The sequence below is a fragment of the Mycoplana sp. MJR14 genome, from assembly GCF_029210525.1.
GTDB lineage: Bacteria > Pseudomonadota > Alphaproteobacteria > Rhizobiales > Rhizobiaceae > Mycoplana.
This window is the reverse complement of sequence record NZ_JARGEO010000016.1, coordinates 1-57,671: the sequence shown is the minus strand read 5'-3', so window position 1 is coordinate 57,671 and position 57,671 is coordinate 1. Positions and strand designations below refer to the sequence as shown.

45 protein-coding genes, 1 tRNA gene and 1 pseudogene are annotated in these 57,671 nt (G+C 62.9%); 28 read left to right on the top strand and 19 right to left on the bottom strand.

The window, feature by feature from the left end:
* Window positions 1-192: 192 nt before the first annotated feature.
* The 7 genes from P0086_RS24050 (at window position 193) to aguB (ending at window position 7,927) form a co-directional block, all read left to right on the top strand.
* Window positions 193-1,248 carry an ABC transporter ATP-binding protein gene (locus P0086_RS24050; protein WP_275790614.1) on the top strand — a complete coding sequence of 352 codons (1,056 nt, stop codon included), beginning with the start codon at window positions 193-195 and terminating at the stop codon, window positions 1,246-1,248.
* Window position 1,249: 1 nt separating this feature from the next.
* Complete coding sequence (locus tag P0086_RS24045; RefSeq protein WP_112609662.1) at window positions 1,250-2,176, top strand: ABC transporter permease; 927 nt, start codon at window positions 1,250-1,252, stop codon at window positions 2,174-2,176.
* Window positions 2,169-2,993, top strand: a complete 825-nt coding sequence (locus P0086_RS24040) for an ABC transporter permease (protein WP_112609660.1) — start codon at window positions 2,169-2,171, stop codon at window positions 2,991-2,993. The genes P0086_RS24045 and P0086_RS24040 overlap by 8 nt, the downstream gene beginning before the upstream one ends.
* Before the next feature lie 19 nt (window positions 2,994-3,012).
* On the top strand, window positions 3,013-4,047 hold the full coding sequence (locus P0086_RS24035) for an extracellular solute-binding protein (protein WP_112594256.1): 1,035 nt from the start codon (window positions 3,013-3,015) through the stop codon (window positions 4,045-4,047).
* A gap of 68 nt (window positions 4,048-4,115) precedes the next feature.
* On the top strand, window positions 4,116-5,297 hold the full coding sequence (locus P0086_RS24030) for a serine hydrolase (RefSeq protein ID WP_275790610.1): 1,182 nt from the start codon (window positions 4,116-4,118) through the stop codon (window positions 5,295-5,297).
* Between the two features lie 26 nt (window positions 5,298-5,323).
* Entirely contained in the window at window positions 5,324-6,994 is a 1,671-nt protein-coding gene (locus P0086_RS24025; RefSeq protein ID WP_275790608.1) for an amidohydrolase, read from the top strand.
* A 60-nt stretch (window positions 6,995-7,054) separates the two neighbouring features.
* Window positions 7,055-7,927 (top strand): N-carbamoylputrescine amidase, encoded by an 873-nt coding sequence (gene aguB, locus P0086_RS24020; RefSeq protein ID WP_275790606.1) that lies wholly within the window; start codon window positions 7,055-7,057, stop codon window positions 7,925-7,927.
* A gap of 74 nt (window positions 7,928-8,001) precedes the next feature.
* Here aguB and P0086_RS24015 read toward each other — a convergent pair whose 3' ends face one another.
* A complete protein-coding gene (locus tag P0086_RS24015; protein ID WP_112594374.1) occupies window positions 8,002-9,327 on the bottom strand; it encodes an MFS transporter in 1,326 nt (441 codons plus the stop codon).
* 268 nt (window positions 9,328-9,595) lie between these two features.
* On the opposite strand from P0086_RS24015, the gene cyoA reads away from it, so the two are divergent.
* The 10 genes from cyoA to P0086_RS23965 all read left to right on the top strand — a co-directional run bounded on the left by cyoA (window position 9,596) and on the right by P0086_RS23965 (window position 25,701).
* The gene (cyoA, locus tag P0086_RS24010; RefSeq protein ID WP_275790603.1) at window positions 9,596-10,771 is read left to right on the top strand and encodes a ubiquinol oxidase subunit II; all 1,176 of its coding nucleotides are present in this window, start codon (window positions 9,596-9,598) and stop codon (window positions 10,769-10,771) included.
* A gap of 31 nt (window positions 10,772-10,802) precedes the next feature.
* Entirely contained in the window at window positions 10,803-12,806 is a 2,004-nt protein-coding gene (gene cyoB, locus P0086_RS24005; protein ID WP_112613412.1) for a cytochrome o ubiquinol oxidase subunit I, read from the top strand.
* Between the two features lies 1 nt (window position 12,807).
* Window positions 12,808-13,428, top strand: a complete 621-nt coding sequence (gene cyoC, locus P0086_RS24000) for a cytochrome o ubiquinol oxidase subunit III (protein ID WP_275790601.1) — start codon at window positions 12,808-12,810, stop codon at window positions 13,426-13,428.
* Complete coding sequence (gene cyoD, locus P0086_RS23995; protein WP_112594269.1) at window positions 13,425-13,832, top strand: cytochrome o ubiquinol oxidase subunit IV; 408 nt, start codon at window positions 13,425-13,427, stop codon at window positions 13,830-13,832. Before cyoC ends, cyoD begins: the two co-directional genes overlap by 4 nt.
* A gap of 106 nt (window positions 13,833-13,938) precedes the next feature.
* Window positions 13,939-14,616 (top strand): SURF1 family protein, encoded by a 678-nt coding sequence (locus tag P0086_RS23990; RefSeq protein ID WP_275790639.1) that lies wholly within the window; start codon window positions 13,939-13,941, stop codon window positions 14,614-14,616.
* Between the two features lie 228 nt (window positions 14,617-14,844).
* Complete coding sequence (locus tag P0086_RS23985) at window positions 14,845-20,334, top strand: DUF4082 domain-containing protein (protein ID WP_275790599.1); 5,490 nt, start codon at window positions 14,845-14,847, stop codon at window positions 20,332-20,334.
* Window positions 20,335-20,341: 7 nt separating this feature from the next.
* Entirely contained in the window at window positions 20,342-21,565 is a 1,224-nt protein-coding gene (locus P0086_RS23980; RefSeq protein ID WP_275790597.1) for a GTP-binding protein, read from the top strand.
* Between the two features lie 31 nt (window positions 21,566-21,596).
* Window positions 21,597-21,893, top strand: a complete 297-nt coding sequence (locus P0086_RS23975) for a hypothetical protein (RefSeq protein ID WP_275790595.1) — start codon at window positions 21,597-21,599, stop codon at window positions 21,891-21,893.
* Window positions 21,894-21,913: 20 nt separating this feature from the next.
* Entirely contained in the window at window positions 21,914-24,058 is a 2,145-nt protein-coding gene (locus tag P0086_RS23970; RefSeq protein WP_112594274.1) for a peptidase domain-containing ABC transporter, read from the top strand.
* Window positions 24,055-25,701: an HlyD family type I secretion periplasmic adaptor subunit gene (locus tag P0086_RS23965; protein WP_275790593.1), complete on the top strand. Its 1,647-nt coding sequence runs from the start codon at window positions 24,055-24,057 to the stop codon at window positions 25,699-25,701. The genes P0086_RS23970 and P0086_RS23965 overlap by 4 nt, the downstream gene beginning before the upstream one ends.
* 84 nt (window positions 25,702-25,785) lie before the next feature.
* Here P0086_RS23965 and P0086_RS23960 read toward each other — a convergent pair whose 3' ends face one another.
* From P0086_RS23960 to P0086_RS23950, 3 genes are read right to left on the bottom strand one after another with little or no spacing between them, the layout of a single operon-like run.
* Window positions 25,786-26,427, bottom strand: a complete 642-nt coding sequence (locus P0086_RS23960; protein ID WP_275790591.1) for an Isoquinoline 1-oxidoreductase subunit — start codon at window positions 26,425-26,427, stop codon at window positions 25,786-25,788.
* A gap of 2 nt (window positions 26,428-26,429) precedes the next feature.
* On the bottom strand, window positions 26,430-28,586 hold the full coding sequence (locus tag P0086_RS23955; RefSeq protein WP_275790589.1) for a molybdopterin cofactor-binding domain-containing protein: 2,157 nt from the start codon (window positions 28,584-28,586) through the stop codon (window positions 26,430-26,432).
* Between the two features lie 5 nt (window positions 28,587-28,591).
* Window positions 28,592-29,050: a (2Fe-2S)-binding protein gene (locus tag P0086_RS23950; RefSeq protein ID WP_112609640.1), complete on the bottom strand. Its 459-nt coding sequence runs from the start codon at window positions 29,048-29,050 to the stop codon at window positions 28,592-28,594.
* A 504-nt stretch (window positions 29,051-29,554) separates the two neighbouring features.
* Here P0086_RS23950 and P0086_RS23945 point away from each other — a divergent pair.
* The 4 genes from P0086_RS23945 to P0086_RS23930 all read left to right on the top strand — a co-directional run bounded on the left by P0086_RS23945 (window position 29,555) and on the right by P0086_RS23930 (window position 32,655).
* Window positions 29,555-30,454 (top strand): hypothetical protein, encoded by a 900-nt coding sequence (locus P0086_RS23945; protein WP_275790587.1) that lies wholly within the window; start codon window positions 29,555-29,557, stop codon window positions 30,452-30,454.
* Window positions 30,455-31,451: 997 nt separating this feature from the next.
* Window positions 31,452-31,883, top strand: a complete 432-nt coding sequence (locus tag P0086_RS23940) for a hypothetical protein (protein ID WP_275790585.1) — start codon at window positions 31,452-31,454, stop codon at window positions 31,881-31,883.
* A 183-nt stretch (window positions 31,884-32,066) separates the two neighbouring features.
* Window positions 32,067-32,366, top strand: coding sequence for a DUF6634 family protein (locus tag P0086_RS23935; RefSeq protein WP_275790583.1), 300 nt, complete (start codon window positions 32,067-32,069; stop codon window positions 32,364-32,366).
* Window positions 32,367-32,454: 88 nt separating this feature from the next.
* Window positions 32,455-32,655 (top strand): hypothetical protein, encoded by a 201-nt coding sequence (locus P0086_RS23930; protein WP_275790581.1) that lies wholly within the window; start codon window positions 32,455-32,457, stop codon window positions 32,653-32,655.
* Between the two features lie 934 nt (window positions 32,656-33,589).
* Here the strand turns inward: P0086_RS23930 and P0086_RS23925 are convergent.
* The 6 genes and pseudogenes from P0086_RS23925 to P0086_RS23900 form a co-directional block, all read right to left on the bottom strand.
* Window positions 33,590-34,789, bottom strand: a complete 1,200-nt coding sequence (locus P0086_RS23925; protein WP_275790579.1) for an IS256 family transposase — start codon at window positions 34,787-34,789, stop codon at window positions 33,590-33,592.
* Window positions 34,790-34,886: 97 nt separating this feature from the next.
* Window positions 34,887-35,255: pseudogene (locus tag P0086_RS23920) on the bottom strand (aconitate hydratase AcnA); the annotation flags it as partial.
* A 215-nt stretch (window positions 35,256-35,470) separates the two neighbouring features.
* Window positions 35,471-36,286 (bottom strand): hypothetical protein, encoded by an 816-nt coding sequence (locus P0086_RS23915; RefSeq protein ID WP_275790577.1) that lies wholly within the window; start codon window positions 36,284-36,286, stop codon window positions 35,471-35,473.
* A gap of 27 nt (window positions 36,287-36,313) precedes the next feature.
* The gene (locus P0086_RS23910; RefSeq protein WP_275790575.1) at window positions 36,314-37,783 is read right to left on the bottom strand and encodes an ATP-binding protein; all 1,470 of its coding nucleotides are present in this window, start codon (window positions 37,781-37,783) and stop codon (window positions 36,314-36,316) included.
* A 500-nt stretch (window positions 37,784-38,283) separates the two neighbouring features.
* Window positions 38,284-39,009 (bottom strand): hypothetical protein, encoded by a 726-nt coding sequence (locus P0086_RS23905; protein ID WP_275790573.1) that lies wholly within the window; start codon window positions 39,007-39,009, stop codon window positions 38,284-38,286.
* A gap of 37 nt (window positions 39,010-39,046) precedes the next feature.
* Window positions 39,047-40,093: an IS481 family transposase gene (locus P0086_RS23900; protein ID WP_275790571.1), complete on the bottom strand. Its 1,047-nt coding sequence runs from the start codon at window positions 40,091-40,093 to the stop codon at window positions 39,047-39,049.
* Between the two features lie 275 nt (window positions 40,094-40,368).
* On the opposite strand from P0086_RS23900, the gene P0086_RS23895 reads away from it, so the two are divergent.
* Together P0086_RS23895 and P0086_RS23890 are read left to right on the top strand one after the other, a co-directional pair.
* Window positions 40,369-41,916 (top strand): hypothetical protein, encoded by a 1,548-nt coding sequence (locus tag P0086_RS23895; protein ID WP_275790570.1) that lies wholly within the window; start codon window positions 40,369-40,371, stop codon window positions 41,914-41,916.
* Window positions 41,917-41,931: 15 nt separating this feature from the next.
* On the top strand, window positions 41,932-42,693 hold the full coding sequence (locus P0086_RS23890; RefSeq protein WP_275790568.1) for a hypothetical protein: 762 nt from the start codon (window positions 41,932-41,934) through the stop codon (window positions 42,691-42,693).
* A gap of 72 nt (window positions 42,694-42,765) precedes the next feature.
* Here the strand turns inward: P0086_RS23890 and P0086_RS23885 are convergent, their stop codons facing one another.
* Together P0086_RS23885 and P0086_RS23880 are read right to left on the bottom strand one after the other, a co-directional pair.
* Entirely contained in the window at window positions 42,766-45,744 is a 2,979-nt protein-coding gene (locus tag P0086_RS23885) for a TrlF family AAA-like ATPase (RefSeq protein WP_275790566.1), read from the bottom strand.
* A 596-nt stretch (window positions 45,745-46,340) separates the two neighbouring features.
* The gene (locus tag P0086_RS23880; RefSeq protein WP_275790637.1) at window positions 46,341-47,324 is read right to left on the bottom strand and encodes a helix-turn-helix domain-containing protein; all 984 of its coding nucleotides are present in this window, start codon (window positions 47,322-47,324) and stop codon (window positions 46,341-46,343) included.
* Window positions 47,325-47,356: 32 nt separating this feature from the next.
* Here P0086_RS23880 and P0086_RS23875 point away from each other — a divergent pair, with 32 nt between their 5' ends.
* On the top strand, window positions 47,357-48,220 hold the full coding sequence (locus P0086_RS23875) for a DUF1254 domain-containing protein (RefSeq protein WP_275790563.1): 864 nt from the start codon (window positions 47,357-47,359) through the stop codon (window positions 48,218-48,220).
* Between the two features lie 263 nt (window positions 48,221-48,483).
* Here the strand turns inward: P0086_RS23875 and P0086_RS23870 are convergent, their stop codons facing one another.
* Window positions 48,484-48,843, bottom strand: coding sequence for a helix-turn-helix domain-containing protein (locus P0086_RS23870; RefSeq protein ID WP_275790561.1), 360 nt, complete (start codon window positions 48,841-48,843; stop codon window positions 48,484-48,486).
* A gap of 1,052 nt (window positions 48,844-49,895) precedes the next feature.
* Here P0086_RS23870 and P0086_RS23865 point away from each other — a divergent pair.
* Both P0086_RS23865 and P0086_RS23860 read left to right on the top strand, forming a co-directional pair.
* Window positions 49,896-50,153 carry a hypothetical protein gene (locus P0086_RS23865; protein ID WP_275790560.1) on the top strand — a complete coding sequence of 86 codons (258 nt, stop codon included), beginning with the start codon at window positions 49,896-49,898 and terminating at the stop codon, window positions 50,151-50,153.
* 27 nt (window positions 50,154-50,180) lie between these two features.
* The gene (locus P0086_RS23860) at window positions 50,181-51,338 is read left to right on the top strand and encodes a tyrosine-type recombinase/integrase (RefSeq protein ID WP_275790558.1); all 1,158 of its coding nucleotides are present in this window, start codon (window positions 50,181-50,183) and stop codon (window positions 51,336-51,338) included.
* Window positions 51,339-51,414: 76 nt separating this feature from the next.
* On the opposite strand, the gene P0086_RS23855 is transcribed toward P0086_RS23860, so the two are convergent.
* A tRNA-Ile gene (locus tag P0086_RS23855) sits at window positions 51,415-51,490 on the bottom strand.
* Window positions 51,491-51,632: 142 nt separating this feature from the next.
* On the opposite strand from P0086_RS23855, the gene P0086_RS23850 reads away from it, so the two are divergent.
* The gene (locus P0086_RS23850; RefSeq protein ID WP_112594284.1) at window positions 51,633-52,379 is read left to right on the top strand and encodes an SIMPL domain-containing protein; all 747 of its coding nucleotides are present in this window, start codon (window positions 51,633-51,635) and stop codon (window positions 52,377-52,379) included.
* 922 nt (window positions 52,380-53,301) lie between these two features.
* Here P0086_RS23850 and P0086_RS23845 read toward each other — a convergent pair.
* The 4 genes from P0086_RS23845 to P0086_RS23830 all read right to left on the bottom strand — a co-directional run bounded on the left by P0086_RS23845 (window position 53,302) and on the right by P0086_RS23830 (window position 55,340).
* Complete coding sequence (locus P0086_RS23845; protein ID WP_275790556.1) at window positions 53,302-53,688, bottom strand: hypothetical protein; 387 nt, start codon at window positions 53,686-53,688, stop codon at window positions 53,302-53,304.
* A 364-nt stretch (window positions 53,689-54,052) separates the two neighbouring features.
* Window positions 54,053-54,409: a nuclear transport factor 2 family protein gene (locus tag P0086_RS23840; protein WP_275790554.1), complete on the bottom strand. Its 357-nt coding sequence runs from the start codon at window positions 54,407-54,409 to the stop codon at window positions 54,053-54,055.
* A gap of 75 nt (window positions 54,410-54,484) precedes the next feature.
* Window positions 54,485-54,907, bottom strand: a complete 423-nt coding sequence (locus tag P0086_RS23835; protein WP_275790553.1) for a secondary thiamine-phosphate synthase enzyme YjbQ — start codon at window positions 54,905-54,907, stop codon at window positions 54,485-54,487.
* A 79-nt stretch (window positions 54,908-54,986) separates the two neighbouring features.
* Complete coding sequence (locus P0086_RS23830) at window positions 54,987-55,340, bottom strand: DUF1428 family protein (RefSeq protein ID WP_112594385.1); 354 nt, start codon at window positions 55,338-55,340, stop codon at window positions 54,987-54,989.
* Window positions 55,341-55,642: 302 nt separating this feature from the next.
* Between P0086_RS23830 and P0086_RS23825 the strand changes: the two genes are divergently transcribed.
* On the top strand, window positions 55,643-56,689 hold the full coding sequence (locus P0086_RS23825) for a FecR domain-containing protein (protein ID WP_275790550.1): 1,047 nt from the start codon (window positions 55,643-55,645) through the stop codon (window positions 56,687-56,689).
* A gap of 24 nt (window positions 56,690-56,713) precedes the next feature.
* Here P0086_RS23825 and P0086_RS23820 read toward each other — a convergent pair whose 3' ends face one another.
* Window positions 56,714-57,601, bottom strand: a complete 888-nt coding sequence (locus tag P0086_RS23820) for an AraC family transcriptional regulator (protein WP_275790548.1) — start codon at window positions 57,599-57,601, stop codon at window positions 56,714-56,716.
* Between the last annotated feature and the right edge of the window lie 70 nt (window positions 57,602-57,671).

Below are 57,671 nucleotides of genomic sequence, written 5' to 3'. Positions count from 1 at the left end.
GCCCTTTACAGTTTTCATCGAACTGTGTTTTGTTGTGATCATAATCACAAAAAGCCTATCACAATGCGCAAGAAGAGCCGTTGAAGCGGCCGCCCAACCCCCGGATTTCGAAGAGGAAGCGAGGTCCGGACGAGACACGGGGAACATATGGACCAGTCCCGAGCGACTGCTGCCCATGGCGGCGCTATCGGAATGCACGGCATCAAGAAGTGGTTCGGCAATTTCCAGGCGGTGGACGACGTCTCGCTGGAAATCCGCCCGAACGAGTTCTTCACCCTGCTGGGGCCTTCGGGCTGCGGCAAGACCACGCTTCTGCGGATGATCGCCGGCTTCGAACTGCCGAGCGAGGGCAGCATCCGCCTCGACGGCGCCGAGATCGCGAGCCTCCTGCCCAACCAGCGCCCGGTCAACACCGTCTTCCAGAACTACGCCCTCTTCCCGCACCTGACGGTCGCCGAGAACATCGGCTTCGGGCTGAAGATGCTCGGGCAGCCGAAGGCGAAGATCGCTGCGGCCGTCGCGGAAATGCTCAAGCTCGTCCACCTCGAGGGCCGCGGCAACGACCCGGTCACCCAGCTTTCCGGCGGCCAGCAGCAGCGCGTGGCGCTCGCCCGGGCGCTGGCGCCGCGGCCGAAGGTCCTCCTCCTCGACGAGCCGCTTTCGGCGCTCGACCTGAAACTCAGGAAGTCGATGCAGATCGAGCTGAAGCGGCTGCAGAGCGAGACCGGCATCACCTTCGTCTTCGTCACCCACGACCAGGAGGAGGCGCTGACCATGTCCGACCGCATCGCGGTGATGAGCCATGGCACGGTCCGCCAGGTCGGCGAACCCTGGGAGATCTACGACCGCCCGGCCGAGCGCTTCGTCGCCGACTTCATCGGCGACACCAATTTCCTCGACGTCGACGTCGTCGCGATCGAGGGCGAGCGGGCACGGGTGCGGCTCGCCTCCGGCGCCGAAATCCCCGCGACCTTCCCCGCCGACATCCGCCCCGAGGGCCGCGTATCCATCGTGATCCGCCCGGAACACGCCCGCGCCGTCGCCCCGTCGCCGGCCGCGCCGCTCGCCGGCACGGTCCATGACGTGGTCTACCTCGGCACCGACACGCATCTGCACGTCCGCCTCGCCGACGACAAGACCTTCCTGGTCCGCCAGCAGAACGCCCGCAGCGGTCCCTGCGGCTTTGCCGTCGGCGACAGCGTCGGGATCGAACTCAGCGACGACGTCGCCCAGATCCTGAGGGATTGAGATGAGCGTCACCCCGGCCGAACTCGGCGAGACGATCCGCAGGAAGGACATCCGCGGCCGCTGGCTCCTCAGCGCCCCCGCCATGCTCCTGATCGGCGCGGCCAGCGCCGGTCCGCTTCTGATCGTCGTGCTCTATTCCTTCCTGGCGCCCGGCAGCTACGGCGACGTGAAATGGGCGTTCTCGACGGACGGCTGGTTCAACGTCTTCCTCTCGCGCGACATCTTCGACGACACCGTGTCGCTGGCCGACGCCCATTTCAGCATCTTCTGGCGCTCGGTCCGCATCGCGCTCGCCACCACCGCGCTCTGCCTGCTGCTCGGCTTCCCCACAGCCTATTTCATCGCCACCCGCCCGCAGCACAGCCGCTCGCTCTGGCTCTTTGTCATCACCATCCCGTTCTGGACGAACATGCTGATCCGGGCGTTCGCGATCCAGGAGGTCATCCGCACCGAGGGCCTCGTCAACACGCTGCTGATGAAGCTCGGCCTGGTCTCGGCACCGATCCAGATGCTGTTCACCGATTTCGCCATCCTGCTCGGCATGACCTACGTCCACCTGCCGCTGATGGTGCTGCCGCTCTACGCCAGCCTGGAGAAGCTCGATTTCCGCCTCGTCGAGGCGGCCTACGACCTCTACGCTTCGCGCTTCAACGTGCTGATGAAGGTGATCGTGCCGCTGGTGAAGCCCGGCCTGATCGCCGGCTCCATCCTCGTCTTCATCCCGGCGCTGTCCTCCTACGTGATCCCCCGCGTGCTCGGCGGCGGCAAGAACCTGATGGTCGGCAACCTGATCGAACTGCAGTTCGGCCAGGGCCGCAACTGGCCGCTCGGCGCGGCCCTGTCGGTGACGCTGGTGGCGATCGTCCTCGTCGCGCTACTCTTCTACGTCCGCAACGTCGGCAAGACCGGGGGCGGCGCGCATGGCTAGGAATCCGGCCCGGAACTTTTCGATCAAGCGGCTGCCGGGCTTTGCGACGATCGCCATGCTCAGCTTCTTCATCCTCTACCTGCCGATCGCCACCCTCGTCGTCTACGCCTTCAATGCCGGCACCTCGATCGCCGCCTGGGAAGGGCTGTCGCTGCGCTGGTTCTTGAGCGCCTGGCAGAACCAGCAGGTGATCGACGCCTCGATCCGCTCGCTGCAGATCGCCTCGGTCGCCGCCGTCATCGCCACCGCCTGCGCCACGCTTGCAGCCCTTGCCACCACCCGCACGACGCCCTATCGCGGCCTGACCTTCAAGTATTCGCTCCTGAACAGCCCGCTGCTCGTGCCGGAGATCGTCACCGCCGTGGCGCTCCTGATCCTGTTCTCGCGCATCAAGGTCTGGACCGGCTATTCCGGCCTCGGCTACCTCATCGCCGCGCATTCGGCCTTTTGCGTCCCCTTCGCCTACCTGCCGATCCGCGCCAGGCTGGAGAACATGGACCTGTCGCTGGAGCGGGCCGCCGCCGACCTCTACGCCACGCCCTTCAAGACCTTCCGCTATGTCACCCTGCCGCTGCTCTGGCCCGGCATCCTCGCCGGCCTGATGCTCGCCTTCGTGATCTCGCTCGACGACGTGGTGATCACCGAATTCGTCAAGTCCGGCGGCCAGGACACCCTGCCGACCTACATGCTCGGCCAGCTGCGCCGCGTCGTGACCCCGGAGATGAACGCGATCTCGACCGTCTTTCTGATGCTGTCGCTCGCCATCGTCACCGTCTTCTTCTTCATCAGCCGAAATCCGCAGAAAGACGACCCATAACGCCAAACAGGAGAACAGCATGAAATCGATACTGGGAGCAGCATCGCTCGTCGCCGGACTGATGGCCTCGACCGCCATCGCGCACGCCGCCGGCGAACTGAACATCTTCAACTGGGGCAACTATACGAGCCCGGAGATGATCAAGAAGTTCGAGGCGGCCTATGACGTCAAGGTGACGATCACCGACTACGACAGCAACGACACCGCACTCGCCAAGATCCGCCAGGGCGGCCACGGCTTCGACATCGTCGTCCCGTCCGCCAGCGCCATGCCGACCTTCATTTCCGAAGGTCTCCTGATGGAATCCAACCCCAACCAGATGGAGAACTTCAAGAACGTCGATCCTCAGTGGGTGGACGTACCCTTCGATCCGGGCCGCAAGTATTCGGTTCCGTGGCAGTGGGGCACGACGGGCGTGACCGTCAACAAGTCCGTCTATTCCGGCGACATCAACACGTCCGCCATCTTCCTCGACCCGCCGGCCGAACTCGTCGGCAAGGTCAACGTCCTTCCCGAGATGTCCGACGTCATGCACATGGTCGTCACCTATGCCGGCGGCGAGCCCTGCACCGGCGATCTCACTGTTCTGAAGAAGGCGCGCGACATGCTGCTCGCGGCCAAGCCGAAGTGGATCTCGATGGACTACGGCAACATCGAGAAATACTCCAAGGGCGACCTTTCGGCCGGCACCAACTGGAACGGCGCCTCCTTCCGCTCGCGCCTGCAGAACCCGGACGTCGTCTACGGCTATCCGAAGGAAGGCTATCCGATCTGGATGGACAATGCCGCGATCCTCGCCGACGCCAAGAACGTCGACAACGCCAAGCTTTTCCTGAACTTCATCATGGACCCCGAGAATGCGGCGATGCTGTCCGCCTTCGCCCGCTACGCCAACGGCATCAAGGGCTCCGACGCCTTCATGCCGGAGGACATGAAGAGCGCGCCGGAGATCGTCATTCCGGCCGATCTCAAGGCCGCCGGCAAGTTCAACCTCGCCTGCCCGCCGGAGGTCCAGGAGCTCTACACCAAGATCTGGACCGAGCTGCAGAAGTAACGGCAAGACCTCAGGAGGACTGCGGACGCGGGAGCGCGAATGCTCCCGCGGTACCCGCGGATATGCGCATGAACAACACCTTCCAGGACGTGCACGGCTTTGCCCGGCGCGACGTGACGCTTGCCAACTGGCGCACCGCCCCTTTCAGCCGCTGGGCCTTCCACAACGTGCGCGACCTCGTTCCGACCGCCGAGTTCCGCAGCCTCCGCCCCGAGCCCGAACGGGCGCTCGACAGCGGCGCGCGGCTCGATGCGCGACTGGAGCAGCCGCTCGAGGGCGCCTCGACGCTGCGCGCCTATCTGGAGAAGGCTGCCGCCGACGCCTTCCTCGTGATGCGCGACGGCCGCGTCGTGCTGGAGCACTACGCGCCCCATTCCGGCGCGAACGCCCGCCACATCGTCTTTTCGATCTCCAAGTCGCTGACGGCGCTTCTGTCCGGCATTCTCGAGGCCGAGGGCGTGATCGACCCCGACCGGCCGGTGTCGCACTACCTGCCGGAGGCAAGGGGCGGCGCCTATGGCGACTGCAGCGTCCGCGACGTGCTCGACATGCGCGTCAGCCTCGATTTCGAGGAGGCCTATCTCGATCCGCTGAGCGCCTTCGCCCGCTACCGCCGCGCCATGCTCTGGAACCCGCCGCAGCCCGGCGAGACGCCGGAAAACCTGGCCGACTTCCTGCTGACGCTGCAAAAGGGACCGGGCCCGCACGGCGGCCCCTTCGCCTATGCCTCGCCGAATTCCGACGTGCTCGGCCTCCTCATCGAACGCGTCACCGGCGCCCGGTTCGCAGACCTGTTCGAGACGCTTCTCTGGCAGCCGATGGGGGCCAGGAACGACGGCTACGTCACGGTCGATGCGATCGGCACGCCGCGCACCGCCGGCGGCATGTGCGTTACCGCCCGCGACCTCGCCCGCGTCGGCGAACTGCTCCGCACCGGAGGCACCGTCGGCGGGCGGCAGGTCGTTCCCGAACGCTGGATCGACGACATGACGCGCAACGGCGACCGCGAGGCCTGGCGCGCCGGCCGCAACGTCGCCCTTCCGGACGGCCGCTACCGCAGCCAGTGGTACCAGACCGGCGAGGCGGACGGCGCCTATTGCGCGATCGGCATCCACGGACAGTGGCTCTATGTCGATCCCTCCACCGAGACCGTCATCGTCAAGCTGTCCTCGCAGGACGACCCGCTCGGCGACGAGACCAACCACGACATCTTCACCCTCTTCCGCACCCTTTCCCGGATGACGCTCTGACGCGTGGCGATCAGGCAGGAGTTCCCATGCAGACCACAGCAGACCTCATCATCACGAACGCCCGCGTGCTGACCATGGACGCGGCCAGGCCGCGCGCCGACGCGATCGCGATTGCCGGCAACCGCATCCTGGCGGTCGGGGCGGAAGCGGACATCCGCGCATCATCCGGTCCGGCCACCCGCGTGATCGACGCCCGCGGCGGCACGGTGCTGCCGGGCTTCAACGAATCCCACATGCACATCTTCCCCGGCTCGGTCGAGCTCAGCGAGCTCTCGCTCTACAAGGTCAAGGGCTACGAAGCCCTGGAGCGGGCGATCCGCGGCTTTGCCGCGCAGTATCCCGAACGCCGGCTGCTGATCGCCCAGCACGCCGACTACTCCGTCCTCTCCGACGACGAACGGGTCACCCGCCACGTCCTCGACCGCATCCTGCCCGACCGGCCGCTGCTGATCGTCGCCCCGGACCATCACACCGCCTGGGCCAACACGATCGCGCTGCGAAAGGCCGGCATCATCGAGGGCCGCGACGTCGGCGTCGGCAACGAGATCGTCATGGGCGACGACGGCCTTGCGAGCGGTGAACTGCGCGAGAGCAACGCCATCCGCCCGGTGGCGGCCCTCGGCGAAACCGGCGGGCGCGAGATGCTCGGCATCGGCACCGGCGGCGAACCGGAGAACGTCACCGCCGAGGACCGGGCGAGCGATATCGCCGTGCTGAAGAAGGGGCTCGCCTATGTCGCCTCGCTCGGCATCACCTCGCTGCAGAACATGGACGGCAACCACTACCAGCTGGAACTACTCTCAGAGATCGAGAAGACGGACGGCCTGCCGGTGCGCGTCCGCATGCCCTACCACATGAAGAACTTCATGCCGGTCTCCGACCTTGCGGAGAAGGCCGCGAAGTGGCGCGATGAGTTCTCCGGCGACCGGCTGCGCTGCGACTTCGTCAAGATGTTCATGGACGGCGTCACCGAGGGCGAGACCGCCGTCTTCGTCGACGACTACGCCCACAAGCCCGGCTGGAAGGGCGAACCGCTGTTCTCCCAGGAACACTTCGACGCGATAGCCGTCGAGGCCGACCGGCTCGGCCTGCCGGTCGCCGTGCACGCCATCGGCGACGGCGCGGTACGCATGGTGCTGAACGGCTACGAGGCGGCGATCCGGGCGAACGGCCGCCGCGACAGCCGCAACCGCATCGAGCATATCGAGGTCGTCCACCCCGACGACATTCCCCGCTTCGCCGCGCTCGGCACCGTCGCCTCGATGCAGCCGACCCATCCCCCCGGCAGCGCCGGCCTGCCGCTGGAGCCCTATCTCGGCTTCATCGGCGAGGCCCGCTGGCCGCTCGCCTTCGCCTGGAAGACCCTGGTCGACGCGGGCACGACGATCGTCTTCGGCACCGACTGGCCGGTCTCGCCGCTCGACCCGATGAGCTGCATCCGCGACGCCATGACCCGCACGCCGTGGCGGCAGGGCGATCCCGACCAGCGGCTGTCGCTTGCCGAAACGCTCGCCGCCTACACGAGCACCGGCGCCTGGCTGGAGTTCATGGAGGACCGCAAGGGCATCCTGAAGGAAGGCTACCTCGCCGATGTCGTCGTCCTCTCCGGCGACATCGAGGCGACCGCGGCAGACGACTTCCCCGCGATCCGCCCGGTCACGACGATCTGCGACGGCCGCGTCACCCACCAGGCCTGAAGGCATGTCGCGGTCTTGCGATGACGCCATGCGATGAAACGAGAAGCTGAAGGAGCGACCATGCGCACCGTAACCGTCGCGGCCACGCAGATGGCCTGCACCTGGGACATACCGGCCAACATCGAGCGGGCGGAAAGGCTCGTCCGCACGGCTGCCGCGCAGGGCGCCAACATCGTGCTCGTGCAGGAACTGTTCGAGACGCCCTACTTCTGCCAGGCCCAGGACGCGCGGTTCTTCGACCTGGCCCAGCCGTTTGCGGACAATCCGCTGATTGCGCATTTCGCCCGGCTTGCGGCCGAGCTCGGCGTCGTCCTGCCGGTCAGCTATTTCGAACGGGCCGGCCGGGCGCACTTCAATTCGCTGGCGGTGATCGACGCCGACGGCACCGTGCTCGGCAACTACCGCAAGAGCCACATCCCCGATGGTCCCGGCTATACCGAGAAGTTCTACTTCTCGCCGGGCGATACCGGCTTCCGGGTGTGGCGGACGCGCTTCGGCACGATCGGCTGCGGCATCTGCTGGGACCAATGGTTTCCCGAGGCCGCCCGCGCCATGGCGCTTTTGGGCGCGGAGATCCTGTTCTATCCGACGGCGATCGGAAGCGAGCCGCACGATCCCGCAATCGACAGCGCCGCCCACTGGCAGCGGGTGATGCAGGGGCACGCGGCGGCGAACCTAGTACCCGTGGTGGCGTCCAACCGCGTCGGCACCGAGGAGGGACGCAACGGCACCGCGATCACCTTCTACGGCTCCTCCTTCATCGCCGACCAGACCGGCGGCAAGCTCACCGAAGCCGACAGGGGGACGGAGAGCGTGCTGACGGCCACCTTCGACCTCGCGGCGATCGAACGCCAGCGCCGCGCCTGGGGCCTCTTTCGCGATCGCCGGCCGGAGCTCTACGGCCCGCTTTCGAGCCTCGACGGGCAAGGCTGAACCGGTCGGAAAAGACGAGAGGCCCGCGCGACCGGTATCGCGCGGGCCTCATGGCATTCGGACGTTGACGCTCGTCAGCGCGCCTGGTCCAGCGCCCGGCTGACGCCGAGCACGACGAGGGTGCAGATCGCGCCCGAGATCAGGTAGCCGCCGATGAAGATGATGCCGAAATTGGTGGCGAGCCCGAGCGCCACCAGCGGCGCGAACGCCGCCCCGACCAGCCAGGCGAGGTCGGAGGTGAGCGCCGCCCCCGTATAGCGGTAGTACTGCTCGAAGCGCGAGGACATCACGCCCGACGCCTGGCCGAACGACAGGCCGAGGATGCCGAAGCCGATGATGATGAAGGCGTCCTGCCCCTTGCCGCCGGCATCGAGCAGGAACGGCGCCGAGAACGAGAAGATGGCGATGATGATCGCGCCGATCATCAACTGGCTGCGCCGTCCGATCCGGTCGGCGATCACCCCCGAAAGCACGATGCCGACGAGGCCCACCGCGGCCCCGATCACCTGCACGAACAGGAACTCCGCCGGCGACTGGCCGCCGTTCAGCGTCACCCAGCTCAACGGGAAGATCGTCACCAGGTGGAACATGGCGAAGCTCGCGAGCGGCACGAAGGCGCCGAGCACGACGTCACGCGCATGCTTGCTCAGCATCTCGAAGATCGGCCGCGCCTCCAGCTCCTGCGCCTCCATGGCGGTGCCGAACTCCTTGCTGCCGACGATGCGCAGCCGCGCGAACAGCGCCACGACGTTGATCGCGAACGCCACGAAGAACGGATAGCGCCAGCCCCAGTCGAGGAAATCCTGCTCGGACAGGTTGGAGACGAGATAGCCGAACAGCACGCTCGCCAGCGCAAAGCCGATCGGCGCGCCGAGCTGCGGGATCATCGCATACCAGCCGCGATGGTTCGGCGGGGCATTGAGGTTCAGGAGCGAGGCGAGCCCGTCCCAGGCGCCGCCGAGCGCGAACCCCTGCCCGAGCCGGAACAGCGCCAAGAGCGCCACCGCCCAGTATCCGAACGTGTCGTAGCCGGGGAGGAAGGCGATCGAGGCGGTCGAGCCGCCGAGGATGATGAGCGCGATCGTCAGCTTCGTCCCGCGCCCGTAGTTGCGGTCTATCCACATGAAAATGAACGAGCCGACCGGGCGGGCGATGAAGGCCAGGGGAAAGATCGCAAACGACATCAGCGTCGCTGCCACCGCATTGGGGGCAAACGGGAAGATCAGTTTGGGGAAGACGAGCACGGAACCGATGCCGTAGACGAAGAAATCGAAGAATTCCGACATGCGACCGATGATCACACCGATGGCGATGCTGCCCGGCGAAATGGGCCTGTCGTCATGGATGCGGCGTGCGTCGACTTCGAGCCCCGACGACCTGGGATTGGCAACGGTTGCCATGTCATTCATCCTCCTGGCGATGATGCGCCTCCTGGGAATGTTGATCAAACCCTCGAAGAGATCAAGAAATTGCGCAAACAAAATACCGGCCGTGCCCGCTTGCAGCATTTCATCCCGCATCTGTGAGCCTGCGTGAACGTCTGCTAAAGTGACCCGGTTCCTCTTGTGCAACGCGACAGATTGTTGCACTGCGACAAATGAACCCATTCCCCCCGGCGCTCCGGCGCGAGTAGTCAAAAACTTAGACAAACGCAAATTCGAGTCCGAAATGTCTAATAAGTTCAAGTCCGCGGCAGGCGTGTTCGCCCTCCTGCCCCTTTTGGCGCTATCCGGATGCAACATGGTCGTCATGTCGCCATCGGGCGACATCGCGGTGCAGCAGCGGGACCTGATCCTCGTCTCGACCTTCCTGATGCTGCTGATCATCGTGCCGGTGATCTGCCTGACGTTCTTCTTCGCCTGGCGCTACCGCCACTCCAGCGAGAATGCCACCTACGACCCCGAATGGCATCATTCGACGGGCCTCGAGGTGGTCATCTGGTCGGCGCCACTGGCGATCATCATCGCGCTCGGCGCGATCACCTGGATCAGCACCCACAAGCTCGATCCCTACCGTCCGCTCGATCGCATCGATGCCGAGCGCGCCCTTCCGGCCGAGACGAAGCCGCTGGTCGTCGAAGTGGTGGCGCTGGACTGGAAGTGGCTGTTCTTCTACCCCGACTACGGCATCGCCACCGTCAACGAGATGGCAGCCCCCGTCGACGTGCCGATCCAGTTCAAGATCACCGCGTCCTCGGTGATGAACGCCTTCTACGTGCCCGCCCTTGCCGGCATGATCTATGCGATGCCCGGCATGCAGACCCAGCTCCACGCCGTCATCAACAAGGAAGGCGACTTCGAGGGCCTGTCGGCCAACTACAGCGGCGACGGCTTCTCGCACATGCGCTTCCGCTTCCACGGCCTCCAGCAGGCCGGCTTCGACGAATGGGTCGCCCGCGTCAAGGCGCAGGGCACCGCCCTGAACCGTGACACCTACCTCAAGCTCGAAAAGCCGAGCATCAAGGAGCCGGTCCGCTACTTCGCCACCACCGAGGACGGCCTCTTCCAGGCCATCCTCAACATGTGCGTCCGTCCCGGCCAGATGTGCATGAACGAGATGATGCACGTCGACATGATGGGCGGCGCCGGCGTCGAGAGCCACGAGAACCGCGAGCGGCTGGAATACGACAACCGCCACGCCAACGACGAAGCGCCCGGCGCGACCCACCCCGCGACCGGCAACGCGCCGCGCAGCGAGGAGCCGGCCGAAGGCGTCGACGACAGCGGGGCGCCCGCCACCCACGACATGAACCACGACATGCATCAGGGCCATTCCATGCCGGAAGACGGCCAGGACGGGCCGGCCCCGGCGCAACTGAACACCAACGACAGCGCGCAGCCCTGAGGCTGCACCTCTAGAGAATTTGGACAGACCGATGTTCGGCAACAGCACTCTGACGCAATTCATCTTCGGGAGGCTCTCCTGGGAGGCCATCCCCTACCACGAGCCCATTCTCGTGGTGACCTTCATCGCCGTCGCGCTCGGCGGCATCGCCCTGCTTGCGCTGATCACCTGGTTCAGGCTCTGGGGCTACCTCTGGACGGAGTGGTTCACCAGCGTCGACCACAAGAAGATCGGCATCATGTACGTGGTGCTGGCGCTGATCATGCTCCTGCGCGGCTTTGCCGATGCGATCATGATGCGCCTGCAGCAGGCCTGGGCCTTCAACGGCAGCGAGGGCTACCTCACCCCGCACCACTACGACCAGGTCTTCACCGCCCATGGCGTGATTATGATCTTCTTCATGGCCATGCCCTTCGTGACCGGTCTGATGAACTACGTCGTGCCGCTGCAGATCGGCGCCCGCGACGTCTCCTTCCCGTTCCTGAACAACTTCTCGTTCTGGATGACGACCGCCGGCGCGATCATCATCATGATGTCGCTGTTCATAGGCGAGTTCGCCCGCACCGGCTGGCTCGCCTATCCGCCGCTGTCGGGCGCCGACTACAGTCCCGGTGTGGGCGTCGACTACTACATCTGGGGCCTGCAGGTGGCAGGCGTCGGCACGACGCTGTCGGGCATCAACCTCATCGCCACGATCGTGAAGATGCGCGCGCCGGGCATGACCTTCATGAAGATGCCGATCTTCACCTGGACCTCGCTCTGCACCAACATCCTGATCGTCGCCACCTTCCCGATCCTGACCGCCACCCTGGCGCTGCTGTCGCTCGATCGCTACGCCGGCACCAACTTCTTCACCAACGACCTTGGTGGCAATCCGATGATGTACGTCAACCTCATCTGGATCTGGGGCCACCCGGAGGTCTACATCCTCGTGCTGCCGGCGTTCGGCATCTTCTCCGAGGTCGTCGCCACCTTCTGCGGCAAGCGCCTGTTCGGCTACGCCTCGATGGTCTACGCGACCTGCGTGATCATGATCCTGTCCTACCTCGTCTGGCTGCACCACTTCTTCACCATGGGCTCGGGCGCCTCGGTGAACGCCTTCTTCGGCATCACCACCATGATCATCTCGATCCCGACGGGGGCGAAGATGTTCAACTGGCTCTTCACCATGTATCGCGGCCGCATCCGCTACGAGGTGCCGATGTACTGGACGGTGGGCTTCATGTTCACCTTCGTCATCGGCGGCATGACCGGCGTCCTCCTCGCCGTGCCGCCGGCCGACTTCGTGCTGCACAACTCGCTGTTCCTGATCGCCCATTTCCACAACGTCATCATCGGCGGCGTCGTGTTCGGCCTGATGGCGGGCGTCGTCTACTGGTGGCCGAAAGCCTTCGGCTACAAGCTCGATCCCTTCTGGGGCAAGATGAGCTTCTGGTTCTGGCAGATCGGCTTCTTCTTCGCCTTCATGCCGCTCTACGTGCTCGGCCTGATGGGCGTCACCCGTCGCGTCAGCCAGTTCGAGGACCCCTCCTTGCGGATCTGGTTCATCATCGCCGCCTTCGGCGCCGTGCTGATCGCGCTCGGCATCGCCTCCTTCATCATCCAGCTCGTCGTCAGCTTTCTCAAGCGCGACCAGCTGCGCGACTTCACCGGCGATCCGTGGAACGGCCGCACGCTCGAATGGTCGACCTCCTCGCCGCCGCCGGACTACAACTTCGCCTTCACCCCGGTCGTGCACGACCACGACAGCTGGTACGACATGAAGAACCGCGGCTACGAGCGCCCGCTCGGCGGCTTCAAGCCGATCCACATGCCGAGGAACACCGGGACGGGCGTGATCCTCGCCGGCCTCAGCGTCGCGCTCGCCTTCGGCCTGATCTGGTACATCTGGTGGCTGGTGATCGCCTCCTTCGTCGCCATCGTCGGCGTGGCGATCGCCCACACCTTCAACTACAACCGGGACTTCTACATCCCCGCCGAGACGGTGACAGCAACAGAGGACGCGCGTTCCGAACTGCTGGCGGAGCGGACCTGACATGAACAACGAAGCACTGCAAGAAACCGAGACGCCCCAGTTCTACCTGGAGGAAGACCACCATCCCGAAGGCAGCACCATGCTGGGCTTCTGGATCTACCTGATGAGCGACTGCCTCATCTTCGCCGTGCTGTTCGCCACGCACGGCGTGCTCGGCCGCAACTATGCGGCCGGCCCCTCGCCTGCCGACCTCTTCGACCTGTCGATCGTCGCCTTCAACACCGCGATGCTGCTCTTCTCGTCGATCACCTACGGCTTCGCCATGCTCCAGATGGAGCGCAACGCCAAGATGGAGACGATCTTCTGGCTCGGCGTGACCGGCGTCTTCGGCCTGATCTTCCTCTCGCTCGAACTCTACGAGTTCTACCACCTGATCCTCGAGGGCGCCGGCCCCGGCCGCAGCGCCTTCCTGTCGTCGTTCTTCACCCTCGTCGGCACCCACGGCCTGCACGTCACCTTCGGCGTGATCTGGCTCATCACGCTGATGGTGCAGGTGAAGATGCACGGCCTCATTCCGGAAAACCGCCGCCGGCTGATGTGCCTGTCGATGTTCTGGCACTTCCTCGATGTCGTCTGGATCGGCGTCTTTTCCTTCGTCTACCTGATGGGAGTTCTCGGATGAGCCCGCAAGCCCACGCCCCCGCCTACGAAGATGCCCACAACGTCCACCATGGCCACAGCCATGGCCACGGCGCCGGGCACGGCTCGCTCAAGACCTACCTGATCGGCTTCGTCCTGTCCGTCATCCTGACCGCCATTCCCTTCTGGCTGGTCATGGGCGAGGTGTTCGACAACAAGCTGGTCACGGCGGTCCTGATCATGGCGTTCGCCGCCGTCCAGATCGTCGTGCACATGGTCTGCTTCCTGCACATGAACCCACGTTCGGAAGGCGGCTGGACGATCATGGCGCTGATCTTCACCCTGGTCATCGTGGCGATCATGCTCGCCGGCTCCTTCTGGGTCATGCATCACCTCAACGTGAACATGATGCCGATGTCGCCCGAGATGATGAAGAACATGCCCTGACGGGCCGGAGGGCAGTCCCATGGCCGCCGGCCATCAGGATCACGGCGACGTGGCGGCGACAAGTGCCGCCCGCACCGGACGGTCGCGCCTGGCATTTACGGGCGCAATGCTCTTTCTCGCAGCCGTGTTCGTGCTGCTCGGCACATGGCAGGTGCAGCGGCTCTTCTGGAAGCTCGAGCTGATCGCCCAGGTGGAGGCCCGCATCCATGCGGACCCCGTGCCGCCGCCGCCGCGGCAGGCCTGGCCGGACGTCTCCCCGTCGACCCACGAATACCTTCGGGTGACGGCCGAGGGCACGTTCGACCATGCTCGGGAAGTGCTGGTCCAGGCGGTCACGGAGCGCGGCGCCGGCTTCTGGGTGATGACGCCGCTTCGCCAGGCGGACGGCACGACGCTCCTCGTCAACCGCGGCTTCGTGCCGCCCGATCGCCGCGATCGCGCCACCCGCGGCGAAGGCGAGGTCGAAGGCCCCGTCCGGGTGACCGGCCTCCTCCGGATGAGCGAGCCCGGCGGCGCCTTCCTGCGCTCCAACGATCCGGGGAACGGCCGCTGGTATTCCCGCGACGTCGCGGCGATCGCGGCGGCAACCGGCCTCGCCGAAGTCGCGCCCTACTTCGTCGACGCCGACGCCACCGCCAACCCCGGCGGCCTGCCGGTCGGCGGGCTCACGATCGTCCGTTTCCGCAACAGCCACCTCGTCTACGCGCTCACCTGGTACGCGATGGCCGCGATGAGCATCGGCGCCCTGCTCGTCCTCGGGCGGCGCGCGCACCGCCACGGCTGATCCCTCCCCCTCTACGAAACATGCGGCGGCCGGTACACGCCGTATGCGAAAGGCCGCGTCGCTCTACCCCCTTGGCGCGTACCGTGCGCTCTCCGCACCGGCAGGGGGGATGCGCCTAGTCAAATGGGGGAGACCCCGCGCCCCGAGGTACTACCGATTACGGTAGTTTGTCGGCGCCGAAATGTCGGCAGAATGCTCTTCAGGGCAGAGATAGAGCACGGGGCACTCATGTTCAGGTTTCACATCAAGAACCATGATCTCTTGAGCGTATCGGGCGGTTCGGCAAGGATTTTTGCCGGCGCGGCCAACGGAGCGCTCCCGGTCGGCGCCAATAGCGACCTTTCGACCGGGACACCCGCGTCGCCCGGAGCCCAGGCATCCGCCCACACCGGTCTCGAACAGGCCATCGGCAGCCTGCTGCAGCCGGCCGCTTCCGCCTTGTCCTTCGCGTCGGACTGGAACCTGCCGACGCCGACCGCGCCGATGCAACTGCCCGCCGATCCGGCCATTGCCGGTCCGGTCTCGCTCTGGTCCTACGTCTTCAGCGCGCCGCTCGGCGACTGGAGCGCCCTGAAATCCGCCGATGGCGCCGGCGACGCCTCCGCCCCGGCGGGCGCAGGCGGCAAGCCGGCCTTTGCCTCCGCCGGCGCGGCCGCGCCGGCTTCGGCCTCGGCAGATGCGGACAACGGTGCAGCGGGCCCGCAGGCCGCCACAGCGACAACCCTGAAGGTTCCGTCCGCACAGACGTCCGGCGATCCGGACGGGACGGCCAGCCCCGCCCCGTCGATCCGCTCCGTCTCGCCGACCACCGAAGTTTCGCAGGAAGGCGCCCTCGAGGGCGGCGGCGACGAGACCATCGCGCCGGAAATGGTCGTCGGCACGACCGGCTCGGAGATGCCCGCCGCGCAGACGATGACCGCATCGGCCGCTGCGACGGATGCGCCGGCCTTCGCGCCGGCTGCGGCCGCCCCGACGGCGGAAGCTGCGACCACCGAGGAAGCCGGAACCGCCACGCTTGCGGCCGCGGCCGCCGTGCCGAACAAGATCGCCCTGGAAAACATGAAGCAGGGCAATTCCATCGACGAATGGGGGATCTCCGGCGACGGCGACGCCAACATCCAGGGCTTTGCCACCGAGATCAGCACCAATGTCGGCGGCACCGTCGACTTCAAGATCGCCACGGACTCCACCCACTACCGCATCGACATCTATCGCCTCGGCTACTACGGCGGCGACGGCGCCCGCCTGGTGGATTCGATCGAGAAGACGCTGACCACCGCGCAGGACCAGCCGCACCCGATCGTCGACATGTCGCTCGGCCTGATCGATTGCGGCAACTGGTCGGTTTCGGCGAGCTGGGGCATTCCGGAGGACGCCGTTTCCGGCGTCTACATCGCCAAGCTCGTGCGCCTGGACGGCACCGAGGGCGAGAGCCACATCCCCTTCGTCGTCCGCGACGACGCCTCGACCAGCGACATCGTCTTCCAGACCTCCGACACCACCTGGCAGGCCTACAATGCCTGGGGCGGCGCCAGCCTCTACTTCGGCGAGGTCCCGGTCGATCCGGCCGACATGATCGGCTACATGCCGCCCAACTGTAGCTGCGGCCTGACGGCGATCGGGCGCGCCTCCGCCGTCAGCTACAACCGTCCGATCATCACCAATACCAGCCCGATCGGCGGCAGCCACGACTTCATCTTCGGCGTCGAGCACTCCGCCATCCAGTGGCTGGAGCAGAACGGCTACGACGTCTCCTACATCTCCGGCGTCGATTCCAGCCGCAACGGCCAGATGATCCTCAACCACGACGCCTTCCTCTCGGTTGGCCATGACGAGTACTGGTCCGCCGAGCAGCGCGCGGCCGTCGAGGCGGCCCGCGATTCCGGCGTCAACCTCGCCTTCTGGGGCGGGAACGACATGTACTGGAAGATCCGCTGGGAAAACAGCATCGACGGCAACGGCACGCCCTACCGAACGATGGTCTGCTACAAGGAGACCTGGGGCACCAGCACCGACCCGAGCGACGTCGGCACCGGCACCTGGCGCGACCCGCGCTACGCCGATCCCGGCCAGGAGCCGGAAAACTCGCTGATCGGCACGATGTTCACCGTCGACGGCTACCGCACCGACGAGATCACCGTCTCCAGCGATTTCTCCAACCTCCGCTTCTGGCGCGACACCGACATCGCCGACCTCGAGGATGGCGAAGTCTACACGATGCCGAAGAACATCCTCGGCTACGAGTGGAACTCGGATGTCGAAAACGGCTTCCGGCCGGCCGGCCTGATCAACATGTCGCTGTCGACCGTCTCGGTCGATACCTACCTGCGCGACTACGGCACGACCGTCGGCAACGCCGAGGTGAACCACAGCCTGACCATGTACCGCGCCGAAAGCGGCGCGCTCGTCTTCAGCTCGGGGACGGTCTTCTGGTCCTGGGCGCTGAACGACCAGCATTCCGGCCCCTCCATGCCGACGGACAGGAACGTCCAGCAGGCGATGGTCAACATGTTCGCCGACATGGGCATCCAGCCGACGACGCTGGTCTCCAGCCTGATCCTGGCATCGGAATCGACGGACACGGTCCGCCCGACCTCGACGATCACCACACCGGTGGTCGGTGCCAGCTTCGTCGAGGGCCAGCACGTCACTGTCACCGGCACGGCGGCCGATCTCGGCGGCGGCGTCATCGCCGGCGTGGAGATCTCCACCGACGGCGGCGACACCTGGTTCAAGGCGACCGGCCGCGAGAACTGGAGCTTCAACTGGGTCGTCCAGGCGAGCGGCACCTACACGATCATGTCGCGCGCCGTCGACGACAGCCTCAACCTCGAGACGCCCTCGGCCGGCAAGCAGGTCACCGTCACCCTGCCCTCCAACACCGTCAGCCTCTGGACGCAGGCCTCCAAGCCCGCGGAGGAAACGACGATCGACCGCGACGCCGTCGAGGTCGGCCTGCGCTTCGAGACGACCGCCAACGGCACGATCGAAGGCATCCGCTTCTACAAGGGCTTCTACAACACCGGCAGCCACCGGGTCAGCCTCTGGGACGAGGCCGGCAACCAGATCGCCACCGGCATCTCCACCAACGAATCGATAACCGGCTGGCAGACGGTCAAGTTCTCGAGCCCCGTCCAGGTCACCGCGGGAACGACCTACATCGCCTCCTACCACACCAAGGGCTTCTACTCCTCGACGCTCGACTACTTCGACACCGGCTACCAGAACGGCTTCCTCAAGACGGATGCAAACGCCAGCGTCTATTCCTACACCGACACGCCCGGCACCTTCCCGGGCAGCGTCTCGGACGGCCGCAACTACTGGGTCGACGTCCTCTTCAATCCCGGCACGAACATGGCACCCGTGGCCGTGGACGACAACGACTTCACCATCGGCCGCAACGGCATGCTGACGCTGTCGATCGCAAGCCTGGTGGCGAACGACACGGACGCCAATGGCGATCCGCTGACGATCACCGCCGTGGGCGGCGCCGTCAACGGCACCGTCACCCTCAACACGCAGAACGGTACCGTCGTCTTCCAGCCGGACGCCGGCTATTTCGGCCCGGCGAGCTTCACCTACACGGTCTCGGACGGTCGCAGCGGCACCGACCAGGGCACCGTCAACCTCACGGTCGACGAGGGACCGAGCGGCGTCTCGCTGTTCAACCCCGAGGATGCGCCGGTCGGGCCGGTCTATGTCGACGGCACCGGCGTCGAGCTCGGCATGAAGTTCGTCGCCTCCTCGGCCGGCGAGATCACCGGCATCCGCTTCTACAAGGCCAACGGCGACACCGGCACCCACACCGGCGCGCTCTACGACGCGAACGGCAACCGGATCGCCTCGGTGACCTTCGTCAACGAATCGCTCAGCGGCTGGCAGACCGCGACGTTCTCGAGCCCGATCCAGATCACGGCGGGGCAGACCTACACCGCCTCCTACCACAGCAGCACCGGCACCTATTACGCCACCGGCGGCTATTTCAACACGGCACGGACGAACGGCCCGCTGACGGCCCCGTCCTCGGCCGCCACGGACGGCGGCAACGGCGTCTTCCGCTACGGCGCCAGCGGGCTGGTCCCGACGCAGAGCTACAACGCCTCGAACTACTGGGTTGACGTCGTCTTCAAGCAGAGCACGGCGAACACCGTGCCCGTAGCCGCAAACGACAACGGCTACGTGGCGACCTACAACACCCCGCTGACCATCTCGGCCACCCTGCTCCTCGGCAACGATGACGATGCCGACGGCGATGCGCTGGTCGTGACCGGCGTCGGCAACGCCACCAACGGGACCGTCGCCTACAACAGCCAGACCAACGCCGTCACCTTCACCCCGACCAGCGGCTATACCGGCCCGGCGAGCTTCACCTACACCATCTCCGACGGCCGCGGCGGCACGGATTCGGCCACCGTCAGCCTGACGGTGGCGCCGCAGTCGAATGCGACGAGCCTGTTCACCGCGTCCGACACCCCGGCGGTGCTGGCAAGCTCGGATACGTCTCCGGTCGAGCTCGGCATGAAGTTCGTCGCTTCCGCGAGCGGCCAGATCACCGGCCTGCGCTACTACAAGAGCGCCCAGGACAACGGGACGCATGTCGGCTCGCTGTGGACCAGCACGGGCCAGCTGATCACCTCGGCCACCTTCGTCAACGAAAGCGCCAGCGGCTGGCAGACCGTGCTCTTCGCGCAGCCGGTCAACATCTCGGCCGGAACGACCTATGTGGCGAGCTACCAGTCGAACGGCCGCTACGCGGTCACCTCGAACTACTTCACGACCACCCGGACGAATGGCGACCTCAGCGCGCCGTCCAGCGGCACGAGCGGCGGCAACGGCGTCTTCGCCTACGGCTCCGGCAACGAGTTCCCCACGGCCAGCTGGAATTCGTCGAACTACTGGGTGGACGTGCTGTTCGAACGCTCCACCACCAACCAGGCGCCGGTCGCCGTCGCCGATCCCGGCTACCAGACGCAGACGGGTGCGCCGATCACCATCCAGGCCTCCGCCCTTCTTGGCAACGACAGCGATCCCGATGGCGACCCGCTGTCGATCACCGGCGTCTCCAACGCGGTGAACGGCCAGGTGTCCTTCGACAGCGTGGCCAACACCGTCACCTTCACGCCGACCGCCGGCTACCAGGGGGCGGCCAGCTTCCGCTACACCGTCTCGGACGGCCAGGGCGGCACGGCGACGGCCCAGGTATCGCTCAACGTCAGCGCCCCGAGCGCGGACCAGACCATCTTCGAAGATGCGACCCCGACGATCGTCTCCGTCAACGACAACAGCCCCGTCAACCTCGGAATGAAGTTCCAGGCGGACGTGGACGGATGGATCACCGCCATCCGCTTCTACAAGGCCGCCAACAACAACGGGCCGCACACCGGCTACCTCTGGAGCGCCGACGGCGATCTGATCACCAGCGCCACCTTCACCAACGAAACCTCGAGCGGGTGGCAGACGGTAGACCTGGCCCAGGACGTGGAGATCGATGCGAACACGACCTACCTCGTCTCCTACAGCACCAACGGCAACTACTCGGCGACGCCGAACGGCTTCGCCTCCGAAGTCACCAACGGCAACCTGCACGCCCTCTCCTCCACGCTCAGCGGCGGCAACGGCGTCTATGGCTACGGCTCGGCGGGGATCATGCCGGCAAGCACTTACAACAGCACGAACTACTACGTCGACGTGGCCTTCCGGCCGCAGTTGGCGGCATGAGGAGCTGATGGCGTCATTGCAGGGCGACGGTCGACTGCCTGTAACGGTTCTCTCCGGCTTTCTCGGCGCCGGAAAGACGACGATCCTGAACCAGGCCCTGCGCAACCGCGAGGGCCGGCGCGTCGCCGTGATCGTCAACGACATGAGCGAGGTCAACATCGACGCCGATCTCGTCCGCGACGGCGGGGCCGGCCTGTCGCGCACCGACGAGACGCTGGTCGAGCTGACCAACGGCTGCATCTGTTGCACGCTCCGCGACGACCTCTTGAAGGAAGTCCGCCGCCTGGCGGCCGAGGGCCGCTTCGACTATCTCCTGATCGAGGGCACGGGCATCGCCGAGCCGCTGCCGATCGCTGCGACCTTCTCCTTTCGCGACGAGGCGGGTGCCGCGCTCTGTGACGTCGCGCGGCTCGACACGATGGTCACCGTCGTCGACGCCGCCAGCCTCCTTTCCGACTACGAGAGCACGGATTTCCTGCGGGACCGCGGCGAGACGCGCGACGCGGCCGATGCCCGCTCGCTGGTCGACCTCCTGGTCGAGCAGATCGAGTTCGCCGATGTCGTCGTCGTCAACAAGGTCTCCGAGGTGAACGGCGAGACCCGCGCCGCGATCCGCCGGATCATCACCGCGCTCAACCCCGACGCCCGCGTCGTCGAGGCGGACTACGGCCGCATCCCGCTCGCATCCGTCCTCGATACCGGCCTCTTCAGCGAGGCCAGGTCCGCCCGCCATCCGTTCTGGCACAAGGAACTCTTCGGCTGGGGCGAGCATGTGCCGGAGACCGAGGAATACGGCATTTCGAGCTTCGTCTACCGCGCGCGGCGTCCCTTCGACCCGGCGCGGTTCCACGCCTTTCTTTCGATGGAGCGCCCCGGCCTGCTGCGGGCCAAGGGACACTTCTGGCTCGCCAGCCGCCCCGACTGGATCGGCCTTTTGTCGATCGCCGGCAGGCAGGTCCGCGCCGAGCCGAAGGGGATGTGGTGGGCCAGCGTCCCGCGCGCCCACTGGCCGCGCCACGCGCAGTTCCAGCAGATGCTGCAGCGGAACTGGACCCCCGCCTGGGGCGACCGGCGGCAGGAGCTCGTCTTCATCGGCAGCGGCATGTCCGAGGCCGCCATCCGGCAATCGCTCGACGCGTGCCTGACCGGCACCGACACCGGCTACGACCCGCGCCTCGCGCGCGGCCTTTTCGACCCCTTCCCCGCCTGGGGACACGACCATGTCGCCTGAGCGGCGCAACCCGATAACCAAGGAGGCTCACATGTCCAGCGAACTCTATTCCGACGGCATCGGCGAAATCACCGTCACCGGCACGATCGTCCGCATCGACCTCATGTCGCTGTCGGCCACCGAGCGCGATGCCAGCAACAACCCGGTCCCGGTCTTCCGCCAGCGCATCGTCATGCCCGTCGATGCCTTCGCCAATGCCGTGGACCTGATGCAGAAGGCGCTGAACGGGCTCGTCGAGGCCGGCGCCGTCCGCCGCGTCGGCGACGTGCCGGCGGTCGAGGCACAGAAAGGCCAGCCCGTCTCCAATGCATCGCCGAACTTCAACTAGGTTCGCCGGGCGCTGACGGAATGACCAAGAACCCGCATACCAACCTGCAGTGCCTGGTGCTGGTGGCCCGCCATCATGGGGTCGACCTGTCGCCCGAGCGGCTGATGCACGACTATGCCGTCGGCGATGCCCCGGTCACCCGGCGCCAGATGCTGCGCATGGCCAAGGATGCGGGCTTGCGAGCGCGCCATGTGACGCTCGACTGGGACGGGCTTTTCCAGCTCGGCGAGGCGTTTCCGGTCATCGCCGAACTTCAGAACGGCAACTGGGTCGTGGTCGCCGGCACAGCCGGCGACGGCGACAACCGGATGGTCCGGATCCTCGACCCGCTCGCCCAGCGCCCCGAATTCATGCTGCTGGAGAAGGAGCGGTTCCTGCGCTCCTGGCGCGGCTCGATCGTGCTCGTCAAGCGCAACTACCGGATGTCGGACCTGGACCAGCCCTTCGGCTTTCGCTGGTTCATCCCCGAGATCATCCGCCAGCGCAGCCTGTTCCGCGACGTGGCACTCGCCGCCCTCGTGCTCTACGGGCTGGGGCTCGCCACGCCGATCTTCTTCCAGCTCGTCATCGACAAGGTCCTGGTGCACCAGAGCTACGCCACGCTGACCGTGCTGACGATCGGCATCGGGATCGCGCTCGTCTTCGATGCGATCTTCAGCTTCCTCAGGCGATACCTCCTGCTCTACGCCACCAACAAGATCGACATCAAGATCGCCACGCGCACCTTCGGCCACCTGCTGAACCTGCCCGTCGCGCTCTTCGAGCAGACCTCGGCCGGCGTGCTCGTCAAGCACATGCAGCAGACCGGGCGCATCCGCGAGTTCCTGACCGGCCGCCTGTTCCTGACGCTGCTCGACGGGCTGTCGCTGCTCGTCTTCGTGCCGATCCTCTTCCTCTACAGCGTCAAGCTCACCTTCGTCGTCATCGGCTTCGCCGGTCTCGTCGGCTTCGTCGTCATGCTGCTCGTCGGCCCGTTCAACCGGCGCCTGCAGGCGCTCTACCAGGCCGAGGGCGAGCGCCAGGCGCTGCTGGTCGAGACGGTGCACGGCATGCGCACCGTCAAGTCGCTGGCGCTCGAGCCCCGCCAGCGCAAGGTCTGGGACGACAGCTCCGCCCAGTCCATCTCCGTCCGCTTCCGGGTCGACCAGATCTCGGCCATCGCCCAGTCGCTGATCGGGCTTTTGGAAAAGCTGATGAGCGTCGCCATCATCGGGTTCGGCGCGCTCGACGTCTTCAGCGGGGCGATGACCATCGGCGCGCTCGTCGCCTTCAACATGCTCGCCGGCCGGGTCTCCGGACCGCTCGTCCAGATCGTCACCATGGTGCACGAATACCAGGAGGTGGCGCTGTCGGTGCGCATGCTGGGCGAGATCATGAACCAGCGGCCGGAGCAGTATGGGCGCGGGCGCGGCATGCGGCCGGAGCTGCACGGCCGCATCGAGTTCGACAACGTCACCTTCCGCTACGGCCAGGACGGCCCGCCCGCCCTCGACGCGGTGTCCTTCACCGTCCCGGCGGGCTCGGTCTTCGGCATCGTCGGCAAGAGCGGCTCGGGCAAGACCACCGTCACCCGCCTGATCCAGGGGCTCTACCAGAACCAGCAGGGGATCGTGCGCATCGACGGCTACGACAGCCGCGAGATCGACCTCGTCCACCTGCGCACCAGCATCGGCGTGGTGCTGCAGGACAATTTCCTCTTCCGCGGCAGCGTCCGCGACAACATCGCCGCCGCGCGGCCGGACGCCAGCATCGAGGAGATCGTCGAGGTGGCGCGCATGGCGGGCGCGGAGGAATTCGTCGAGCGGCTGCCGCGCGGCTTCGAGACCATGCTGGAGGAAAACGGCGCCAATCTCTCCGGCGGCCAGAAGCAGCGCCTCGCCATCGCCCGGGCGCTGCTCACCAACCCGAAACTTCTGATCTTCGACGAGGCGACCAGCGCGCTGGATCCCGACAGCGAGGCGATCATCCGCCAGAATCTCGGCAGGATCGCCGCCGGCCGCACAGTCATCATCGTCTCCCACCGCCTTTCGACGCTCGTCGATGCCGATGCCATCCTCGTCGTCGACCGCGGCAAGGTCGCCGACATCGGCCGTCACGACCAGCTCGTCTCGCGCTGCATGACCTACCGGCACCTGTGGAGCCAGCAGACGAGGCAGGTCGCATGAGAAAGAAAACCGGACATCAGGCAAACGCGCCGTCGAACGGCACAGGCCCGGCCGAAACGACGGCTGCCGGTGCCGCGAGTGGCGACGGGCCGGCCGAAGCCCGGCCCGACGACATCAAGACCAGCGACGTCAAGGCCGGCGACGTCAAGGCCGGCGACGTCAAGGCCAGCAACGGCACGGCCTGCGACAATGCCGGCAAGGGCAAGACTGCCAGCCAGCCGGCGGCAAAGCGCGAACCGGAGGAGCAGGCCGCACCGAAGAGCAACCTGCCGGTTCCGGTCAGGCAGCCGGCGACCGAGCTCGTCGCGCAGCGGACGCTGCCCCCGGTCATCGCCGAGTTCCAGAGCGATGCGGTCGAGCTGGAGGAACGCGTGCCCCCGCGCGTCGCACGGCTGACGCTCTACGGCATCACCGCGCTGATCGCTTCCGCAATCGTCTGGGCGAGCCTGTCGGAGATCGACGAGGTGGTGGTCGCGCCCGGCAAGCTGATCACCACCGAGCCGACCATCGTCGTCCAGCCGATCGAGACCTCGATCGTGCGCACCATCGACGTCGCCCAGGGCGATACGGTGCGCGCCGGCCAGGTGCTGGCCACCTTCGACCCGACCTTCAGCCAGGCCGACGTCGACCTGCAGCGCGCCAAGTTTGCCGCCCTCGACGCGCAGGCGAACCGGCTCGCCGCGGAACTCAACGGCGACGACTATGCCAAGACGGCCGGCTTCTCCCCCGACGAGCGGCTGCAATTGCAGCTGTTCGGCCAGCGCCTCGCCTTCCACACCGCACAGCTGCTGAACTTCGACCACCAGATCGCCGGCCAGAACGCCACGCTCGTCGCCAGCACCAACCAGCAGCACATCCTCGCCAGCCGCAAGCAGAACCTCGCCGAGATCGAGGCGGCCCGCGAACTCCTGTGGCGGACCGACAGCGGCTCGCGCATCAACTTCCTCGGCGCACGCGACGCCCGCCTCGACGTCGAATCCGATCTGTCGCAGCTGCAGGGCCGCGCGGCGGAGGCCGTCCATGCGCTCGCCAAGCTCAGGGCCGATCGCCAGGCCTTCATCGAGGACTTCCGCCGCACCACCATGGAGCAGCTGGTCGAGACGAAGACCCAGCGCGACGCCGCCGCCGAGGAACTGAAGAAGATGGAGCGCCGGCGCGACATGGTCGAGATGCGCGCCCCGGCCGACGCCGTGGTGCTCGACATGGCCCAGCGCTCGGTCGGCTCGGTGGTCCGCGAAGCCGAGCCGATGGTGACGCTCGTCCCCCTCGGCGCCCCCCTGGAGGCCGAAATCTCCATCAACGCCCGCGACATCGGCCAGGTCACCGTCGACAAGCAGGCGCGCATCAAATTCGATGCCTATCCGTTCCAGAAATACGGCACCGCCAACGGCAGCATCCGCACGATCAGCCGCGACGCCTTCAGCCCGAGCCAGCAGGAGACGGCCGCCGGCCAGCCGCCCACGCCCTATTTCAAGGCGCGCATCCCGCTGGCCGACACCGAACTTCACTACGCCGGCAAGCCCGTGCGGCTGCTTCCGGGCATGACCGTTTCGGCCGAGGTCAAGGTCGGCCGCCGCACGGTCATTTCCTATTTCCTCTATCCCCTCGTCCGGGGGCTCGACACCGCCCTGCGCGAACCCTGACCGCAACGAAAGGGCCGCAGGTCGCTCTGGCGGCAGGATCCGGAGCCGTCTAAAGCCTATCGCGCCTATTGGGCGCGACAAGCTCTAGTCGGGACACTCGGCGCCGGTCGTCACCCAGGCATCGATCAGGGCGGCAAGCTCTTCCTGCGAGCCCGGCGGCGTGCTTCTGCCCTCGCCCGGATGCCATGCCCAGCCGACCAGGTGGTCCTCGCCCATGTGGCTGACGAGGTCGGCGTGCGAGCGATTGCCGTTGCGTTCCGGATCCTTCACCTGCCGGCAGATCTCGCCCACCGTCAGTCCCTGCCAGGCCATGCTGGCGGGCGCCAGCTGCCAGTGGGCATTGCCCGGTATGGACTTCATGCGGCTGCCGACGATCGGGCGGTTCTCGGGGCCGTGGCAGGCGGTGCAGGCCAGCCCCGCCGGTCCCATCGAGCTTTCGCTTGCGATCATCAGCGGCACGTGCGGGTGCATGTCCTCGCCCTGGGTCGGGCTGCGCGTCGCCGGATGGCAGTTGATGCAGCGCGGATGCGTCAGGACACGGCTCGCCTCGATGAAGATCGCCTTCGATCTGGCGCCGGTGTCGGCGATGGTCTCGAAATCGGCGACCGGTTTCAGGGTTCCGCCACCGGCGGTCTCGGCGTATCCGCGCAGCGGCCCCGTTCCGGCAACGGTGCCGATCACGACCAGGACGGCGGCGAGCGGCAAGGCAAGCGGCTTCGTCGCCATCGTCACACCCTCCGCAATCCGCTCTGGTCGATCGGCAGTGACCGCAGCCGCTTGCCGGTCGCCGCGAAGATCGCGTTGAACAGCGAGGGCGCGACGCCGGGGGTGCCGAGCTCGCCTATGCCGCCCGGCGCCTCCGAACTCGGCACGATGTGCACCTCGATCTTCGGCGTCTCGTGGATCCTGAGAACGGGGGAATCGTCGAAGTTGCCCTCGACCACGGCGCCGTTCCGAACCGTGATGCGGCCGTAGAGGGCCGCACTCAGCCCATAGACGATGCCGCTCTGGATCTGCGCCTCCACCGTATCGGGATTGATGACCTGGCCGCAGTCGACCGCGCAGACGATGCGATCGACCCTCAGCCCGCCGTCGTCGGCAATGCCCACCTCGGCGATCATCGCCGAAAAGCTGCCGAAATCCTCCGCGACCGCAATGCCGCGGCCCGTCCCCTGCGCCGGCGCCGTCGTCCAGCCCGCCTTCTCGGCGGCGAGTTCGAGCACCCCGAGGAGGCGCGGCTTGTGCTGGAGCAGCCGGCGGCGGTAGTCGAGCGGATCGATGCCGGCAAGATGCGCCAACTCGTCGATGCCGCCCTCGATCGGCGGGATGTTGCGCGTGGCGCCGACGCCGCGCCAGTTGCCCGTCAGCATGCCGTCGGGCGCCTCGTGGCGCACGAAGTCCGTATACTTGTTGGGGATGGCATAGGGGGATTCCGCCCCCGCCATGATGTCGAGATCGATGCCGTCCTGCACGAAGGCGGGCATCCAGCGGGCCATGACGGCGGGGCCGATGACGCGGTGGCGCCAGGAGACGGGCATGCCGTCCGCGCCCAGGGTCGCCGTGACCTTGCTGTAGTTGAGGTAGCGATAGCAGTCGTGCCGGATATCCTCCTCCCGGCTCCAGGTCACCTTGACCGGACCGTCGACCTGCCTTGCGATCTTTGCCGCCGCGATGACGCTGTCGACGTCGAGCCTGCGGCCGAAGCCACCGCCCAGCAAGTGGTTGTGTACGACCACCTTCTCCACCGGCAGCCCGGTGACGTCGGCCACGGCCTGCCGCACCCGCCCCATCACCTGCGTGCCGACCCAGACCTCGCAGCCGTCGTCGCGGACATGCAGCGTGCAGTTCAGGGGCTCCATCGCCGTATGCGTCAGGATCGGCAGGCGATAGATGAATTCGTGGACCGGCCCGTGCTCGGCTTCCGCCTTGTCGACATCGCCCTCCTTCTTGTGCGGCAGGGCATTGCCCCCGATCGCCTCTTCGGCGCGGGCCTCCAGGTCCGCCAGCGAAAGCATGCCGTTCGGCCCCGGATCCCAGTCGATGGCGAGCGCGGCGAGCCCCTTTCGGGCGGCACCGGTGTTGTCGGCGACGACGGCGACGGCGTCCTCGGTCCGGACGACCTGCTTGACGCCCTTGACCGCCCGTGCCGGGGCATCCTCGACCGCGCGCAGCGTCCCGCCGAAATGGGGACAGATGGCGATCGCCGCAAAGGAGACGCCGTCCGGGCGGGCGTCGATGCCGAACTTCGCCGACCCGTTGACCTTCTGCGGACTGTCGAGCCGGCGCACCGCCCGGCCGATCACCTTGAAATCGGTCGCCGGCTTCAGGGGCACGTCCTGCGGGACGGGCTGCGCCGCGGCCGCCTCGACCAGGCTGCCGTAGCGCGCCCGGCGGTTGCTCGCCGCATGCACGACCTGCCCGGCCTCCACGGTGCAGGTCTCCGGCGCCACGTCCCAGCCGCGGGCGGCGGCATTCACCAGCATGATGCGTGCGGTCGCCCCCGCCTTGCGCATCTGCTCGTAGACGCCACGGATGGAGAGCGAGCCCCCGGTGATCTGGTCGCCGAGCAAGGTGTTCGCATAGCGGGCGGGATCGGCAGGGGCATGCTCCAGTTCCACCTGGTCGAGCGGAACGTCCAGTTCCTCGGCGAGAAGCATGGCCACGGCCGTGTAGATGCCCTGTCCCATCTCCACCGGCGAAATGACGAAGACGATCTTGCCCTCGGCCGGGATACGGATGAAGGCGCCCGCCTCGAAGGCGTTCGGGGCGGCGGCGGACGAGGCCGTGGGCCTGAAGCCGATGACGAGGCCGGCGCCGGTCAGCGATGCGCCGATCAGGAAATGGCGGCGCGATACGGGAATGGCGTTCCTGTCGTGGATGGACATGACACTCACCTCCCCGCCGCGGCCAGCTTGATGGCGGCACGAATGCGCGGATAGGTGCCGCATCGACAGATGTTTCCGGCCATCACAGCGTCGATGTCCTCGTCGGTCGGCGACGGGTTGGCGGCAAGGAGGGCTGCGGCAGACATGATCTGCCCGGACTGGCAGTAGCCGCACTGGACGACGTCGATGTCGAGCCAGGCCTTCTGCACGCGGGCGCCTTCCGCAGTCTCGCCGATGGCCTCGATCGTGGTGATCGACGTGGATGCGACATCGGCGACCGGCGTCACGCAGGAGCGGACGGGCATGCCGTCGACATGCACCGTGCAGGCACCGCACATGGCGATGCCGCAGCCGAATTTCGTTCCGGTGAGGCCGATGGTGTCCCGCAGGACCCATAGCAGCGGAATGTCGCCGTCTACATCGATGGAATAGGACTTACCATTGACCTGGAGATCGTATGACATGTGAGTATCGGCCGATAGCCGCCCCCCGGGGATCCATGCCGCGCGTGAAAGCTACCAGAACTTTCCTGAGACCACGCACTAACTTTATTGTGAAACGAATTTGCCCGCCCTCTCTTGAAAGCCACCGTTTCGCCATGATTTTCGACTGGGCGTTGCTTTCTGTGACCATTATAGACCTGCAGGCTGTGCCTGCGGGCATGCCGGGGCCGTTGTTCGGGAGCCGCGCCGTCGGCCTGCCGCGGCAGGATCACCGGCACGACGAAGCGACAAACCCGGCCGCTCACCGTCGCGATGTAGGGCGCCCCGTCCGGCCCCTCGCCGCCACCGCCATCGCATTGGGTGGCTTTCGCGACAAAATCTAACGGTCCGGCCAACCCTTCATGCACTGGTCTCGCCCTAAATTAGGCGCGACACAACTATGGGGTTGTTGCCACATTCCGGTGCCAGACTGTCTACAGGCGTTATGGCGGGGCTCATCGAGCGTATGATTCGGAGGAACAGCGCATGCGGAAAATCGGCAGTCTCACCTTGTTGGCCTGCGTGTCCCTGACACTTGCCGCCACGCCAGTCGTCCTGGACCTGAAAAGCCCCCTGAAGCTCACCACATCGGCCGCCCTCGCCGGCAATGGAAACGGTGGCGGTAATGGCGGCGGAAACGGTGGCGGAAACGGCGGCGGCAATGGTGGCGGCAACGGCGGTGGCAATGGCGGCGGCAATGGCGGCGGCAAGAGTGAGAGCCATGCGTCCACGGGTCACGAGAAATCCGGACAGTCATCCCGTGGCAAGAGCGAGACCGGCAAGCCCGGCGATCCGATCGCAACGGCATTCGGCAAGCTTTTCGGCATCCGGAAGAGCGAGGAAAAGCGCACCGCCTCCAAGAAGAGCCTGACGGAAACCGACAGGGTTTCGCCGCAGGCCGAGCAAGCGCACCTGAAGCCGGTCAAGCCGACGCCCAAGCCGCAGGTGGTGACGGACGTCGCCGCGGTCGAAGTGGAAGAAGCGCCCCTGAGCGGCAAACCCGATCTGGCCGCCAAGCTCGGCGGCCTGAACTCGCTGCAGCGCAACTATCATGCCTATCTGAACGCCAGCGATCCGCGCATGGCCGCGATCCGCAGCTATGTCGTGGCCTATGCCCAGTTCGAGCTGGACAACGGCGTCGACGCCGTCCCGACCGATCCCGCCCTCGGCGACGAGGCCCTGAGCGCGGCACTTCTCGCGGCGGCCAACAAGCAGATCGGCACCGTGCAGCAGCCCGGCGACGTCGTGGTGACAGACCCCGAAGTGATGGCCTGGGCCAAGGACGTCCTCGGCGTCGGCCCTGCCGTCGGCAAGATCGACGAGGTGCGCGAGGTCATGGCGGCCGAACAGCCGGCCGATCAAGAGGCAGAAGAGACGACCGAGTAGGGCAACGCCCGCGTCGCAGCAGAATCGGACGGCCGGGGTCACCGGCCGGTCCGCCGGCGATAGGCGCCAACCCGTGCAAAATTCGCGCCCCCGCCGGGCGCATGGATTTGCGCACCTGCAATCCTGACTGCCGCAAGAACCTACAGTCGGGATTGCCGATTTTCGCGCCCAGGCCAGCCTTTGATTTTCAAAATAAATGGTGGGCCCGGAGGGCCTGCCATGCACTTTAAATTTCAATAGCTTAGTAATTTGAGTCACGAATGACTCTACCCCGATTCTCGCCACAAGCGACAGAATCACGAATCATCTACCGCTTCTGAGAGCAAGCAGGTGCCAGTGTAATTATAGGCCCCTCCAGGCCCGCTAGTAGTTCGTTCACCTGCCTGATGATGCCCCACCTCGTACGTCGCATCTCACTCAGTCTACCAGCCTATTATTGAAGCCTGATGGAAAATAGCAAGGTGTTCGCAAAGCCATTCTGGGCTTCCGATCCACTGGATGGGGAGCGTCGTAAGGAAGCGACCTCGACCTCGCCACGGGCATCGCAATCAAAATTGTCTGCGCGTTTGGAATGTGCGCGAGCCTTCTCTTCCTCGCGGAAGATCAGATAAGCGCGGCGGACGGTGCACGCAACCACCGATACCCACATGAGATCAGGGTGATTATTTGAAGAATTGGAAGGTGCGTGGCCGAGCGCCGAGGTTTAGCTGTCCCCTCGGCTTTGGGATGCCCCGGTGGCGTCGTCGTTGCGGTTGCTTCAAAAAGATGCCTCTCGGAACGTGCCCCGCCAACCCCAACACAATCGAGACGGCGTCACCACTCTACACCCGCCCCTACCGGTCTGGGAGCGAGGCATTCGCTTGGCCATCTCCGCCAGTGCAAAAGAGTTGACAAACGCGCGCCAATGACAAATTATCCCAATAGTGATCACAATGATTCCAATTAAGGACTAAATGATCAAAATTCACATTCGGGCTTTTTAGGAAAGGCGAAGCAGATGGACCTTCTGAGGTTTGGAGAGAGTGACTTCAACTCATCGTACCTCGCGATACTCAGGCATGGCCGGCGTGCCCATGAGCTTTCGAAGGACCTGTTCATGATCTGCGAAAAGGAACGCCTCCCCAGCATCGAGACGCTCGTGGCTCCGCTGGTGGAAAACTGGTTCATCGCGGAGCGCTCGGTGCCAATGCTGGTAGGAGAGCTCAGGCAGCCAAGGGGTCTCTCCTTTCAGCATGAATCCTTCGGTGCATTTGAATGCACGACACCACTTCATTTGCTTTCGGTGCGTGGCAAATTGGCGCGAACTACAAACCATTGGTACGTGCTCGGGCAACCGGCGTTGGACGCAACTGAGTCCTTGAATCAATGGGACTTTCGTGCTGGCGGCTCGGCGGCCGCGATCGTTGTTAAAAAGTCGTCGCGAGGATAAATGGCAATGGACAAGCTGATCGGGGAGCCGAGCCAACCTCGATCATCGCGTGGTCTGCAGATAGCTGACTAGCGTCAGTCTTGCGCCAGGCTTCGTGAGTCCTTCGAAAAATAAGTGCAACGATCGCGGAGCTACTTTTCCTGCCCTGCGCATCCATACACGATTCCAACCAGGATAGACCCCATGCCACTTACATTCGTCGATGCCGACACGCTCGCCCGCCTTACCAACGATATCCGACAAGCCAGCTCAGAACGATTCGACGCTGCGATGCTGGCAAACGCGCCGCTTCTTGATGAATTCGCTATGGTACGGCATTCCGCGCTCAGCCTATCCGGCATCGTCACAGGACACCCGCGCATTTCGGACGGGCACCGTTGCGTTACGACCCAGATTTTCTATCTGGATGCTGAAAAGGGATTAGCCCGCTCGGCAAACCGGTGGTATCGCCTCGGACGGCCGCACGGGACTGAAAGGAACTGATAGGGGCTCCGGACATGGAAACGATGTGGGGCCTGTCCAAAGCTCGTATGAACTCCGCGATAGCGGAGTGTCGATATCGGAGACTGACATGTCACTCGGTGGAAAGAACGATGCGACCAAAGCCGGCGACGTTGCCCCACTCGGAGAGCCGGTGGACCACAACGAAACGTTTGGCGAAGCGCTGTCGAAAGCGGGATTCGAGCCGGCCAAGGTCGGGCGCAAGATCGTGTCCGAAGGGAAACGCCGAGAGACGCTGAAGAAGCAGGCTTCCGAGAACCCGGACAAGTAGATTTGAACTCAATGCCCGGTGTCCCTGTTGACCAGTAGAGACCCGCGCAAAGATTCAAGTCTTTCGCCATCAGGATGAGCGCCGCGGAAACGCCGGACTACGGTCAGGCAATTCAAATTGGTGGCCAGCATCTGGTCCTGAGTCCTTTAGTGCGCGCGGGTCGGCTCCGTCGATTGCCGCGCACGACGTTCGATCAGAACGAACGGGCCAATGTGGACGATGGAGGAAAGGAGAACTGCGACCGTGGTGGCATTCCAGCCTGCCTGTGCCGAGCGAATGAACCTATACTCCTCTGAAAGCTGGGCGAGCCGCGGTCTGAAAAAAAACGTTGAGAATCCGAGATCCCAGGCAGGCACAATTTAGGTCTGCATTCCACCCCTTCTGTTAAGACGAACCACTAGGGAAAAGCATCGGATTCACAAGTAGTTAGTCGCCAACGTGCCGGTTCCCGGCTCTGAGGCACAATTCTCCCAATTGCAGCTTCCGATGGTGTAAATTGCTGGCTGGGGACCCTGGTTCCTGATGCCAGCCACATCACATCATCTGCACCACGCCCGCCAGAAGCGCCGTTCAGCAGATAATGACTACCGTGTCTCGTGTTTCACGATGAACTGGGGATCACCGTCGGAGGCGAAATGAGGCCCTGCAGTATCAGTGGGATTATTCCTCCAGCCTTCAGGCTTTCGACCTCTGCCATCGTTTCGATGGCAGCGGTTGCCACAAATGCGGTTTCGTCGCCATTAACCCGCCTGATGGTCACGTTTATGGGACAACGGGGGGCGATGAGATCTTCGCTCGCTCTGATCTCGAGTATCCCCCATCTTCAGGTTCAGCACCGAAGGCCCGTGCTGAGAAGGCAACCTCATGATGATGTCCCAGGATGTGGTGCAGCTATCGGCGATTACCGTGCCTTCCGGACAGAGCCGGGAACGGATCAGCTTGCCGCAGCGGGTAGGTTGATGAACGGATCATCGCTCATTGCGGCGATTGTCTCAAGGGACAGGTATCTGGAGCGCTGAACGGCCCACTCGTCATTCTGCTCGAGCAGCAGTGCGCCGACGAGGCGCACGATGGCGTCGTCGTTGGGGAAGATGCCGATGACCTCTGTTCTCCGCTTGACCTCGCCGTTCAATCTCTCGATAGGGTTGGTGCTGTGCAGCTTGGTCCAATGCTGTCGTGAAAAGGTCATGTAGGCCAGCACGTCCTGCTCAGCATTGTCCATGAGGGTGGCGAGCTTTGGCACCTTCGGCCTAATCTGGTCGGCGACGTTGCGCCATTGCTGGCTGGCGGCCTCCGGTGTGTCCTGGGCGAAAGCGGTTGCGATGAAGGCCGAGACCACGCGCCTTCCGCTCTTTCCGGCATGCGCCAGCGCATTGCGCATGAAATGGACCCGGCACCTCTGCCAGGTGGCCGATAGAACCTTTGAGACAGCGGCCTTGATCCCTTCATGCGCATCTGAGACCACGAGCTTGACGCCACTGAGACCGCGTCTTGTCAGCTTTCGCAGGAACTCCGTCCAGATCGGCTCCGCCTCGGACGTGCCGATCTCCATGCCCAGAACCTCGCGGCGACCGTCGGTGTTGACGCCGACGGCGATGATGACGGCGACAGAGACGATGCGGCCACCGCGACGGACCTTCAGGTAGGTGGCGTCGATCCAGAGGTAGGGCCACTCGCCCTCGATTGGCCGGGCCAGGAAGGCTTTGACCCTGTCGTCGATCTCTTCACAAAGGCGACTTACCTGGCTCTTGGAGATGCCACTCATCCCCATCGCCTTGACCAGGTCGTCGACTGAGCGGGTCGAGACGCCCTGGATGTAAGCCTCCTGTATGACAGCGGTCAAAGCCTTCTCTGCCATACGGCGCGGTTCAAGAAAGCTCGGGAAGTAACTGCCTGACCGAAGCTTCGGGATGCGCAACTCGACAGTCCCGGCCCGCGTCTCCCAGTCCCGATCGCGGTAGCCGTTGCGCTGAGCGAGCCTGAAGGCATTCTTCTCGCCATAGCCCGCGCCCGTCTTCGCGCCGACCTCCAACTCCATCAGCTTCTCGGCGGCGAAGCCGATCATCTCGCGCAGCAAATCAGCGTCGGCGCTCTTCTCAACGAGCGAGCGCAGGTTCATCATGTCGTCGGTCATCGGTGGTCTTTCCATCAGGTTGGTCTTCAACAACCCGACCCTACCGGAAAAACACTGGTGACCACCCCACCAGCTATACCACATCCTGGGACATCATCAACCTCATCGGCAGTATCCCCATGCCGATGAGGTTGGACCGATGAATGCGCTCGAAGCTCAATGCAAGAACGGCTCTGACGCCCAGGAGTGAAACGCCTTTCGCCGCCCAGTCGCGTGACGACCCCATGCCGTATCTTTCTCCCGCGACGACAACGACAGGCTGGCTTTCGGCTGCATACTTTTGGGCGGCATTCCACAGCGGAAGAACCTGTTTGCGACGGCCAATGAATTGTGGAGCCGGCTGGGATCCCGTGATCAAGTGATCAAGCATGTTGTCGGCCGTTCTGTTCGTAAACAATCCGCGAACCATTGCCTCCCAGTTGCCGCGCCGCGAAGCGTAGACATTCAGGTCCGTCGGATTGTCGCCCAATAAGGGTTGATTTTTGGACGCCGATTGACACTTACCGCTTTTCGTCAGTGAACCATGAACAGCAGGCGTTCAGAGAACAAACGTACAATATGACGGTGTAAATTCTTACGGCATCTGATGAGCCACGAAAAAACGTCGACGTTAGGTCGGTGGCAATTACTTCGGTCGCAAACCGTGCCAAATCCAGATCGCTTCCGGCGGCGCCCCATTCGTCATAAGGCGAAGCCGCCGTCACAGTACCAGTCGCTGATGGAGGCAGCCTGATAAAGAGCAGCTTCCCAAGAGTTCACCATGACTTCGGTGAAACTGAGGTATCGGCGATTGAGGTCCTCCCGGACGCCCTCGGGCCCGGCAGAGTGGTGGATCTCCCGTAAGGCGCGACGGGCATTCTGAAACTGCCGCGCAGCCTGCGAAGCATAAAGCTTGGCAAGATTGAGCTTCTCGAATTGGTTTTGAACCCTGGCTGCGGTTACCGCATCCCAATTGTCGGGAGCGTGCACGAAGAATATGGCAACGGGTGGGGCCCCCTCGACGATCTCGGCGTACAGCCAGCGATCGGCGCTGATGTCGTCATAATAAGCATTTAGCCACTGCTCGGCCGCTTCCGCTGAGAAGGCTGTTCCCTTGCCGTGATTGCAATCCTTGCAGCAGGGCACAAGGTTGATCGGGGTCACCGCAAGAGCCGGGTGCTGTGCCTTCGGAAGTGTATGGTCCAATGTCGAGACGCTGCGATGGCCGCAAAACGGACACATGTCGTTGACCGCTGCCATCATGAGTTCGTCATAGATGTGCCTGCCACGACTATTTCCCCTGGCCATGTGCCGGGTATAAAGTGTCTCCATTTCTGCGCTGGACACTGCACCCACGTGGGTGGCTGTTGCGATCAGATGGTCCGTGCCAGCGGAAGCTTCAGCGTCGAAGGTCGCCTCGGCTGCTCCGATGTGCGGTCGGGCCGCGAGTAGACGTCCACGCAGGCCCGGATCCTGGACACCGGCCCTACAAGTATCGAACGTGGTGAGCGCGTCCATCACGGGCTTGTCAATTGTCCACAAAGCTCAGGCTCCCTGGTCACGGGTCGCGACCAGAGCACGTGCAATGCCGCGCGCCTCGTCGCCCAATTGACCGCCGAACCGTTCCACGATGTCCTCATAATCGAGGCCTTCATCCACCGCTTGACTGATCATCGTATGGAAGCCGGACTCGGTGACCTCCAGACCGAAGATGGCGTGGGTCAATGTCCCAACGTTTTCCCCAAAGGTCTCTTGAGAGGGCCTTTCGATCACTGTTCGGCGTCCCGAGCGCCTGATCCGCCAAACGCAATGACGGGGGACCTCCTGCAGGATGACAGGGGAGTGCGTGGCTATGATCGCCACGCCGTTCCTATTGATAAGGAGGTCGGAAAGGGCGCGGATGAGGGCCGACAGGAGCGGCGGATGCAAATGGGCCTCCGGCTCGTCCACCAAAACGAGCGCCCGCTCCTCGAGCAACTCGACCAGTCTGGTGATGGTGAGAAGAACGATCTTGTGACCGGAACTCATTTTGCGGAATATGGCCCGCGCGAGCTTTCTCACTTCGGCGTGTGCTTCCTTTGAGGGCATTTCCTGGATGACGCGGTCGTAGTCATCGATGATTTGCCAGACTTCGGCACGCTCGAAGAGCCTATCGTATTCAAGGATTTCCAGGGCTCGCCTCCACCGCTCGCGCTTGGCGGTTTGAGCCACGATCGCGGTGACGGATCTACCGAAATCCGTGGCAAGATCTTCAGGCGATTTAGGCGGTTTAGCGACTCCGTCGGGATTCTTCGTTTGATGCTTAAGGCCGACATACTGGTACCGAACGGACGTGGATTTGTTCTCGCGCACCGGGAGGGGTTCGAACGGGTCGAACGCGCTGAACGATACCGACACGATACCCGAGAACCCTAGGCTAACGTCCTCGTCGTTTTCATCCCCGGCCCATTTGAAGTGCCCGTACTCGTCGTCCTCCGCGCGGACGAGGGCATTGGTCATCTGATTTACCGTATGGGTCTTCCCCACCCCGTTACGGCCGATCAGCACGTGAACGTTGGTCGGCGGCGAGGCCTCTACCGTAACGGCGTATTCGAATGTAGGGGGCGCCGGTGCCCTTTGCTGCCTCGGCGGGGTATAGGAGAAGGAAAAGCTCGTGAGGCGCGCTCCGCCAGTCGCCATCCGCCGGAACTGGCCCCGCACCGTTTTATCTGACACGTAGCGGAGCAGTGATATGCCGGTAACGTCCTCGTCCAGCGCCCGCTCGTAGAGCGCTGCGTCGAGCGCGAAGTCGCGCATGGCGCTCAAGTATGTGGACCGTACCGCGGGATCGAACTCGTTGAGCTTCTCGTAGTAGGTGTCGTCTTGGCCGACTGAGAAGAACTTTTCGCCAAGGCCCGTGAATTCGTTCGGCAAGTCGGGTCTACGCTGCCCGCTGGGCATGTCGAACGATCCGATCTTCACTTCGCCGATACTGTGACCTTCACCTTCCTCGTCGAAGTAGTAGACCGAGTACATTGTGTTGTACTTAAACCAGTCGTCCCAGGCGTCTGTAAGCAAGTATACGACGCCTTGGCCTTCGCGGGGGCGCCTTTGCCCGTGGGGTATAACTACAAATCGCAATGGGTACTCCCCGCGAACCAGAGCAAATCGTCGGCATGGTTCTTGCGCGATTAGTGTTCAAATTGCAACCTTCTAGGGTGAAGAGGAATACGGAGAAATCGAAACTCCGATCTGGCAGTTCTATGTGCGCGCAGGGTGGGCGCTAGCATGAGAGGCTAGGTGCTTCGCTTCGATTGCAGCGACCGTATTGCTTCCGAAAGGCATGCGGACCGGCGGCTGATCGACGTCGGCGAAGAACCTGTCGGGCAAAGTTCTCCGGGTCTCCAGGTTGGTTGTGGTGACGGCGCTTGATAATGGCGGCTTTCTCGGAGCTCCTTTCTTTAGACAGCGCCGAAAGCCGATGGATGGCGGCAGCGGCGTTGAACGAGGACGAGGCCTGGCACCAGCGTCAGCCTTCAAGCTGCCGTGCCAAGCGCTTGATCGCGACGCGATCGGAATCGACCACCAAAAAGTGGTGATGGATATCCCTGGATCCAGGTGCCGGAGACCCGCCCCTCGCCGATCTTTGAAAGGATTAGCCCGACGGCGGGATTGAACCGGCGAAGCGGCATGCCGCTCTCCGCATGCAAAGCGGGCACGTCCACCGAATCCTTTGATAGGATGAGCGGGATGAGCTGAAGCGCATCGGCGACGGGATCGCTTCCCATGCAATGCGGGTCGAATGTCAGGAATAGATCCTCTCGGACATGCACCCGGGGCAATTGTTGTGATATGAGGTGAGTCAGGCTCACGTAGCCGTCCTCGGCGAGGTCGGCGGCCGCCTCGGCTAGTTGATCCGTCGAGAGGCTCGGGAAGGCCTTAACCAGGGAGTCCTCGTCCACGTGTCCGGGCAGGCCATCGTCAGATGTAATACAGATCCATTTGCCCACGGCCGTGCCTCCCGGGCTCAGATCGCCAATGGTCTCGGTAGGTGAAATCATCGCATCCTCTTCGTCCTGTACGGCCGGAGATGGCAAGGGCAAGCCCGCCAGCATCTCGTCGATACGCCGGACGACCTTGCGGCAGAGCGCAGCGAAGGAACGGACATCGGCGGCCACCAACTCTACAGTCTCGCCCAACTTCGCCTCCTTGGCGTGCTGTACGAATTTCGCATCCACCACACCGAGATTGTGCCCAATCAAGTGCCTCTTTTGGATGTTAAGAGAAAGCACTGTCCACTTAACCTTCTTGGCTGACGAATGACATGACGGTTTCGATGGGTCGTCTGCCCATGTTGCGGTAGCCGAGATGGGGCCGTTCGGTATTGTAGTGGGTGAGCCAGGCATCGAGATCGGCCTGCAGGGCCGCGACGGTCTCGTAGAAGGTTTCGCGCATCTTGACGCGGAAGAATTCGTCGAGGACCGTACCGTTGAAGCGTTCGACGAAGCCGTGGGTCCTGGGTGTGCGGACCTTGGTGCGGCGATGCTCGATGCCGTTGAGATCGAGATAGAGTTTGTAAGGGTGGTTCTCCGCGCCGCAGAATTCGCGGCCATTGTCGGTCAGCACAGCCCTCACCGGCAGGTCGAGCCTGCGATAGAATGGCAGCACTTCGTTGTGCAGCACGGCGACGGCGGCCTCCGGCTGCTTGGAGACGTGCAGGAAGCCGAAGGCGTAGGAGCCGAAGGTGTCGACCACCGCATGCAGGTAGACCTTGCCGACGCCCTTCAGCGAACCGACGAAGAAGGTATCGGCCGACAGGAGTTCGCCGGGGCCGGAACTCTCGACATGGCGTTCGCGGAAGCAGGGATTGAGCTTTTCCAGGAAGGCGGCCTGTTCCGCCGTGATGTCGATCGCCTTTTCGGCATTGGCATTCTCCAGCGCCAGCCAGCGCTCGACGCGGGTGCCCAGGCCATGGTCGTTGAGGATTTTCTGGATGGTGATCGACGACACCCGCACACCCTCCAGAGACAGCAGCGCCTCGAAGCGGTTGCAGCCATAGGCGGGATGTTCCAGCGCCAGCGCCTTGATCTTCGCGACCGTCTCGGGCGGGGTCGTCTGCGGGTGGCTCTTGTGGATCGGCGGCAGGTCCTTCAGGCCCTCGAAGCCCTGGGTCTGGAAGCGCCGCTTCCATTCGTAGAAGCTCGTCCGGTCCAGGCCGCGCTGGCGGCAGGCCTCCGCCACGTTGCCCAGTTCCTTCGCCAGTTCCAGCACGCTCAACCGGTGCTGGGCAAGCTTGCTGTCGGCGTCACGGCCGACTGGGGCATCCTTTGCTGCTGATCGCCCCATAAACAATCCTCCCTTCCAACAAATAGCACGGAAAGAAGGTTAAGTGGACATTTGATATTCGCGCAACACGACCAACAACCCACACGATCAACAACGGTGTTGTCAAACGAATACTTATCTCTAAACTTACTCCGTTGGATGTAAAGACATAAACACTCCACCATCTCATAGACGTATGTATTATCAATACAACGCAACATCACTAATAAATATCCATGATTTACATTAACAAACGATCGGCGCCTATTACAATCAATTGATCGGAGGGGATGGTCATGAAGCTCCAAATCATCGTGGGTATCGCGATATCTGTCATGGCGAATTCCAATGCATACTGCTCGGATATAACCAGCGCCGTCCCGTTTCTATCTAAGCTCAACGAAAAAACATTCCGAGCGCGTCCGAAAGGCACAGATCTTCAACCTGAGCTGATGATCATCCCGTACCCCGACGACAACGCAATCTCAGTGGGTGAGGGAATAGATTTAATTACCGGCCGACGAAAGCTTCAAAGATGCATTACCTTCAGTGACACAACAAAAACAAACTTCTATATCAAAGAATCCAGTTTTTCTGAAGTCACTGACGAAGAATCGCTGTGGCGGAAGCTAAGCATGTCGATCTCCGCACGAGCTAGTTATGCAGGATATTCTGGAGGAGGTAGTTATAGTTCCGTAGTAGAGACGAAAACCTCGTCAAAGCATATTACTACAATTGCCAAAGCATTCCTGAAAACCTATGTTGACACGATAACCACCTCAACCGAAAACTCGACATCAATAGACTTAACTGACAAAGCATTTGATCTCGCGAAAAATACACCAGCCGAATTCAGAAGGATTTGTGGGGACGGATTCGTTGTCCAAATTACCTATGGAGCAAGTCTATATGGAATTCTCCAATTCTCTACGAACGATTTCCAAAAAAAGGAAACAACAAAGATCGCCGTAGATGGCTCAGGTCCATCCGGTGTGTTTAAGGCGGAAGCCAATAAACAGATGGATGAGATTTTTGACAAGAAAGTTTCCGAAGTAAACATTCAGGCAATCGAGCAAGGCGGGGCAGCATCGAAGATCCCGACTAGTCGCCAAGACCTGATAGATAATTTTGAATCAATAGCTACCCGCGCGAAGGACAACGAACGCCCCCTATTCGTTACCGTCCTGAGATACAATGTTTTACCTCGAGGGCGAGACCGGTTCTATGTCGAAGTTGTCAGCGGCTTAGAGGCAATGGTTAAGCGTTCCCTAAGGCTACGAACCCTTCTAAATGAAGCACGCGACGCCCACGTCCACAGACGAGCTTTCGAGGACGGTCCCGCAGGGGATTACGCTAAACACGACTATGTTTTCGTCCCGCCGCTTGAGGACGGCCGTCGAACTACAGCCGGACTACAATCGTTTGGAGACGAGTTGCAAACTCTGATCGACGATGTGAACGCTCAAATATCCCTATGCATTGAACAAACGAGTACTGCGAACTGCATGGTTCCGCGCCTCATTGATATGAATGACTACAATTTTAGAGCGGAGGCAGCACTTCCGATAAATGATATTGCACCGGCTACACTTCAAAAAATCGTAACTGCCTCAAATTCTGGCATTTCAATTGTGAAGACAGCCGCCGCGTGCTTATTAGCAAGAGTAATACAGCAAAAGAAGATCTACGCGGTCGATCGGATTAGATGCCTAGACGACAACGAATGTTCAAATTCGACAATACTCAAAGAGGCCGAAGGCAAGGTGTATGACGGCTTGATTGTCGATGAGAGTGACTGCAGCTCCCCTCTCGTAGTCGCAGAAACTGATAAAATGGAAAAATAATTATGGAGAGATGAGATGGCAAGGATACCTATACCTGCCAACCATATGGTTCGTCTTCATGCTGTACCTAACGCTGGAATGCCCCAGGTTTTCAGTACATTTATTACCGTATTAGGGCAGCGGGAGTGTATTGATGATAAATTACCTCCAAGCGTGGGCTACAGACATTACATTGAACTTCCCGTTGATTGGGTCCTCGACGTCGTTGGCGGCCATTTTGACCACGGCGTTTACAAGGGGAGCAATGAAGCCCGATACGACCCAAATGCCAATCCGGTGATGATTGGATACGACGACAGCGGCGGCCCTGGGGTGGATTTTACCAACCTAAGGGTGTTCGTCGAAAAAGTGCGCATGAATTCTCTTGGCTTAGCTAGTGGACATATTAGTGCGAAAACATCGCAACTTTTCAACTTGATGGCGTTGAGAGCAACTTTGGAGTCACCGAGGGTATCCATGACGAAATACCGCCTGAAGTTGACAGACGGATCCGGTGACGATGGGTATGCAGTTCTACTAAAGAAAGAAGCTTCTGTGTGGGACGATGACAGCTCATCAGGTCACGAGATCAGTGAAATAACTCAGGGAGGCAATGTCTATGAATTAAAAACTGGGCTTGCATGCAGTGACGGCGCCGGCGGCAATTCGTTGTTATTGGTCGGCGCTAGTTGGTCGATGCAAGCAGGTGATTCTGGTTCTGCACATCGACAGAAAGATCCCGCAAATTCAGTCGAGGAAGATTGGATCTGGCTGGTTGAAAGCGTACGGAAGGTATAGCGGTTATGTTGACCTGCGTTGTCACAGTCGAACGCGTGTATGAACATCGCTAGGCACCCATCATGCAGAGAGCTACTTGATCTGGTACGCAAGCCGGCGTTGCACAAACGCTGGCTTTGAACCCTCGAGAATCTTCACGATAGCCTCATTGATACGCGGATTCTCGATAGATCCGGATTCATAGGTAAACTTGTAGCCCGCCGCTTTGTCCAAAGTCACGTAAAGTACCTGCTCGGCATCCGCCCCAACTGCCAGATTAGGATTGTGCGTGACCAAAATCACTTGCCGCGTCTTCTTGGCCTCGCGAATACAGCTCGCCAGGACGGTAAATATGCTGTCGTTATCGAGATTATCTTCCGGCTGATCGATAATCAGCGGCGTTTTCTCCATGTCGAGATGCAGATAGAAGACCAGGAGCAGCAATCCCTTTTCACCAGGAGATAGCTCGTTTAGATTTTTCCCACCAAGACGAAGCTCGTACCGCGCGTCAAAATATTCAAATGAGAACAGCAGGTCATATAAACGCTTTACGTCCTTCACCTGCTTTGTGATGCCTGCCTCCGCGATATCTGCGACTATTCTATTGGCAAAAGCTAAGATGCTCTCGACATTATTCCAGTCCACATCCGCCATACGGCTATCAAGTTCAGCTTGCCCCTGCGCAGTGCCGCGGAATGGACCGCTCGCCGACTGGTTCAAATGATCGAAGAAATCTTCCGCGAAGTCGTGAGATGGCACGAAAGAGGCATCAATCGTAACCATGAACGCGTCAGAATTGATTGTCGTCAGCCGGTCTTCCACGCTCGTTTTGAGGGCTTCATAGAAAGTCCGAACCTTCGTCTTTGCTTCAAATATAGACCGTGAAATCTTGTCGCGTTCCTCGTATCTTTCGTCAAGTTTGGCGCGCAGCCCGTCTTCGATATAGCGAATGCGTCGCTCAAGATCCTTGATGGTACCAGGCTTTGGGCTTTCCTCTTCCCCCATAACGGCGTTCATTTTTGATTGAACGTCCGATAGGGCCTGCACGTATCGCTGATATCTGCGTTGTGGCGCGGACAGCGTTTCCTGCAAGCCTTTAAGTTTCTCAGCCAGAAACTGATATGCTGCACGAAGATCGGGCACGCTGGACAGCGCGGACAAATCGGTATCGTCGGAAACCGGCTTTCCGCTCGCAAGTTCCAGCGCCTTCACATCAGCTTTGAGCGCAGCGATTTTGTCCTCAAGCGGCTGTGTGTCGATCCGGTGCGAAACAATGGCATCGATATCGAAGCCAAACCTTTTGCAGGTGGCGCGAAGTTCCTCTTTGCCTTCCTTGACCTGCGAGTCGATTGTGGCGAGGGCTTCCTTGAGCGTACCAAGCTGAACAAGGTCCGTTTTCAGCGCCGAAGCGCGTTCTACCGCGGCTCTGCCTCGCTCTTCGATATCTTCCTGAAACTGCCTCACTTTTTCGATCTGACGGGTGACGACCTGCTGCTCTGGCGTTTCCCCTTCGGGCTTCGGCTCTTCCTTGGGTTTCGATTTTTCGAGGACGCGATATTCTTCACGCTTCTGATTTAGCTCTTCGTTGAGCCGGGTTTTGGTTGCCGGATCGGCCTGATTTTCCAGATCAACGATTTCGATATTGAGTTCGCGAAGCCGGACCTTGAGGGCGCTGATATCGCTCTTGCTGTGAACGGTTTTAAGCTCTTCAAGCTCCGCGAACGTTGATTTTCCCATACGATCGGATTCCTCGACATGGGAGAATACAACCTCTTCGATTTTTCGACGAAAGGCTTTGACTTCGATCTCGTTGGTAAGGCTCTCAAAGTAGTTTTGGGGAAGGTATTTTACGGCTTCCGGCTTGAGCGTATCCACATCGGCATCAAGTCGTTTCGAAGGGTGTGCTCCGCTCGCCCAAATCAACTCACCAGTAAAGTTCTCTGCGTAGCCCTTTTGCCTGAATTTTCTGTTCCGGGCATCGTCGGTCAGAAAGGAGAAATGGTCGAACTGTCGCGATTCGCCTAGAAGACCGATGATGTCGGCGATAGCGCTCTTACCGCTGCCCTTGTTGCCGATGATCGCGGTAAGCTCTGGGTTGAACGGAATATCCACGTTCTTGAACCAGGAGCCATTATTGCCGGGATAGCCGGTCACCTGATCCGCTTTGAGCCCAGCAATAAAGCGGGTGGCATCTTGATCGAGGCGCTCCAAGACTGCCGGACGTTCTCCGATATGAACGCGGCCCTTCGGCTCAAAGAGAGTCTGCCGCAGTCCACGAAACGTCAGGTCGGCCTTAATCCACGTTGGCTCGTAACCGGCCTCGTCCCCCGACAAGCGGGCAAGGTCTCCAAACGAGTGCGCATCAGAACCAGAATAGACCGGCTTCTTATGGCTTTCGGAGCCGTCTTCATAGCGGTCAGATTTCAAAAAATGGTCCGTATTCTTCGATGATCCGAAGAAGGCATCGCTTGCCTTATCAAGCTCGTCGGAAATCGACATGCTGCGCGGCGATTTGTTGTCAACGCCACGAAGCCCATCGTTATTTGCTGCCGTGACAATGATGTAGGCAGTCTCGTCCGGGAAAACCTTCGCGAGAGCTGATTTAAGGTCAGTAATGCTAACCGTGGCCTGCTCGTAGTCCTCTTTGGAGGTTAACTCCCGGCAGCGCAGGCGCGCTCCATCGCGGGTTTTGTGCGTACGCAAATCACTTAAAAGAGTGCCGAGTTTTTCCCGCGTAGCAACGTTGGGATCGATCAGCACGTGGGTGTGAACGTTACGTCCGTCAGAACTAACCGTTTCAATGAGGCGAAACTCGATATTCGGAACGAAGAACTTTTCGCTCTCTGGGTGGTGTTGTCGACAGGCCTCCGAAACCGAAAAATAGCTATCGAAGGAGAAGTAGTCGGTAATACCGAAAGCCTGAACATCGGAAGCTTCGAGCTCGTCAACGTAACGTTTCAGAGTCTCGTCTGTCGCTCCACCATAACTGTCAGACAGCTTCGTTCCCGGTGCATGTAGATGTAAATCCCACCGCTTCCAAGTTGAACCTATCTTTTGAAGAAAATCTGGCACCCCAAGCACCCCATCTTACCGTGCAGCTTCAGCAGCGATATGTCCAGAATCGTGTTTTCGAATCCATGAACAGATGAGGAATCAACACGCCTAAGTAGTCAATAGGCAATGCCCTTCGCCAGCGGACAGCCCTTTCCGACGGCACCCAGCATGACCGCCGCTAGCATTGTGGTCGTTGATCTCCGAACTGCGATCGAAGCAGCGTGGAAATAGCCGTCCATCTGAACCGCGACGCGCAAGGCGAGACAACGAGCATGGCGACGTTGCTTGACCAAAGCTCCGATGGCCGACATGCCAGGCGTGCGATCTTCGGATCGGCAGGGTCGGGGCTGCACCGTGGTGGTCGCTGCCGCAATAGTCGATCTTCCAGAAGTTCAGCATCTACCTGCTCTGAAGCTGACGGTGCTCTCTCCGCCCGTAGTAATCTGAGCCGACCGGCAGCTTTCAGGAAATTGCCGCGGCTGCCTGAATGACTGATTGGCAGGCGAAGCGGAGACAATTTCTGCTGTGGAGGGCGGAAGCGGACGTTCCGAGGAACGACGCCAATTGCGAAAGGCGAACACAGAACTTCTTGCCCCAAGGTCTGGCCTAAACGGCTACGAAGGAAGTTGCCTTATCCAGTCGTCGAACCGGGCGTCTGAGGCCTGCACCTTAATATCCGTATCCGAGTTCCCGTCGGAATTTAGCCCTCTAAAGTCCCGAGCCGCTTTTCCGTACTGCTGCTTGAATGCTCGGACAAAATGATCGCCGCGCAAAAATCCGAAATCGGCGGCGATATCGGAGATGCGGCGTGTATCGCTAGGATCAGCCAGGATCCACTTGATCCGTTCAAGTCGTCGGCTTTGGATGTAATGCAGAACGCCACCTTCGGCCTCGAACAATCGGTAAAGCGTCCTCCGGGACACGCCAACAATATTGCAGATCGTGTCGATACTCAGCTCTCTGGCATCGAGGTGAGCCTCGATGTAGCGTTGAGCGCGTCGGAACAGAACGAGCTCCAAGGCGGGACGTGCGGCCTCCTGATTGACGAGAGATGGGCCGAGACAAGCCGCCAGCATATGGCATGTGGCTTCCGCCAAAGCCGTCTCATCCCCCGACGGCAGTGTTGGCAATCGTCGGGCCAGCATGTCGATGTACTCAGCGAGAAGAACAGCGTGAGGACCCGTCGGCGCGGAACCATGCAACTCTCCCAAATTGTGAAGCCTCTCTTCCAGCAACGACCTCGGCAGGAAAAGGGCGACAAGATTGCAGTCGGGTTCGTCACTGACGAGTTCGGCGGATAGGTCGAGCACGGACACCTGACCGGCGGTCCCGACGAACTCGCCACGGGCCGTATTCGCTCTCCATCCACCCGTCCGATAGAGGTTCAGCACAAAGTGGTCCATGCCGTCCCGGCGCGATCTGGCGGCCGATCGTGTGTAGCGTTGCGCGCCTAACTCGGCGTCAGTGACGACCATGTCGCCCAACTGGAAGGCCTCGACGCTCGCTTTGAACGGTGAACTGCTGCCGTGCGGTCGTTCGACATCGAAGACGACATCGATGCTCTCACGCCAGACGTCGAAGTCCTGGCTGGAGAATATTCGGAAGAAGACTACCGTCCGATATTCGGAGATTGTACGCCGCCCACGATGGCCAGCCGGCGGGCAGCCCCGCGCTATACCTCAATCAGCGTTGGCTGCTCAGCGACTACATCGATCCGGCTCAGACCTTCATCACCTGCCCGAACCAGGACGTCGTGTACGGCCTCGGGTTCTTCGATCTCGACAAGCAACCAGTCGTGGCGCAGGTTCCCGATTTCGGAGATCGTTTCTGGGTTTACGCCCTCTATGATGCCCGGACCGACCAGTTCGCCGATCTGGGCAAGCCCTATGGCAGTCAGCCGGGCTTCTATCTGCTTGTCGGTCCGAACTGGAAGGGTGAGGTGCCGGACGGCATCACTGGGGTGTTCCACTCCCCGACCTCTCTCGCCAATGGCATCCCCCGTATTTTCCAGGACGACACGCCTGAGGACAAGGCAGCGATCCAGCGGCTCATCGACCAGGTCGTGTTCTACCCGCTGACGGAGGGCGAACAGTTGGAAGGATCGAAGACCTATTCGATCACCTTCCCTGAAGGCCAGGAGCCGCCGGTCAACGGCTTCTGGTCGCTGACCCTCTACAACGAGGAGCATTTCCTCCACCCGAACGACCTGAAGCGTTATTCGCTCGGAACGAAAAACAAGTCGCTGAAGCGCAACGCCGATGGCTCGCTGACCCTCTATGCCGGCGCGAAGAACCCGGGCGGCGACAAGGAGAGCAACTGGCTGCCAGCTCCGGAGGGTACGTTCTCGCTCTACATCCGCGCCTACTGGGGCAAGGAACCGATCCTCGACGGCTCTTCTCTTGGCAGCCACCGAAGATCCAGGTTGAAACGCCCTAATTGGCTCCAAGTATCATGGACCTACTGGTCAGGGCTCCGCCAAAAAGCCGTGCCCTGACCGCACTATTTTTGGATGACTTCGCCAGTCCTCGGTGTCCGCTTTTGAGATACCGCATGGATGGACTGTATGTCCGAGACGGCGGCGCTTTCCGGACGAAGCATCATGACGGCTCACACGCAACGCTGCCACGTAGCGCGATCAAAGTTAGCGGCATTTCCCGAAAGCTTGGCTGGAATTTCTATTCTAATTCAGATGCGCAAGCCGTTTTTGGTGGTCTTTGCTACCTAATGCCGAGACCTGATGGAATCCTACTGGATCCGCTATCCAGTCTTCGAAAGAGCAACACCGGGCCCACGCTCAGCCGTCGAGGGGATGAAGACCACCGACTTGCGCTCAAGCGCTGCCCGCACTTTCTCGACAGCGTCGACGGTAACGGTTTCGTCCGCGGCCTCAACCCTGATGATGATTTGTCGGCTAACGCCTGCTTCTTGGGCCAGTTCATCTTGGCTCGCCCCTGCCAGCGCCCGAGCGGCCTTAATCAACTTCATCAGCGAAGGAATTGTGTCCATAAGAAGAGCAAGAACGAATCCTTTGCTCGTTGTCAACAATGGGACGAGAAAATAGGACTCGTTTCGAAACTGCGCTCCACCATAGGATGCATATAGACCGTAAATGATCACTCAGCAGGCATTTCGCTTACGGTGTGATCTTTCTGCATAGATTATCTACTTAGGGTAGATTTGACTGCGCGGAGATACCCCACTAGCTGCGAGAACCTCACCAATTCACCAGATCACGGAAGTGTGAACACGTATAATAGCCACTAGAAAGGCAAAACAAGCAAGGATTCAGTTGGCTCTCATGAATGTTGACAATATATATTTCAGGTCATGAGTTATGCTCATTAATAGAATTCAATCCTTTTATTGAGATACCCTTCGAAGAATTCGATGCCGGATCCTTACACACCTGAAACATGATTTGCTTTTCACCTTCTGGATTAATTTCATGCACTGCACAACTAATTAGTTACTTGCATTGCTATATGGATACAGTCTAACGTGGAATTTCCTCGCGAACTGGCGAGTGACGGAAAGTGGAGGTTGGCCGTGATGGACGGGACCGACAACAACAACCACGAGTCTGCCGCTTCAAAGCCCGGCAAGCAGACGCCAGTGGCAATCTACCGCATGACTGCTGTGCAATCAGAAACTGCCATCGAACACCAGGCAAAGCTGTGCCAAGCCTACGCCGAGGCTAAGGGATGGTCCGTGACGCGCTGCTACGTCGATGACGGGTGCTCCGGACTAGACCCCATGCTGGCGGTGGCCAAGCGGAGTTCTCCCCCCTTTCAGAAAATAATTGTCGTCGACCAAACCGGGACCTGTAGAGGTTTAGTGCGCTCTTCCAGTGGCTCACGGAACGCGGCATCGAGCTTTGGACCGTTAACGATCTTTAAGATTGCTCTAGCAACACGGCATCGTTGATCGAGTGCCTCGCAATTGTTGCTGCCAGCATGGCAGGCCCACGCGATACCGAGCGATGGAGACCGACGTGTCAGTTCCTCGTAACAGCGAGACAAAGTGAACGCGTTTTCGGCCGATATCGACCCGAAAAAGCAGCCACGTAATGGCACTGCGCAGTTCGCCGAGCGGCGAGATCCGAGATTGAGAACCCTATCCCGGCCTTTGATTGAAATCGGTAGCTCAACAGCATCGGGGGACGAGTAAAGATGGGAAGCAATGACCCTTATGGCTATCCGCCGCGCGGCCTGACCGCGATCGACGCCGCCCGATATCTCGGAATAGGCCTGCACTTATTCAGCGAGATGGTGAAGGATGGGCGCTTACCCCGACCAAAGTGCCTCAACAGTCGCGTCGTCTATGACCGCATCGCTCTCGACGTCGCGTTCTCGGCACTGCCCGAGCAAGAACGGGATGCGCGTTCGTCGTTTCAAAAGCTGCTCGATTCTAAGCCGGTGCAGAATTGATCTTATTCTGATGCGAGGATCGCAAAAATGGGACGTAAGCCGAAGTTCAAAGACTACCCCAACGTCCGCGAGCTGAAGGGAGGCAAGCTCGTATTTCGACATCCACTACTGGGGCAACGAAGTCTACCGGGCGAGATCGGTTCCGAGGAATTCGCCGCAGCCTATGAGGAGTTGAGGCTGCTCGTCGCAAATCCCGCCGCCACTAAGATAGTTGTGAAAAAGCCAACGTTTGCCGACGCTTTTATTGAATTGCAGAAATCCGAAGATTGGGCGATGTACACTACAGATACGAAGGCAGGTCATCAGCGTCACGCGAAAGTCTTCCTTGAAGCTCGGGTTTCTCCCGACACGATGGCAACATTCGGCGAAGTGGAAATTGACACGGCTGAGGAGGAAATCTTGCCGTTGTTGCGCAGTCAGGTGGCTAGCCACTCCTCACCCTATAAGGCGAAACGCGTCGCGATCGTCATTCGCAAGCTCTATGCCGCCGCAGTAGAAAGAAAATGGTGTCTGCGGAACTTGGCGAATGACATAAGCCAACGCCCACTTCCACCGTCCAAAGGCCACACGCCATGGCCACCTGAGCACGTCGAACGGTTTGAGAACTTCCATATGTTGGGGAGTGCCGCTCGGACCGCCTTCGGGCTCGCTCGTTTCGTGGGCGGCCGGCGTGGTGACGTCGCTCTCATTTCATGGAACCAGCTTCGCCCGTATCGCTTCATCGATGACGGCACCGACGAGGTCCGCGTTGTGACGGTAATTGAATTCTGGACAAGCAAAGACGAAAATAACGGCGGAAACGAGTTTGTGACGGTGGTCGTTCGTCCCGAACTTCAGGAAGTGCTGGACGCTCTTGATCGGACCAAGGGGGGGACCATCCTTAAGACGCGCTACGGCAAGCCGTTCTCCCAGAAGAGCCTGACGAACCATATGGCCGTTTGGTGCGAGCAAGCCGGTATCCCACCCGGTTACACCCTGCATGGACTGAGGGCGACCTTCGCCAATGAAATTGCCGAGGGCGGCGCCGATCCCTTCGCCGTCCAGAAAGCGTTGGGTCACAGGAATTTTCGGACAACTCAGATCTATCTCAAGAAGCTAGACGCGACGCCCATGGCTGTACGAGCTGCGGACGCGGCGGCACGAAGAGCGGCGCAAATCCGAAGGATTCGAGATAGTGAAAAGTAGCCCGATCCAAGAGTCACTTATCGATTTGTGACTCGTTTGTGATTCTTATGGTTAACCCATTGAAATGGAGTAAAGATGGTGGGCCCGGAGGGACTCGAACCCCCAACCAAGCGGTTATGAGCCGCCGGCTCTAACCATTGAGCTACAGGCCCCGCCGCGAAGGCGGCTCGGGGTCAATGGTGGCCCCGGGGAGTTTCGTCTAGACGAAATCTTCGCTGCCCACAAGCGCCGCCGCAATGCGTACACAATCGCACTGGATGAAGCGTGCGAGGACAACCAATGGGAGACCCCCTCATGCTTCGAACAGGATTTTCGCGCGCGCTGGGCGGCGCGGCGGTGGCAGTGGCGCTCACGGCGGCAGCGGCCGCGCCGGCGCTGGCGCAGGAGACGCGGCCGCGCGAGCCGGTGATCATCGTGACCGGCGAAGGCCGCTCGGATGCAGCCCCCGACATGGCGATCGTCGATCTCGGCGTCGTCAAGGATGGCAAGACCGCCCGCGAGGCGCTGGACGCCAACAACGCGGCGATGGCGGCGGTGATGAAGGCGCTGAAGGAGGCCGGCATCGCCGAGCGCGACCTGCAGACCTCGGGCTTCGTCATCAGCCCGCAGTACCAGTACCCGCAGGGCGACGGCAGCGAGAACAAGCCGCCCGTCCTCGTCGGCTTCCAGGTCTCCAACATGCTGTCGGTGCGCATCCGCGACCTGGCCCGGCTCGGCGCCATCCTCGACCAGACCGTGACGCTCGGCGCCAACCAGAGCGGCGGCATCCGCTTCACCAACGACAAGCCGGAAGCCGCCATCAGCGAGGCGCGCAAGAAGGCGGTCGAAGACGGCATCGCCCGGGCGCGCGAACTGACCGCCGCCGCCGGCATCGAACTCGGCAAAGTGCTGGAGATCTCCGAGACCTCCTACCGTCCGCAGCCCGTGCCGATGATGCGCGCGGCGATGGCCAAGGATTTCGCCGCCGAGGCCGTGCCGGTCGCAGCCGGAGAGACCAGCTATTCCGTCACCGTCACCATGACCTTCGAACTGAAGAACTGACCTCGCGCCACCCGGGCGTCTGCCGCCAACGGACGCCCGGGCCGCCTCCCCGATCGGGGGAACAGGCGGGCCCGCCGGGACGGCGTGGCCTCGCAGTTCGAGCCGGCCACCGCCGGCATCGATGACGGAAGGGCCGGACAGCGCCGGCCCCTCTGCCGCACTTGCACGATGCGGAGACGGGGCGATGGCTTTCGAACTAAAGAGCTGACAGAGCGCCACCCGGGCGTCCGCGACCGACGGGCCCCGTGTCGCCTCCCGCACCCAGGGGAATGAGCGGACGGGCCGGGACCGTGGCCTCGATGTTCGAGCCAACCGCCGCCGGCATCAACCACCAAAGTGTCGGGCAGCACGCCGGAACCGCCTGCCGCATGCAGGCGACGTCGATGGGCAGCGATTGCCGGCGATATTGCCGCCGGGGGCCGCATCGAACGCGGCCGGCATCGACCACGCAAGTACCGGACGACGCCGGGGCCGCGCCGGTCGCGGCGGGCGCAGGTAGCCGGGCGGTCTCCTGACTGTCACCATGATCTCGCCTGAAATTTCGCCCTGAAGGACCCTGAAGAACTAACCTCGCGCCACCCGGCCGTCCGCCGCCAACGGACGCCCGGCCGCCTCCCGCGCTCCGGGAAATAGCGGCCCGGCCAAGACGGCGTGGCCTCGATGTTCGAACCGACCACCGCCGACCCACCACGCTTCCGCGCGGCCCGGCCGGAGCCGCACCGCGTTCACAACTGGCGGCATCCTCGTGCAGGGCCGCGCCGGGACGGTTGAGGGCAAAGCGCCTCGGCCACCGGGCCAGACCCCTTCCCCGCAAACACGAAAAGGGGCGGCGCCGGATCGCACCGCCCTCCCTATTTCCTGTGGGCAAGGAGATGGCCTCCTTGCGCGTGACCGGCTGTGGCGCCGCTCCCGCCCGTTCCCTTTAGCGCCAGAGCGTCGGGCAGCGGGCGACGTTGGCGAAGGCGACCTGGGTGTAGCGATGGTGGCGCCAGCCCTCGACGACGACGCGGCGATGGTTGACGGCGGCGATGCGGGCGCCGCGCAGGCCGTGGCTGCGGGCCTTGTCGACGGCGATCCACGGCGCGCAGCGGCCGCGGCGATCGTCCCAGCGGTCATGGCGGCCGTGGCGCTCCGGGCGGTGGCCGTAGTAGCCGTCGCGGTAGCCCGCCGTCTCGATGCGGATGTCGAGCCCGCCCGCAGAGGCGGCCGGGGCGGCGGCGGACAGGCCGGCGATCGCGATGGCGGCGACGGCCAGCGCCTTGCCAAGGAAGGTCTTGCCACGAAGGAATTGTGCAGAAAGGTTCGACATGGTTGCGCTCCATCGATTGCGCCGTCGAGTGCAGCAGGGCATCGTCCGTCGCGGGTTTCAATGAAGCCACCCTATCCATGCGGGGCTGAACGACAGCGGAACCGCGCGTTCAGCCATCGTTCAGCCGAAAAGAGAGGACTGGGAAATGTGGGGCGGCCGCCGCGCGATTCCCGTCCGGCGGGCTTCCGACTGCGCCTCCGCCCCCCTATCGCAAAAGCCTGCATCGATGCGCCGCTGCCGGTCCGCATGCAACCCTGCGCGGCGCGCCTCCAACCCTGCGGCCTAGCGAGCGCGCGCCGCGCACACCTCGGCCCGCACGCCCGCCTGCGCAGGCGCCTCCATCTGCCGGAGTGCTGTGAGCACGCTAGGCGCCGGCGTCGGAAAAGAACGACAGGCGAGAGATCCTGCCGCCGTCGATTTCAATGAGCAGCACCTTTTCGACCGACGTCGCCCGTGCCGAAGCGTCGCGGCCGCGCGCCGTCACCCGGATCGCCACCGGCGATCCCCCGGCCGCCTGCATGACGACGGCGTCGCCGAAGCTCTCGTCGCCTGCGGCGAAATGGCGGGCGAGCCGCTCGCGCAGCGCCTCCCGGCCGTGGTCGCTGCCCGCGCCGATCCCGGAGAGGGCGACGTCCTCGTCGCAAAGGGCGGCGATCGCCGCATAGTCGCGCGCGTTCAGCGCCGCGACGAGATCGCCTGCGATGGCTGCTGCATCCGGCATGGCACCGTTCCTCCGTTGTCTATTCTCCTGCCGGCTGCAATGCGCAGGCCCACCCCGGTGTTCCGCAACGCGCTGTCACGGCCCCAGATGCAGGACGATCTCGCGCTCATGCGGGCGGTCGCGATGCTCGAAGAGATAGAGCCCCTGCCAGGTGCCGAGCGTCAGCCTGCCGCCCGTCACCGGTATGCCGATCGAGACCTGGTTGAGCGCCGCCTTGATATGGGCCGGCATGTCGTCCGGCCCTTCCATCGTATGGACGATCCAGCGCATGGACGGGTCGTCGGACGGCGGCACCAGCCGGCGGAAGAAGGCGTCGAGGTCCCGCCGCACGTCGGGATCGGCATTCTCCTGGATGAGGATCGAGCAGGAGGTATGACAGACGAACACCGTCAGAAGCCCCTCGTCGATGCGGCTTTCGCGCACGAAGGCGGCCGCCTGCGTCGTGAACTCGTAGAGCCCCTGGCCCCGGGTCCTAAGGGTAATTTTCGTCTGTGGCACCCTGTCTCCCTGCTTTCATCACATCACGCATCCACCACCCGCCCGGCGCTTGCGTGGACGCCGGGCGGAAGGGCGGCGCTCACAGCTTCAGGAAGCTCTGAAAGCCGCCATAGATCATGCGCTTGCCGTCGAATATGTCCTGCCATTGCTCGTCCGCCAGCCGCGGATCGTCCATCACCTTGGCGACGACGGCATCGCGCGTCTCGCGGCTGTCATAGGTCACCCATGAGAAGATCACCACCTCGTCGTCCTTGGCATGGACGGCCCGCGGAAAGGACGTGAACTTGCCGTAGGGCACGTCGTCGCCGACGCACTCGACATAGGAGAGTGCGCCATGCTCCATCCAGATCGGCCCGGCAATGCCGGCCAGCGTCTTGTAGTCATCCAGCTTCTGTTTCGGAACCGCAATCACGAATCCATCGACATAGGGCATTGATACCTCCTCTGCGGGCGGCGCATCCGCGCCGCCGTCCGCCGCGTCGCGCGCGGCCTGCACAGGACGAAAAAGCCGGCCGGCTTCCGACATCCGCCCCGTGCCGGGACGGCACGGATGGCAACGGAGGCCGCGGCAGGACCGGTCTCGGCCGGTCGGGCTCGTCCTGCGGATGGAGCAGGATACGCCCGCCCCGACCACCGGACAACTGCGACCCTACCACCATTGCCGGAGAGACAATTAGCCATCTCTGATATAATCTCTGCCGCGCTCGGTCGGTCTGGAAGCACCGGGAGGGGCGGATGTATGAGTTGCAGCGCCTTGCGATCGCACTCGCCGGCTCGGCGATGCTTTGGTGCGCGCCCATGGCGTCCGCCGCCGAGGTCATCGGCCAGGCAGCCCACATCCGCACCAGCGTCACCGGCGACGGCCGGGAGATGGCAACGCGCGACCCCGTCCACCGCGACGAGCGCATCCGCACCTCCCGCTCCGGCCTGGGCCAGTTCGTCTTTCGCGACGGCACCAAGCTTGCGGTCGGCTGGGGTTCCTCCATCGTCATCGACCGTTTCGTGTTCGATGACAGCAATTCGCTGAAGAAGCTGACGCTGAACACCGCCAGGGGCACGTTCCGCTGGGTCAGCGGCCGCTCGAAGAGCACGGCCTACGAGATCGTGACACCGGCCGGCACGATCGGCGTGCGCGGCACCGCCTTCGATTTCTACGTCGGCCCCGACGGCACCACGGCGATGGTGCTCCTGAACGGCGCCGCCTCCTTCTGCGGCCGCGGCGGATGCCGGGAGCTGGCGCGACGCTGCGATTGCGTGATCGCCACCCCGAACGGCGGCATGACGAACGTGCAGCGGGTCAACCGCAACATATTGCGCCAGGTCGGCAATGCCAGGGCCCTGCCCTTCCTGTCCGGCGATCAGCAACTGGCCGGCGCCTTCCAGAGCGGCGCCTGCAGGCTGGAGGCGGCGTTGCAACCGCGGCAGGAGCGGCTCGAGCCACGACAGCGTCGACCCGAGCCGCCGACGCCACCCGAAAAACGCAGGAAGGTGGAGAGGCCGAGCTGGGATCGGCCGGACCGCGAAAAGCCCGGCCGCGACAAACCCGATTTCGACACGCCCGGCCGCGAAAAGCCGGATCGCGACAGACCGGGCTTCGACCGGCCGGACCGCAACGGCCCGGACGTCGGCGGACCGGACGGCGGCAGGCCGACCCGCGAGCCATCCGATCACGAGCAGCCCGGACGCGACAGGCCGAGCCGCGACAGACCGGATCGCGAAGGCGGCGGCCCCGACACGCCCGGCGAAGACGGCCCCGGCCGCGACCGGCCCGACTTCGATTGAGCCCGGCGCCCGTGACATTCACCTTCAGGCGACCGCCCAGCGTCTCAGGGCCTCGGCGTCCCTTGCCGGCGGCCGGCCGAACATCCGGCCATACTCCCGCGTGAACTGCGAGACGCTCTCGTATCCGACGGCAAAGGCGGCGCTGCTGGCCGATGCGCCTTCCGACTGCATCAGCCGGCGCGCCTCGATGAGACGCAACTGCTTCTGGAACTGCAGCGGCGACAACGAGGTGACCGTGCGGAAATGGCTGTAGAATGACGACGGGCTCATCCCCGCCACGGCGGCCAAGGCCTCGACGCGCAAGGGGCGGGCAAACTGCTCGCGCAGCACCGCCACGGCGCGGGCGACGCGCTGGGCGTGCCCCTCCGGCCAGCCGAAGCGGCGAATGGCTGCCCCGTGCCGTCCGAGCAGCAGCCAGTAATGCAGCTCGCGCACGCGCTGGGCGTGCAGCACCGGCACGGATTCCGGACGATCGAGCAAGCGCATCAGCCGCAGCGCCGCCTCCGTCACCTCGGCATCGGTCGGCTCGAAGCGGACGGCCACGCCCGCGCCGGCCGGCCCATTGCCCATCTCCACGGCGAGTTCCGCGATGATCGCCGGGTCCAGGTCGAGCACGAGCGACAGGTAGGGCCGCTCGACGCTGGCCTGCGTGATCTGGCTCACGGTCGGCACGTCCGCGGTGATCAGCAGCGAATCTCCCGCGCCGAACGAGAACATCTCCGCCCCCATCGCGACCTGCTTGGTGCCCTGCAACACGAGGCAGACGAGCGGCCTGGAGATCGCATGGACCAGTTCGCTGGGGGCGGTCGAGCGGATGGTCGTCAGGCCGGGAACCGGCGTCTGCGCGAGGCCGGTCGGGTCGGCATGCGTTTCCACGTAGCGGCGGACGGCATCGAGCAGCGTATCGGTCATGCGGCCACCCTAGATGTGGAGCCTCAACAGGTTGTCCTCGGATAATTCGAGGCGACTGATGGGTGGTTTT

Excerpts from the sequence above, each read along its gene's own strand:
- P0086_RS24050 (WP_275790614.1), top strand. The coding sequence starts at position 193 with ATGCACGGCATCAAGAAGTGGTTCGGCAATTTCCAGGCGGTGGACGAC.
- P0086_RS24045 (WP_112609662.1), top strand. The coding sequence starts at position 1,250 with ATGAGCGTCACCCCGGCCGAACTCGGCGAGACGATCCGCAGGAAGGAC.
- P0086_RS24040 (WP_112609660.1), top strand. The coding sequence starts at position 2,169 with ATGGCTAGGAATCCGGCCCGGAACTTTTCGATCAAGCGGCTGCCGGGC.
- P0086_RS24035 (WP_112594256.1), top strand. The coding sequence starts at position 3,013 with ATGAAATCGATACTGGGAGCAGCATCGCTCGTCGCCGGACTGATGGCC.
- P0086_RS24030 (WP_275790610.1), top strand. The coding sequence starts at position 4,116 with ATGAACAACACCTTCCAGGACGTGCACGGCTTTGCCCGGCGCGACGTG.
- P0086_RS24025 (WP_275790608.1), top strand. The coding sequence starts at position 5,324 with ATGCAGACCACAGCAGACCTCATCATCACGAACGCCCGCGTGCTGACC.
- aguB (WP_275790606.1), top strand. The coding sequence starts at position 7,055 with ATGCGCACCGTAACCGTCGCGGCCACGCAGATGGCCTGCACCTGGGAC.
- P0086_RS24015 (WP_112594374.1), bottom strand. The coding sequence starts at position 9,327 with ATGGCAACCGTTGCCAATCCCAGGTCGTCGGGGCTCGAAGTCGACGCA.
- cyoA (WP_275790603.1), top strand. The coding sequence starts at position 9,596 with ATGTCTAATAAGTTCAAGTCCGCGGCAGGCGTGTTCGCCCTCCTGCCC.
- cyoB (WP_112613412.1), top strand. The coding sequence starts at position 10,803 with ATGTTCGGCAACAGCACTCTGACGCAATTCATCTTCGGGAGGCTCTCC.
- cyoC (WP_275790601.1), top strand. The coding sequence starts at position 12,808 with ATGAACAACGAAGCACTGCAAGAAACCGAGACGCCCCAGTTCTACCTG.
- cyoD (WP_112594269.1), top strand. The coding sequence starts at position 13,425 with ATGAGCCCGCAAGCCCACGCCCCCGCCTACGAAGATGCCCACAACGTC.
- P0086_RS23990 (WP_275790639.1), top strand. The coding sequence starts at position 13,939 with ATGCTCTTTCTCGCAGCCGTGTTCGTGCTGCTCGGCACATGGCAGGTG.
- P0086_RS23985 (WP_275790599.1), top strand. The coding sequence starts at position 14,845 with ATGTTCAGGTTTCACATCAAGAACCATGATCTCTTGAGCGTATCGGGC.
- P0086_RS23980 (WP_275790597.1), top strand. The coding sequence starts at position 20,342 with ATGGCGTCATTGCAGGGCGACGGTCGACTGCCTGTAACGGTTCTCTCC.
- P0086_RS23975 (WP_275790595.1), top strand. The coding sequence starts at position 21,597 with ATGTCCAGCGAACTCTATTCCGACGGCATCGGCGAAATCACCGTCACC.
- P0086_RS23970 (WP_112594274.1), top strand. The coding sequence starts at position 21,914 with ATGACCAAGAACCCGCATACCAACCTGCAGTGCCTGGTGCTGGTGGCC.
- P0086_RS23965 (WP_275790593.1), top strand. The coding sequence starts at position 24,055 with ATGAGAAAGAAAACCGGACATCAGGCAAACGCGCCGTCGAACGGCACA.
- P0086_RS23960 (WP_275790591.1), bottom strand. The coding sequence starts at position 26,427 with ATGGCGACGAAGCCGCTTGCCTTGCCGCTCGCCGCCGTCCTGGTCGTG.
- P0086_RS23955 (WP_275790589.1), bottom strand. The coding sequence starts at position 28,586 with ATGTCCATCCACGACAGGAACGCCATTCCCGTATCGCGCCGCCATTTC.
- P0086_RS23950 (WP_112609640.1), bottom strand. The coding sequence starts at position 29,050 with ATGTCATACGATCTCCAGGTCAATGGTAAGTCCTATTCCATCGATGTA.
- P0086_RS23945 (WP_275790587.1), top strand. The coding sequence starts at position 29,555 with ATGCGGAAAATCGGCAGTCTCACCTTGTTGGCCTGCGTGTCCCTGACA.
- P0086_RS23940 (WP_275790585.1), top strand. The coding sequence starts at position 31,452 with ATGGACCTTCTGAGGTTTGGAGAGAGTGACTTCAACTCATCGTACCTC.
- P0086_RS23935 (WP_275790583.1), top strand. The coding sequence starts at position 32,067 with ATGCCACTTACATTCGTCGATGCCGACACGCTCGCCCGCCTTACCAAC.
- P0086_RS23930 (WP_275790581.1), top strand. The coding sequence starts at position 32,455 with ATGTCACTCGGTGGAAAGAACGATGCGACCAAAGCCGGCGACGTTGCC.
- P0086_RS23925 (WP_275790579.1), bottom strand. The coding sequence starts at position 34,789 with ATGACCGACGACATGATGAACCTGCGCTCGCTCGTTGAGAAGAGCGCC.
- P0086_RS23915 (WP_275790577.1), bottom strand. The coding sequence starts at position 36,286 with ATGGACGCGCTCACCACGTTCGATACTTGTAGGGCCGGTGTCCAGGAT.
- P0086_RS23910 (WP_275790575.1), bottom strand. The coding sequence starts at position 37,783 with ATGTACTCGGTCTACTACTTCGACGAGGAAGGTGAAGGTCACAGTATC.
- P0086_RS23900 (WP_275790571.1), bottom strand. The coding sequence starts at position 40,093 with ATGGGGCGATCAGCAGCAAAGGATGCCCCAGTCGGCCGTGACGCCGAC.
- P0086_RS23895 (WP_275790570.1), top strand. The coding sequence starts at position 40,369 with ATGAAGCTCCAAATCATCGTGGGTATCGCGATATCTGTCATGGCGAAT.
- P0086_RS23890 (WP_275790568.1), top strand. The coding sequence starts at position 41,932 with ATGGCAAGGATACCTATACCTGCCAACCATATGGTTCGTCTTCATGCT.
- P0086_RS23865 (WP_275790560.1), top strand. The coding sequence starts at position 49,896 with ATGGGAAGCAATGACCCTTATGGCTATCCGCCGCGCGGCCTGACCGCG.
- P0086_RS23860 (WP_275790558.1), top strand. The coding sequence starts at position 50,181 with ATGGGACGTAAGCCGAAGTTCAAAGACTACCCCAACGTCCGCGAGCTG.
- P0086_RS23850 (WP_112594284.1), top strand. The coding sequence starts at position 51,633 with ATGCTTCGAACAGGATTTTCGCGCGCGCTGGGCGGCGCGGCGGTGGCA.
- P0086_RS23845 (WP_275790556.1), bottom strand. The coding sequence starts at position 53,688 with ATGTCGAACCTTTCTGCACAATTCCTTCGTGGCAAGACCTTCCTTGGC.
- P0086_RS23840 (WP_275790554.1), bottom strand. The coding sequence starts at position 54,409 with ATGCCGGATGCAGCAGCCATCGCAGGCGATCTCGTCGCGGCGCTGAAC.
- P0086_RS23830 (WP_112594385.1), bottom strand. The coding sequence starts at position 55,340 with ATGCCCTATGTCGATGGATTCGTGATTGCGGTTCCGAAACAGAAGCTG.
- P0086_RS23825 (WP_275790550.1), top strand. The coding sequence starts at position 55,643 with ATGTATGAGTTGCAGCGCCTTGCGATCGCACTCGCCGGCTCGGCGATG.
- P0086_RS23820 (WP_275790548.1), bottom strand. The coding sequence starts at position 57,601 with ATGACCGATACGCTGCTCGATGCCGTCCGCCGCTACGTGGAAACGCAT.